At 37.6% G+C, this 57,671-nt stretch carries 46 protein-coding genes and 2 tRNA genes; 22 read left to right on the top strand and 26 right to left on the bottom strand.

The genetic code is table 11. From position 1 onward, the window contains the following. The first annotated feature begins 136 nt into the window (after window positions 1-136). The 3 genes from EAX61_RS07600 to EAX61_RS07590 all read left to right on the top strand — a co-directional run bounded on the left by EAX61_RS07600 (window position 137) and on the right by EAX61_RS07590 (window position 2,801). Window positions 137-1,291, top strand: coding sequence for a PAS domain-containing sensor histidine kinase (locus tag EAX61_RS07600; RefSeq protein ID WP_121917081.1), 1,155 nt, complete (start codon window positions 137-139; stop codon window positions 1,289-1,291). A gap of 139 nt (window positions 1,292-1,430) precedes the next feature. After that, on the top strand, window positions 1,431-2,000 hold the full coding sequence (locus EAX61_RS07595; protein ID WP_121917080.1) for a Crp/Fnr family transcriptional regulator: 570 nt from the start codon (window positions 1,431-1,433) through the stop codon (window positions 1,998-2,000). 66 nt (window positions 2,001-2,066) lie between these two features. Next, window positions 2,067-2,801 (top strand): acyl-CoA desaturase, encoded by a 735-nt coding sequence (locus tag EAX61_RS07590; protein ID WP_121917079.1) that lies wholly within the window; start codon window positions 2,067-2,069, stop codon window positions 2,799-2,801. Window positions 2,802-2,943: 142 nt separating this feature from the next. Here EAX61_RS07590 and EAX61_RS07585 read toward each other — a convergent pair whose 3' ends face one another. Both EAX61_RS07585 and EAX61_RS07580 read right to left on the bottom strand, forming a co-directional pair. Further along, entirely contained in the window at window positions 2,944-3,135 is a 192-nt protein-coding gene (locus EAX61_RS07585; protein WP_121917218.1) for a cold-shock protein, read from the bottom strand. Between the two features lie 214 nt (window positions 3,136-3,349). Beyond that, on the bottom strand, window positions 3,350-5,668 hold the full coding sequence (locus tag EAX61_RS07580) for a T9SS type B sorting domain-containing protein (protein ID WP_121917078.1): 2,319 nt from the start codon (window positions 5,666-5,668) through the stop codon (window positions 3,350-3,352). 221 nt (window positions 5,669-5,889) lie between these two features. Here EAX61_RS07580 and EAX61_RS07575 point away from each other — a divergent pair, with 221 nt between their 5' ends. Then, complete coding sequence (locus EAX61_RS07575; RefSeq protein WP_121917077.1) at window positions 5,890-6,246, top strand: DoxX family protein; 357 nt, start codon at window positions 5,890-5,892, stop codon at window positions 6,244-6,246. Here the strand turns inward: EAX61_RS07575 and EAX61_RS07570 are convergent. Beyond that, window positions 6,235-6,600 (bottom strand): DoxX family protein, encoded by a 366-nt coding sequence (locus EAX61_RS07570; protein ID WP_121917076.1) that lies wholly within the window; start codon window positions 6,598-6,600, stop codon window positions 6,235-6,237. The two genes, EAX61_RS07575 and EAX61_RS07570, sit on opposite strands and share 12 nt — an antisense overlap. A 241-nt stretch (window positions 6,601-6,841) precedes the next feature. Here EAX61_RS07570 and EAX61_RS07565 point away from each other — a divergent pair, with 241 nt between their 5' ends. Next, on the top strand, window positions 6,842-7,168 hold the full coding sequence (locus EAX61_RS07565) for a hypothetical protein (RefSeq protein ID WP_121917075.1): 327 nt from the start codon (window positions 6,842-6,844) through the stop codon (window positions 7,166-7,168). 130 nt (window positions 7,169-7,298) lie between these two features. Next, complete coding sequence (locus EAX61_RS07560; protein ID WP_201739432.1) at window positions 7,299-7,601, top strand: YtxH domain-containing protein; 303 nt, start codon at window positions 7,299-7,301, stop codon at window positions 7,599-7,601. A gap of 47 nt (window positions 7,602-7,648) precedes the next feature. On the opposite strand, the gene EAX61_RS07555 is transcribed toward EAX61_RS07560, so the two are convergent. The 3 genes from EAX61_RS07555 to EAX61_RS07545 all read right to left on the bottom strand — a co-directional run bounded on the left by EAX61_RS07555 (window position 7,649) and on the right by EAX61_RS07545 (window position 9,406). After that, entirely contained in the window at window positions 7,649-8,569 is a 921-nt protein-coding gene (locus EAX61_RS07555) for an EamA family transporter (protein ID WP_121917074.1), read from the bottom strand. A 15-nt stretch (window positions 8,570-8,584) separates the two neighbouring features. Next, window positions 8,585-9,088, bottom strand: coding sequence for a peptide-methionine (S)-S-oxide reductase (locus tag EAX61_RS07550; RefSeq protein ID WP_121917073.1), 504 nt, complete (start codon window positions 9,086-9,088; stop codon window positions 8,585-8,587). Window positions 9,089-9,154: 66 nt separating this feature from the next. Continuing rightward, window positions 9,155-9,406: a DUF4834 domain-containing protein gene (locus EAX61_RS07545; RefSeq protein ID WP_121917072.1), complete on the bottom strand. Its 252-nt coding sequence runs from the start codon at window positions 9,404-9,406 to the stop codon at window positions 9,155-9,157. Between the two features lie 121 nt (window positions 9,407-9,527). Between EAX61_RS07545 and EAX61_RS07540 the strand changes: the two genes are divergently transcribed. Genes EAX61_RS07540 through EAX61_RS07520 form a run of 5 tightly spaced genes read left to right on the top strand, consistent with a single transcriptional unit; the run spans window position 9,528 to window position 14,436 of the window. After that, a complete protein-coding gene (locus EAX61_RS07540; protein ID WP_121917071.1) occupies window positions 9,528-10,523 on the top strand; it encodes a transporter in 996 nt (331 codons plus the stop codon). Between the two features lie 8 nt (window positions 10,524-10,531). Next, window positions 10,532-11,656: a GTP cyclohydrolase gene (locus tag EAX61_RS07535; protein WP_121917070.1), complete on the top strand. Its 1,125-nt coding sequence runs from the start codon at window positions 10,532-10,534 to the stop codon at window positions 11,654-11,656. Window positions 11,657-11,686: 30 nt separating this feature from the next. Then, complete coding sequence (locus tag EAX61_RS07530; protein ID WP_121917069.1) at window positions 11,687-12,421, top strand: TlpA family protein disulfide reductase; 735 nt, start codon at window positions 11,687-11,689, stop codon at window positions 12,419-12,421. Between the two features lie 4 nt (window positions 12,422-12,425). Next, on the top strand, window positions 12,426-13,070 hold the full coding sequence (gene trhA, locus EAX61_RS07525; RefSeq protein ID WP_121917068.1) for a PAQR family membrane homeostasis protein TrhA: 645 nt from the start codon (window positions 12,426-12,428) through the stop codon (window positions 13,068-13,070). Between the two features lie 55 nt (window positions 13,071-13,125). Next, a complete protein-coding gene (locus EAX61_RS07520; RefSeq protein WP_121917067.1) occupies window positions 13,126-14,436 on the top strand; it encodes a DEAD/DEAH box helicase in 1,311 nt (436 codons plus the stop codon). Window positions 14,437-14,504: 68 nt separating this feature from the next. On the opposite strand, the gene EAX61_RS07515 is transcribed toward EAX61_RS07520, so the two are convergent. Next, entirely contained in the window at window positions 14,505-15,389 is an 885-nt protein-coding gene (locus EAX61_RS07515; protein WP_121917066.1) for a hypothetical protein, read from the bottom strand. A 187-nt stretch (window positions 15,390-15,576) separates the two neighbouring features. Then, on the bottom strand, window positions 15,577-17,049 hold the full coding sequence (gene guaB, locus EAX61_RS07510; RefSeq protein WP_121917065.1) for an IMP dehydrogenase: 1,473 nt from the start codon (window positions 17,047-17,049) through the stop codon (window positions 15,577-15,579). Window positions 17,050-17,311: 262 nt separating this feature from the next. On the opposite strand from guaB, the gene EAX61_RS07505 reads away from it, so the two are divergent. Beyond that, window positions 17,312-18,166, top strand: coding sequence for an OmpA/MotB family protein (locus EAX61_RS07505; protein ID WP_121917064.1), 855 nt, complete (start codon window positions 17,312-17,314; stop codon window positions 18,164-18,166). Window positions 18,167-18,208: 42 nt separating this feature from the next. Here EAX61_RS07505 and EAX61_RS07500 read toward each other — a convergent pair whose 3' ends face one another. After that, window positions 18,209-18,979: a lipopolysaccharide kinase InaA family protein gene (locus EAX61_RS07500; RefSeq protein WP_121917063.1), complete on the bottom strand. Its 771-nt coding sequence runs from the start codon at window positions 18,977-18,979 to the stop codon at window positions 18,209-18,211. Window positions 18,980-19,189: 210 nt separating this feature from the next. Beyond that, window positions 19,190-19,975, bottom strand: a complete 786-nt coding sequence (locus EAX61_RS07495; protein ID WP_121917062.1) for a glycosyltransferase family 2 protein — start codon at window positions 19,973-19,975, stop codon at window positions 19,190-19,192. A 60-nt stretch (window positions 19,976-20,035) separates the two neighbouring features. On the opposite strand from EAX61_RS07495, the gene EAX61_RS07490 reads away from it, so the two are divergent. Genes EAX61_RS07490 through EAX61_RS07480 form a run of 3 tightly spaced genes read left to right on the top strand, consistent with a single transcriptional unit; the run spans window position 20,036 to window position 22,967 of the window. Then, window positions 20,036-20,947, top strand: coding sequence for a polysaccharide pyruvyl transferase family protein (locus EAX61_RS07490; protein WP_121917061.1), 912 nt, complete (start codon window positions 20,036-20,038; stop codon window positions 20,945-20,947). A 22-nt stretch (window positions 20,948-20,969) separates the two neighbouring features. Then, window positions 20,970-21,530, top strand: coding sequence for an L-threonylcarbamoyladenylate synthase (locus tag EAX61_RS07485; protein ID WP_121917060.1), 561 nt, complete (start codon window positions 20,970-20,972; stop codon window positions 21,528-21,530). Window positions 21,531-21,551: 21 nt separating this feature from the next. Further along, window positions 21,552-22,967, top strand: coding sequence for a CCA tRNA nucleotidyltransferase (locus EAX61_RS07480; protein ID WP_121917059.1), 1,416 nt, complete (start codon window positions 21,552-21,554; stop codon window positions 22,965-22,967). A gap of 2 nt (window positions 22,968-22,969) precedes the next feature. On the opposite strand, the gene EAX61_RS07475 is transcribed toward EAX61_RS07480, so the two are convergent. The 8 genes from EAX61_RS07475 to EAX61_RS07440 all read right to left on the bottom strand — a co-directional run bounded on the left by EAX61_RS07475 (window position 22,970) and on the right by EAX61_RS07440 (window position 33,990). Beyond that, complete coding sequence (locus EAX61_RS07475) at window positions 22,970-23,536, bottom strand: autotransporter outer membrane beta-barrel domain-containing protein (protein WP_121917058.1); 567 nt, start codon at window positions 23,534-23,536, stop codon at window positions 22,970-22,972. 12 nt (window positions 23,537-23,548) lie between these two features. Continuing rightward, window positions 23,549-23,788: a CDGSH iron-sulfur domain-containing protein gene (locus EAX61_RS07470; protein ID WP_121917057.1), complete on the bottom strand. Its 240-nt coding sequence runs from the start codon at window positions 23,786-23,788 to the stop codon at window positions 23,549-23,551. A 113-nt stretch (window positions 23,789-23,901) separates the two neighbouring features. Continuing rightward, complete coding sequence (bla, locus tag EAX61_RS07465; protein WP_236642002.1) at window positions 23,902-24,570, bottom strand: subclass B1 metallo-beta-lactamase; 669 nt, start codon at window positions 24,568-24,570, stop codon at window positions 23,902-23,904. A 107-nt stretch (window positions 24,571-24,677) separates the two neighbouring features. Continuing rightward, a complete protein-coding gene (locus EAX61_RS07460; protein WP_121917055.1) occupies window positions 24,678-26,033 on the bottom strand; it encodes a DEAD/DEAH box helicase in 1,356 nt (451 codons plus the stop codon). A 56-nt stretch (window positions 26,034-26,089) separates the two neighbouring features. Further along, window positions 26,090-29,053 carry a T9SS type B sorting domain-containing protein gene (locus tag EAX61_RS07455; RefSeq protein WP_121917054.1) on the bottom strand — a complete coding sequence of 988 codons (2,964 nt, stop codon included), beginning with the start codon at window positions 29,051-29,053 and terminating at the stop codon, window positions 26,090-26,092. A gap of 232 nt (window positions 29,054-29,285) precedes the next feature. After that, a complete protein-coding gene (capB, locus tag EAX61_RS07450) occupies window positions 29,286-30,542 on the bottom strand; it encodes a cysteate-C-fatty acyltransferase (protein WP_121917053.1) in 1,257 nt (418 codons plus the stop codon). A gap of 136 nt (window positions 30,543-30,678) precedes the next feature. After that, window positions 30,679-31,719 (bottom strand): cysteate synthase, encoded by a 1,041-nt coding sequence (gene capA / locus EAX61_RS07445; RefSeq protein WP_121917052.1) that lies wholly within the window; start codon window positions 31,717-31,719, stop codon window positions 30,679-30,681. 138 nt (window positions 31,720-31,857) lie between these two features. Beyond that, the gene (locus EAX61_RS07440; protein WP_121917051.1) at window positions 31,858-33,990 is read right to left on the bottom strand and encodes a S9 family peptidase; all 2,133 of its coding nucleotides are present in this window, start codon (window positions 33,988-33,990) and stop codon (window positions 31,858-31,860) included. 63 nt (window positions 33,991-34,053) lie between these two features. Here EAX61_RS07440 and EAX61_RS07435 point away from each other — a divergent pair, with 63 nt between their 5' ends. From EAX61_RS07435 to EAX61_RS07415, 4 genes are all read left to right on the top strand, one after another. After that, window positions 34,054-34,377: a YbaB/EbfC family nucleoid-associated protein gene (locus tag EAX61_RS07435; RefSeq protein WP_121917050.1), complete on the top strand. Its 324-nt coding sequence runs from the start codon at window positions 34,054-34,056 to the stop codon at window positions 34,375-34,377. An 81-nt stretch (window positions 34,378-34,458) separates the two neighbouring features. Continuing rightward, complete coding sequence (locus EAX61_RS07430) at window positions 34,459-35,472, top strand: pirin family protein (RefSeq protein WP_121917049.1); 1,014 nt, start codon at window positions 34,459-34,461, stop codon at window positions 35,470-35,472. A 129-nt stretch (window positions 35,473-35,601) separates the two neighbouring features. Then, window positions 35,602-35,677: transfer RNA gene (locus EAX61_RS07425), tRNA-His, on the top strand. Window positions 35,678-36,800: 1,123 nt separating this feature from the next. Continuing rightward, window positions 36,801-38,117 (top strand): dipeptidase, encoded by a 1,317-nt coding sequence (locus tag EAX61_RS07415; protein ID WP_121917217.1) that lies wholly within the window; start codon window positions 36,801-36,803, stop codon window positions 38,115-38,117. A gap of 71 nt (window positions 38,118-38,188) precedes the next feature. On the opposite strand, the gene EAX61_RS07410 is transcribed toward EAX61_RS07415, so the two are convergent. Next, the gene (locus tag EAX61_RS07410; RefSeq protein ID WP_121917047.1) at window positions 38,189-38,728 is read right to left on the bottom strand and encodes a hypothetical protein; all 540 of its coding nucleotides are present in this window, start codon (window positions 38,726-38,728) and stop codon (window positions 38,189-38,191) included. A 271-nt stretch (window positions 38,729-38,999) separates the two neighbouring features. On the opposite strand from EAX61_RS07410, the gene ychF reads away from it, so the two are divergent. After that, window positions 39,000-40,094 carry a redox-regulated ATPase YchF gene (gene ychF / locus EAX61_RS07405; RefSeq protein ID WP_121917046.1) on the top strand — a complete coding sequence of 365 codons (1,095 nt, stop codon included), beginning with the start codon at window positions 39,000-39,002 and terminating at the stop codon, window positions 40,092-40,094. Between the two features lie 118 nt (window positions 40,095-40,212). Beyond that, a tRNA-Ser gene (locus EAX61_RS07400) sits at window positions 40,213-40,297 on the top strand. A gap of 948 nt (window positions 40,298-41,245) precedes the next feature. Here the strand turns inward: EAX61_RS07400 and EAX61_RS07395 are convergent. The 7 genes from EAX61_RS07395 to EAX61_RS07365 all read right to left on the bottom strand — a co-directional run bounded on the left by EAX61_RS07395 (window position 41,246) and on the right by EAX61_RS07365 (window position 57,097). Continuing rightward, window positions 41,246-43,252, bottom strand: coding sequence for a hypothetical protein (locus EAX61_RS07395; protein WP_121917045.1), 2,007 nt, complete (start codon window positions 43,250-43,252; stop codon window positions 41,246-41,248). A 27-nt stretch (window positions 43,253-43,279) separates the two neighbouring features. Next, complete coding sequence (locus tag EAX61_RS07390; RefSeq protein WP_121917044.1) at window positions 43,280-45,952, bottom strand: T9SS type A sorting domain-containing protein; 2,673 nt, start codon at window positions 45,950-45,952, stop codon at window positions 43,280-43,282. 21 nt (window positions 45,953-45,973) lie between these two features. Beyond that, window positions 45,974-48,244: a glycoside hydrolase family 3 N-terminal domain-containing protein gene (locus EAX61_RS07385; protein ID WP_121917043.1), complete on the bottom strand. Its 2,271-nt coding sequence runs from the start codon at window positions 48,242-48,244 to the stop codon at window positions 45,974-45,976. A gap of 8 nt (window positions 48,245-48,252) precedes the next feature. Next, window positions 48,253-49,596, bottom strand: a complete 1,344-nt coding sequence (locus tag EAX61_RS07380; protein ID WP_121917216.1) for a glucoamylase family protein — start codon at window positions 49,594-49,596, stop codon at window positions 48,253-48,255. 55 nt (window positions 49,597-49,651) lie between these two features. Further along, window positions 49,652-51,094 carry a RagB/SusD family nutrient uptake outer membrane protein gene (locus EAX61_RS07375; protein ID WP_121917215.1) on the bottom strand — a complete coding sequence of 481 codons (1,443 nt, stop codon included), beginning with the start codon at window positions 51,092-51,094 and terminating at the stop codon, window positions 49,652-49,654. 13 nt (window positions 51,095-51,107) lie between these two features. Further along, the gene (locus tag EAX61_RS07370; protein WP_121917042.1) at window positions 51,108-54,110 is read right to left on the bottom strand and encodes a SusC/RagA family TonB-linked outer membrane protein; all 3,003 of its coding nucleotides are present in this window, start codon (window positions 54,108-54,110) and stop codon (window positions 51,108-51,110) included. Window positions 54,111-54,352: 242 nt separating this feature from the next. Beyond that, window positions 54,353-57,097 carry a helix-turn-helix and ligand-binding sensor domain-containing protein gene (locus tag EAX61_RS07365; RefSeq protein WP_121917041.1) on the bottom strand — a complete coding sequence of 915 codons (2,745 nt, stop codon included), beginning with the start codon at window positions 57,095-57,097 and terminating at the stop codon, window positions 54,353-54,355. 212 nt (window positions 57,098-57,309) lie between these two features. On the opposite strand from EAX61_RS07365, the gene EAX61_RS16450 reads away from it, so the two are divergent. Then, window positions 57,310-57,450, top strand: a complete 141-nt coding sequence (locus tag EAX61_RS16450; RefSeq protein ID WP_161555207.1) for a Pycsar system effector family protein — start codon at window positions 57,310-57,312, stop codon at window positions 57,448-57,450. Window positions 57,451-57,671 lie beyond the last annotated feature (221 nt).

Genomic DNA, 57,671 nt, shown 5'->3' with positions numbered 1-57,671 from the left:
ACGATAAACGGTCTTGAACCGTTCTAAATTTAATTTACTGCCTCTATTATCATTTTTAAGTGTACAAACTAGACGGTTAAGCATTACAATTCAAAATTAATTTTGAATATCTTTATTTAAAATTGAGTGTCCAGATATGCGAGATGATTTTCAAAAGCGAACGGAGAGGGAATTAGCTTCTATAAAAAGCACCTTTGAAGATAACAATAAATTATCCTACGAGATTTTCCAGCAAATGCCCATAGGTATTTGTATCACAAATCCTAAAGGCTATTTTACAGATGTAAATGCAACGTATTGTGATATTTATGGATATACCCGTGAGGAGCTTATCGGGAAGCCATTTACCGTTGTAGTGCCTGAAGATAATAGACAAACTCTTGAGAAGCTGCACGAAGATTTCCTTGAGAAAGAATACGAACTTCAAGGACGCTGGACTGTTCAAAATAGTAGAAGTGAAACTTTTGAGATTATCACAAATGCAGCTTTCCTGATAGATGAGCATACTCAGGAAAAAAGAAAAATGACGCTAGTGGTAAAAGCTGCCGAACTTGAACTTACCGTTAAGAGGCTTAGAACTACTATTGAAATTTTAGAAAATAAAATTAAAACTCAAGATATTGCAAATAGACTCGCCGAACACGATATGCGTAATCGCATAGGCTCTATGGTATCAATTGCAGATATTTTATCAAAATCAAATCTAGACCCTGTACAGTCTAAATGGGTCCGTATGCTCAAAGATATAGGCAATGACACCCTTAACCTGCTCACTTCATCCAAAGACTTTGCCCAAATGGAACGTGGTGAGTATATACCTACGCTTTCTAAATTTGACCTTTTAGAACTTATTGCAAGTACAACAGGAGAAATGCGCGAACTCATTGAAGAAAAAAAAGCAACAATAGAGCTTTACCACAACAATATCATTGCAGAGCCAGAGGAGGATGAGCTCATGATGGAAGGTGATAAATTTTATATGAAGCACCTTTTCCAAAACTTACTTCGCAATGCAATAGAAGCTTCTCCAGAAGGTAAAAAAGTAACTATCGCTTTAGAAACTAATAATCTATTTGTTATTAACATCAAAAATTCGGGTGTTATTCCTGAAAAGATGAGAGCAAAATTCTTTGATAAATACACAACAGAAGGAAAGGATAGAGGAACAGGTCTAGGAACGTATATCGCAAAGATGATTGCAGAAATACACGACGGCAATCTTACATTTCTTACGGGAAAAGACGATAGTACGACGCTCATATTAAAATTACCCAAGACAATTTTAATTTAAGGTTCTTTAGTATCTAAGTCGCATAATAGCTAATCTTTAAAAATGGCAATATTCCGATGCTTCTAGTTAAATCACCTTCTGTGATTTGAGATACACTCCTGTTAATAGGTATCTTTATGCTCTAACTTAAATAAAGCGTTTGGATCAGATCAAGGCATACTTAGACTCAATAGCAGAAATCTCTGATTCTGATTGGACTTTTTTTACTTCGAGATTGAAGCGCCGCCACATTCCGAAGAAATGTATTTTTTTAAAATTGGGAGAAATAGAGCACCATATCTCTTTTATAGAATATGGTGTAGTACGCCTCTTTATACCTAAAGACGATTCGGAGAAAGAAATTACTTTTGGCTTTAGCTTCAAAGATCAATTTATAAGTGCCTATGACTCTTTTCTAACACAAAATCCCTCTGCTTATCAATTACAAGCACTTACAGATACTAGTATCTTAAGTATTACATACGAAGATTTACAAGATGTCTATAAAACAACTCAAATAGGAAATCTTATTGGAAGACTTACAGCAGAAAGACTATTCCTATTAAAATCAAAACGAGAGCAAGATCTACTCAATCTAACAGCTGAGCAATTGTATATTAAAATTTTTAAGGAGCGGCCAGAGCTTTTAGAGGTTATTCCATTAAAATACATAAGTTCTTACATAGGTGTTACAGCACAAGCTTTGAGCAGAATAAGAAAAAGGGTATAATATCAATTTATTGATTTAGGTTCATTGTTTTGATGTTATTGTAAAATTACCTTTACATAAAAAGGTATGACTATAGTTATTTTTGTTATAGTGCTCTGGTATGGAGGGCTTTTCTTTCAATCTTTCTTTCTGCATCGTTATGCAGCACATCAAGTATTTACAATGTCAAAAACAATGGAGCGCATCACCTTTGTGCTTACTTGGATTTTTCAAGGTTCCAGTTATTTAAGCGCTTACGGTTATGGTATTATGCACCGTCTACATCACGCATTTACAGATACAGAAAATGACCCACACTCCCCTTCTTATGACGACAATTTGTTTGCAATGATGTGGAAAACAAAGACGATCTATCAAGACATTAATACGCAACGCATAGCGGTAGACCAACGTTTCACTAAAAATGTACCGCAATGGAAAAGTTTTGATGCCTTTGCGAGTTCAAGATTCTCAAGAATACTTTGGATTAGTTTTTATATTATATTCTTTGTGTTCTTTGCTACAGCTTGGTGGCAATGGTTGCTACTGCCTGTTACCTTTTTAATGGCTCCTATACACGGTGTCATCATAAATTGGTTTGGACATGTATATGGCTACGTCAATTTTAAAATGAAGAATACAAGCAAGAACCTTTTTCGCTTTGATTTTTTGATGATGGGAGAAGGATATCACAATAATCACCATAAGCACGCTAGCAGAGCAAACTTTGGTGTAAAGTGGTATGAGATTGATATCACTTACTTAATTATAAGGATCTTAGACGCTTTGAAGGTGATACAATTAAAACCTATAAAAAAATAAGTACAGCTCTTTATGTAGTCATCCATTCCCGATTGCAGTTAATGCTTGAGCTATAATTTGCACAGCAATTTAAACATATAAATTGAATACAAAAAAAGCCCATCTTGCGATGAGCTTTTTGTAAAAACTTGAAATATATCTACTAGAGAACGCGTACGTTCACTGCATTTAATCCTTTGTTTCCTTCTTTAAGTTCAAATTCTACCTCGTCACCCTCACGGATTTCATCTACTAATCCAGAGATGTGTACGAAATGATCTTTTTCAACACCTTCTTCTGTGATAAATCCAAATCCTTTAGTTTCGTTGAAAAATTTTACTGTTCCTTTGTTCATTGTAATGTAATTAAATTTATAATATTTACTTAAGTGCAAATGTAATGCCATTAATTCTAATTGCACTTGAATTAATTCCTTTATTTTCAATAATTTGTGTAATAATAATGACCAAGCTCCTGTAGTCAAGGTACTCAGCACTTTAAGTCTTTTGTAAAAAGGTGAATTATCTGGTATACGCTTTCGCGAAAGCGTATTAATAACATCTAAATGATCATCTAATTAAAGTAAATCCGCCTGTAAAAGTCCTTCCATCAGAGAGTTTTACCTTGTACCAGTACCCATTTGTTGGTAATGTAGCACCTTGATATTTACCATTCCAGCCAGAACGCATATCCTTTGCTGTGTAAAGTAGTTTGCCAAAACGGTCAAAAATCATAAATGATTCTGTTGGATTATCCCTAGTAACCCCCTCAACACGCCAAAAATCGTGATACCCATCTCCATTAGGTGTGAAATATTTGGGAAATCCTATCACAGACACTTCCTCTACAATTGTTCCACAGCCATTAATATCTCTTATGTAGACCCGATGGGTGCCAGGAGTGACGTTTGTAAAAAGTCCATTTTCTTGATAAGATCCATTGTCGAGTAAAAATTCATATGCTCCTCCTCCACTCACGGTAACATTAATGCTATTATTGTTAATACCATCGTTAACCACAACGGCTGTTACTTCAGGAAGTTCTGAAGCGGTTATTGTTATTGTCCTTGAACGAGAACAGCCACTAGATGAGGTTACGGTTACTTCATAGCTTCCAGTTTCATTTACAGCAATGGCGTTAGTCTCATTTGGGATTGAAGACCCGTTATAGGTCCAAGCATAATTGTATAGTTCAGGATTTTGCACACCGCTCTCTATCATTATTGGAATTGGTGCTTCATTTATGCAATACGCCACAGATGTATCTTCAGGAAGCAATGGCGCAGAAGCAATGAATAGGTCCAAAGGAGCTATTGCATAACAATCTCCGCTATTTTCTACCCTTACGTATAAGGTTTGTCTATTTCTGACCTCGTTAGTAAATGGATCTGATAACCCATTTACTTCAAATAACGCATCTCCAGATGAACGATAATAATTTACAGTCGCTCCAGAAGGTAATAAAGATTGGAAGGTGCTTGTAAAATTGATTAACGGCGTTTCGGTAAATCCATCATCTATCTCGTCAGTATCACAAATTGTAATATCATCTATTATAAGTGTATTAAAAGCTGTTGTGAGCTCTACAGCGGCAATACTAAAACACCCAGAACGATTTTCTACTCGGGCATAAACAATTTGATTTTCTGCGCTGTTCTGAAACGATCTAGGATCCGGTATTTCATTAGTATTTGCGATCGCAAATGCTTGAGTGGTGTAATATGCGACTACAAGAAGTTCGTTATCATTATTAGTAATAATATCATTTGCTTGAAGTAAATTAAATGATGTACGACCATTATCATCTGGATCACATTGCTGTAAAACCGTATCAAATGTTTCGGGCAGCTCTCCATATTCTATAGTAACCTCCCCGAAAGATGTACAGCCGTTTCCTAAAGTAACCACCACTCGAAAGGTTCCAGGATCCTCCACAAGAAGGGTGGGATCTGTTTCTGATAATAGCAACTCATCATTCTTAAACCAGGCGTAGCTTGTCGCCTGAGAGTTTGTAGCATCTAGAAGCTGGGTTTCATTTGGGCAAAGAGCACTTGCAGTACTAAGCAACCTATTTTCTCCTAGATCTGTAGCAAGTTTAAAACTCCCTCCTTCAAGAAATACCGCAGAGTCAAAACGAAAATTTTGCTCATCTGCGATGACAAGCTTGACGTGATAGGAAATATTAGGAATAACTTCTGTTGTTGCTGTGAGTATTTTAGTCTGTCCGTTAAAATTTATAGGCACGTCTGCACCATTAAAACTTTCAAAATAGAATTCATTTTCGGCAGCACATCCGCCTGGTATTTCTGGATGTACGGTAGTAACTTTTACAGGGGTTTGGGTATCTGGAACGAGCGCTATATTTTTATATTGCTGCTCATCTCCCCGCCTTATCAAAAAACCAAACAAATCTGAAAAACGGCAGGTATTTGCATCATTTTCCTGATATTCTTCTGAAGCAAATAGATAGCGGAAACTAATTTCTGAAGCTACACTTGTGAAGTCAAATTCTATTATCGTAGCGTTTGTAGTGTTACTCTCATCCAGAATGTCTTCGAGATCTCTATCTCCTGCCCATCCCTGAGCATCATCGTCACTTAATGTGGTATTGGGACCATCTACATTCTGTAATCTACCCGTACTTAATACAAGTCCGTTCTCAAATGGAAAGTCGGTTCCTGACGCGTCAAAATAACCGTAGCTCTGATCTACTCCTTGAAAATCTCCTCCCACAACATTTGTAACAACAACGTCGCTTATGCAATCACTTTCTATCAGTATGTCCTCTATCAACTCTTGTGCAGTAAATGACTGACTGTCTACTTGTATAAACTGTCCATACATACCGCTGCCAATAAGGAAAATCAAAAGGGGAAATAGATTCTTCATTCTTTTTCTAGCGCTCCAAAAATAAGAATATAGGAAGCAAGTTTTTGTCTGTAAGAGGATGTAATTTGCTTTTTCAATGTATTTGTAGAGGCCAGGCAGCTTCTATAAAAAAAGCAAAGAAATTTTACTACGCACTTTTTTTCGCTTTCGCGAAAGCTATATTCTAATTAAATCCAATCCTCAGGCCTAACAATAAAAAATAGCATTACTTTTAAGTTGCTATGAAAACACTTTTAGTTCTTATCCTATTCTCGTCAGTATCGTTTCTTTTTTTTGGTATAGGTTGTTTTATTGACCCTCGTATGAAGGCAGAATTTATACGCTATAATCTGGACAAACATAGACCACTCGTAGGAGCACTTCAGGTTGCTGGTGCCGTGGCATTATTAATAGGATATTTTTATATACCACTACTTGCCTTTATTGGAGCTGTGGGATTATCTGTTTTAATGCTTTTTGGGTTTGGTGTGCGCCTTAAGATTAAGGACACGCCATTACAGTCATCACCCTCTCTGATTTATTGTATACTTAATGCTGTAATTGCTTACTCTATCTACGTAAATATGCTATATACTTAAAGCGAGATAAACGCACATACTCAAAAATAAAAGCGCCGGAAAAGATTTTTTTAAAGGATCATTAATTTTAAAATGCATTACTACAGATCCAGCTAATAATATAGCTAACCCAATTGCACACGGTCGCAAGAGTTCAGGAAACCAGATAGCAGCAATGAGACCTAGCGCCCCAATTACTTTTAAAGTTCCGACAGCATAACACATCCATACGGGTAGCCCATATACTTGAAATTCTTCTTTGATGTTTTGAGCGTTTCCGCCACGCCATTGTGTTGGTTTATTGTATTGCAATAACCAGACGTTTAAAAGACTTAACCCAACAATGAGCTGTAATGCGTAGCTAAAATATTCCATATATTTTTGTTTAAAAGTTACGGTTATTCTCAATTATGGGAAACTATTTTAACTACTATTAAACAGTTTTTCAAAAATTTTTCTGCTGGAAAGTGTTTTCGTTTTGTTCGCTTTCGCGAAAGCATAACCCAAATGAGTTCAATTTGTTTAATCGTTTTAATTATTAGTTAAACATTTTATAAAACAAAAGGTAGTGTCAAAATCAATCTTAATTTTACTCTAAACCAAAAAACTGAAAGTTATGAGCCAAGAAAATACACTTATCATTAATGGTCTTCACAACCTAATAGACTATTCGACAAGAGAAAATCAGAAAGCGCACAAAGGGTTTCAAGAGCTGCATAATGCCATCATTAAACACTTCTTTAATGCCTCAAGTGTCACGATAGATAAAATAGAAAAAACTATTTGTCTCGGTGTTGCCGTATTATCAAAAGGCTGTAATGTGACAATAAATTATGATGATCTAAATGCCTTCCTAAAGTCTTGCGTAAGAGCAGATGCTGGAAACATAACATTCTATAAAAACTTACTCCATTACTACACCCTGACAGAGGCTGTAGCATAAGAAGATTGCTAATTCTTAAAATTGATTTAGTAAGTCATAAATGTTTACTATGGACATCATAAAGTACTAGCTCGTGCTCTATGGCAGTAGTATATTTGGTATACACAAAATTTAAATATATAAACGAGCTATGGAAAAAAGAACCAAAGGATTAATAGGAGCAGGAATCGCAACGCTAGCAGCTGGATTATTCGGATACTGGAAATATAAAAATATGAGTCCTGAAGAAAAAGCAAAATTAAAGGCTAAAGCACGTAAGGCTGGAGATACTATAAAAGAGACATACGAAGATGTTGAGGGACAAGTTTCTGACAGATTAACACAACTTAAAGGTGCTCTAGAGCGCGAAACAAATAAAGCTAAAAACTCTGCTCAAAGAACGGCAGCATATACCGAAGATATTATCGAAGCAGAAGTCGAGAAAGTATCATAACTAGTAAAAAGTAGATTAAATTGAAAATCCCGCAATTGCGGGATTTTTTATGCCTTTTTACCAGTGGGCTTCCTTCCCTCCTTCTGACGAACAGTATTTATAAAATAAACACCAGTAAGAAGAATCCCTGCGGCAATAATAGATTGTGTGGTAACAATTTCTTCCAGAAAATACCAGCCTAAAAATAAGGCGATTACAGGATTTACATATGCAGATGTGGCGACTTTTTCTGTAGACACTTTTTTAAGTAAATAATTAAAGGAGGTAAATGCCGCAATCCCACCAAATAATATCAGGCATCCCATAGATATCTGAGCGCTAGAACTCCAGTCTAACGGAGTGTTCCAGGTTTCTTGTAAAATAAATCTACTTCCCAAAGCGAGTAAAACTCCTGCAGTAACCATCTGGTAACCTGTGGCTATAAAAAAATTCTTGGGTAAATCTGCTTTGGCAACAAAAAGGCTGCCTATACCCCAACTAATGATACAGGTAAATATCATTACAATTCCTAAAACGGCACCTTCTTGCAAAGCAATATCACGTTGACTCACAAGCAAATACATTCCAAAGAGTCCCAAGCAGACGCCTATCATAGATTTTGGTTTGAGCGCTTTACGTTGTGAAATACGCATCATTACGAGTATGGATAACGGTTGTAATGCCGCCAGCAATGCGGCAAAACCGCTATTTACATAATTAAGTGCCCATACAAATACCCCATTACCATACGCAAGAAATAAAAATCCTGCAAGAACAGAATTGAGAAATTGCTTTTGAGTGATTTTAAGAGATCGCCCTGTCGCCGCTGCAATTATAAAAATAAGAGCTCCGGCAATGGTAAATCGCAATGAGGCGAGCATAAATGCTGGTGCTTCAGAGACCACAATCTTATTCCACAAATATGTTGAACCCCAGAATACGTATATCGAGAAGAAAGCGAGAACAACGAGATAGGTCTCTTTTTTCATAAAACAGACGAGCAATTAACTCGCAAATGAGGGATTATAATGATTTTGAAACTTTTCTAAAATTAGTTTCAATTTTGGCGCAATGTAGCGTTTACAGAATGGTTTTTCTGGGTTTTTCTTATAATAATCTCTGATAGACTCCCGAGATGCTTTAAATATTTTAAAAGGTAATACTTGAGTAATTAAGGGCCTATTAAAATCTTGTTGGAATTTTGATATATATGCTTTCGCAAAAGCAAAATCCTCCTCGTTAAAATAATAAACTGCTGAGCGATAATTATCTCGCATACTGTGATTAGAGGTGCTTTCGTGTGTATAAAGATGAATTTCTATAAGTACTTTTAAAGAAATTTGCTCCCGATCATAATATATAATGACAGCTTCAGATAAAGAATCATAGGGAAGCTCTGAAGCCATATACCCTTGTTCAACTTTAAAAACCCCTTTTATGGATTGAAACACGGCCTCGGTACACCAATGGCAACCACCGCCAAAAGCGATTTTACTATTAGAACTCATAAAATATCACAGCTATAGCGTTGCCATACTTTGAGCAAATTGCTCTTTAAAGCGTGTGAGGGTTAATTAATCTATTTCTTCGTAGTCTATGTATTCACCTACCACTTTGGTAGATTTTTTAGCAACAGGTTCTTTTTTGGGAGGTTGCGTCTTACCTGGCTGTTGAGATCCTTCAAAACCTTTAAAGACACTTTCCATTTTTTGACCTGCTTTTTTGGCTATGTAACGCATTAAATAAGGCATAAGTAACTTCCCTAAAAACTTTAGAGAAAAATATACCAACAGAATGATTAATATCGTTTTAAGAAAGCTTTCCATACGGGCTTGTCTATTTTCACATCATTGTGGTAAAATTAATGATATTGAGCCGCAACTAGCCCCCGTCGAAGCTTAAAAAAATGATAAATTCTGCTATATTTGAACTCCTAACCCTACTATTATGTCTAGATTACTTTTAGCTTGTGCTGTGACAATTTTTGCTTTAAGCGGAAAAACCTATGCGCAGTACACAGAAACATTAAACTCAAATAGACCTGGACAGTCACAGGGAGCCTATGCTGTAGGGAAAAATGTATTACAATTTGAAGCTGGATACGATACGGGGAGTGATAAACATCAACTTCTTAATACTGATACAGATATTTGGGGAATTGATTTTAGTGCACGCTATGGAGTCTGGAAAGAACAGCTGGAAATTAGTGTTTTAGGTCGTTTTCAGAATAGCACGCTAAACTTTACAACGGGCAACGTTGCGCAAAGACAGTTTAGTGATTTTGAAACACTGACCCTCGGTGCAAAATATCTTTTTTATGATCCAGGAAAAAACGAAGAGGAAGAGGTAAACCTATATAGCTACTGGGCAAACCGTAAGTTCAAATGGAAGAATCTCATCCCGTCTGTTGCGGTATATGCTGGAGCAAATTTTGGAACAAAAGACAACCCATTTTTTACGGTGCAAGAAGGAATAAGCCCTACGGTAGCAATTATTACACAAAATAATTGGGGTCGCTGGGTATGGGTAAACAATGTCATAGGAGAATACATAGGTACAGATTTCCCATCCTACACCTGGATTACTACAATGACCCATTCTTTTACACCAAAAATTGCTGGTTTTCTAGAGTTTCAACTCATAAATGGGGATTTATATTCTGATCAGATTATTAGAGGTGGTGCCGCATATCTTTTTACACCAGACTTTCAAGTAGACATTTCAGGTTTGTTTAACCTTAAAGATACTCCTGCCCGTCAGAACATAGCATTAGGAGCCTCTTATCGTTTTGATATGCACAATGGTGATGAAAAAATATTTCTAGATGATGGAAACACTGGCGAAAGCAAACTAGACAAGAAAATGAAAAAGAAAGCCGCAAAAAAGGCTAAGAAAAAGAATAAACGTAAAGATGTGCCAGACTTTGACGGTGACGGCATATAATAACCCCTATGATTGAAATTAAAGAACTAACTAGTCCTAAAGAGCTCAAGAGATTTGTAAAATATCCATTTGAGCTTTATAAGAATGAACCTAACTGGGTACCACCACTTATATCTGATGAGTTGGAAAGTATGGATCCCGCAAAGAATCCTGTATTTAAAAATGCAACGGCTCGGTATTTTATGGCTTTCAAACAAGAGAAGCCTGTAGGTCGTATTTGTGCGATAACAAATAATATTGAGATCGAAGAGCAAGGCAAGCGTAAAATGCGTTTTGGATGGTTTGACGCGATAGATGATATCGAAGTAACTAAAGCGCTACTAGATAAGGTTGCAGAAATAGGAAAAAAGAAAAATCTAGAATGGATGGAAGGTCCAGTAGGTTTTTCAAATATGGAAAAAGCAGGAATGTTAATTGAAGGATTTGAGTATCTCAATACTATGATTACCTGGTACAACTATCCATATTACAAAGACCACTTTGAACAGCTAGGATTTGAAAAAGCAGCCGAGTGGGTAGAATTTAAAATAAAAATACAACCTGCAGAAAAGCAGAACCCCAAGGTTGCAAAATTCTCAAATATCATCTCAGAGCGTTATAAACTCAAACCTTTAGATTTTAAAACTACTGCCGAAATCAAACCTTACGTAGATGAAATGTTCGGCTTATTGAATAAGACCTATAATACGCTGAGTACTTTTGTACCAATAAAACAGTACCAAATCGACCATTATAAAGATAAGTTCATAAAATATATAAATCCTGACTACATCAAATGTATTCAGGATCAAGAGGGAAGACTCGTTGCCTTTGCTATTGTAATGCCTTCATTTAATAAAGCCCTTAAAAAAGCAAATGGAAGATTGTTTCCTACTGGCTTTTTTCATTTACTGAAAGCTAGAAAGAAAAATGATACTGCTGCTTTTTACTTAATAGGCATTGAGCCAGAATATCAAGGAAAAGGAGTTACTGCCGTCATCTTCCAAAAGATGCAAGAACTATTTAATAAAGAAGGAATCACAGACGTGGAGACCAATCCAGAATTAGAAGAAAACAAAGCGATACAGCAGCTCTGGAAGGGATATGAACACGAACTGCATAAACGTAGACGCACGTATCGTAAGAATCTCTAAGAAATCGCTTCCTTAGATTGAAATAAGAAAATGATGAAAATTTGGACTATTGTTCTACTAAGCGCTCTTTCCTTAACCGCAGCGGCCCAAGAAACCTATTTCAATTTTCAAGGTAAAATCTACTCCACAGATGATTTTCAAGTAGAACTGCAATCTATAGAAAACAATTATTCTGAAAACAGCACTTTTAAATTTACAACTGCTTCATACAAAGTACGCTCTATGGCTGTACGACAAGATTCCATCATCCAGAATGTAGAAGTTATTCTGTCGCAGTCTAATTCGTCTGAATTAGGGATAAACACAGGAGTAGCCGCTATGATTGAGCAACCCCTACCCGACTTTGAACTGCTCAACCTCAATAGTAATTTAAAACGAAATGAAGATTACAAAGGGAAGGTGACCCTCGTAAATTTATGGTTTACGAACTGCCCGCCTTGCATTACAGAAATTCCTTACTTAAATTACCTAAAGGATAGTTATGGAAGCAAGGTAAATTTTGTCGCTATCACCTTTGACGATAAAGATAAGGTGAATACATTTTTAGAACGCAAACCGTTTTATTTTGAACATCTGGTTGATGCAGCGCAATACCTTTCCCGAGACCTTGAAAATAATGCGTTCCCTAAGCTCATTCTTGTGGATGCTTCGGGAACGATTCGGTTTGTAGAAAACGGTGTAATGCTCTCTGGCAATGATCCTTCATACCCCGAACCCGCACTCACAGGACTTAAAGACCAGATTGACTTTCTTCTGAAGCAATAACGGTATGCCGCAAAACCTTTATGTGCCAGCAGATTACAGCCCATTAGAAGAAAAATGGAATGTATATACGCACGGTTTTGGCCTTGTAATGAGCGTGGTGGGATTGTTATTTTTATGCTTTCGCGAAAGCGCAACTATAAAAATTACCATCAGCCTGATAATATTCGGTACTAGTATGTGCGTACTTTATTTTGCGTCCACCACGTACCACAATTCCAAAAACCCTGTACGCCGAAATCGACTTAAAATATTTGACCACGCGGCTATTTATGTTCTCATTGCGGGAACGTACACCCCATTCACGCTGGTAACTCTCGATGGTGAGATAGGCTGGATCATCTTTAGTATTTCCTGGGGAATCGCGTTGTTTGGGATCCTGCTTAAATTATTTTTTACTGGACGATTCGACATACTCTCTACTATATTATACGTGATTATGGGGTGGATTATCGTTTTTGCTTATAAACCGCTTATGACAAATCTAAACCCCGCGGGAATTACTTGGCTTTTTGCTGGAGGCATTGCCTACACTATTGGAGCCGTGTTATACAGTATCCGTCGGATTCCTTTTAATCACGCAATTTTTCACTTATTTGTTCTTGTGGGGAGTTTCTGTCATTATGTGTCCATTTACTTTTATGTTCGGTAATTTATGATATGAACCTTCGTGGTGCTTCCTCATCCAAAATGCTACCTTTGCAGCTATGATAAGCGAACACAAAAATCAGAAGCAGATTTTAGATAAGTTGGGTATTTCTCAACTTAATGACATGCAAGAAGCAGCGCAGCTAGCCATACACGCGTCTAAAGAAGTTATCCTACTTTCTCCCACAGGGACAGGAAAAACACTAGCTTTCCTCCTTCCCACCATTGCCGAACTTGATCCTGAGCTCGAAGAAGTGCAACTACTAATAATAGTACCAAGTCGTGAACTTGCAATTCAGATAGAGCAAGTAGCTCGCGAGATGGGAACCGGATATAAAATACACGCAGCTTACGGTGGGCAGTCCTTCAACACAGATAGACAAGCCATAAAACATAGACCCGCAATTTTGATAGGAACTCCAGGCCGTATTGCAGACCACCTGCGCAGATCTACATTTCCTGTTGAGGATATAAAAACATTAATTCTGGACGAATTTGATAAATCCTTAGAAGTAGGTTTTGAAGGAGAAATGAGCGAGATTTTAAATTTACTTCCTTCTCTAGAAAAAAAGATTCTAACGTCTGCTACTCAGGGTGTAAAAATACCAGATTTTGTAAAGCTTGTAAACCCTGTAGATGTAGATTATCTGCATATTGCAAATACAAAACTAGAAATCAAAGCTTTAATTTCTCCCGAGAAAGACAAAATACATACACTCGTAAAAGCACTCTGTCATTTAGGCAACAAACCAGGAATTATCTTTTGTAATTTTAAGGATACTATAGCTCGTATAAGTGACCATCTTAAGGAGCAGGGTATTGCTCACGGAACTTTTTATGGAGGAATGGACCAGCGAGATCGCGAGCTATCTTTACTAAAATTTAGAAATGGTACGCACCAGTTACTGCTTGCAACAGATCTTGCAGCCCGTGGTATTGATGTGCCAGATATTCAATTTATCATTCACTATCACTTACCCATACACGAGCAAGAATTTACACATCGTAATGGACGTACAGCTCGTATGCATAGCGAGGGAACGGCCTATGTCCTGCATTGGCGCAATGAACGATTACCTGAATTTATGCCTGAAATGGATGAAGAGTTTATACCCGAAGCAAGTATTCCAGAAGCTAGCCCTTGGCAAACGCTTTCTATATCTGGAGGAAGAAAGGATAAAATTTCTAAGGGAGATCTTGCTGGATTTTTTTTGAAGCAAGCGGGAGTGCAACGAGAACATTTAGGAACAATAGAGGTGAAAAATGATCAATCCTACGTCGCTATCCATAAGTCTGAAGTAGTTCATACGCTCCTAAAACTAGATAACAAAAGACTAAAGAAGGCCAAGGTACGTGTCCGTATAGCATAAAAATTCCGAGAAAGGCGTGACGTCTAACTCGGAATTTTAACCTACTTTATTTAATAAAAAAATTAATCTTACTTCATTGTAAATGATGTTTGGGCGATAAGCGCTTCCCCATCAAATACGTTTACTTTATAAACGCCTTCTTCAAAGCCGTCCCCTCTGGGACTTACATTCTCACAAATATCCAAGGCTTGGTTCTCATAAAAGAATTTTGAAATGGCGCTGTAAGTAAGTGAGCCACTTTCAAAATCAATTGTTTTATTATCACCTAAGACGTTGTTATTTGGGTCTATAACCTGTACATATAAAATTCTATCTCCTGCTTCTGCGAGTCTATTCTGAGGAACGGTGTAGCAAGCTCTAACCTTATCTACTCTTCTGTTATTAGAATTTTCTACTAGCTTACCTGAACTACGAATGATTACACCTGTAGCACGCAATTTATTTGCCGCAAGTGCAGAACCTAAACTAACGCGCTCTGCAAGTTTATCATTTTCTATAGTAAGACTGTCTCCTACCCCACGCTGCACCTCCAGCTCATAGCTTGTGCTATCTACACGCATTGCGAGTAATTTATTACTCCCACGAAGACTATCATTTTGTGTAAATAAGAAGTCTCGCTCTTTACGAAGTTTAAAAACTTCTGTGCGGTACTTTCCTAAACTTGCAATAGTTGCATCTTTAGATTCTACATCAAGAATAAGCGCATTTATACGATCTCTTGCTTCGTTAAGTTCTGTATCCTTTAAGTTATTTTCTTCAATTACTACATCATACTTATCTACCATTTGCTTAAGGTCTGCAAGTACGACGTTCTTTTCTTGCTTAAGTTCTGCTTCTTGCTGCCCCTTTTGTTGATATAACTTTACTGCAAAGGCACCTGCAACTACTAATAAAACTGCGAGTATACCAGTTATTATTTTTATTCCGTTATTACTGCTTTTTTCGTTTTCCATAATATTTAGAAATTATTGTTTAATGGTTATACGTTCAACGTAAGATATTGGATTATGGTGTTAACACTTTTGCGAAAGCGTAACATTTAAAATGAATTTAACATTCTACGTTAAAACCTTAATAAATGTAACTATCCATAAAACTAAACCCGTCTCTAGGACGGGTTTCTATAATATAGAATCGCAATTATCTAGAATAATTAGGAGACTCTTTAGTTATTGTAACGTCGTGTGGGTGACTTTCATTTATTCCGCTTGCAGTAATTTTTACAAACTGACCTGTCTCCTTAAGCGTATCAATATCCTTTGCCCCACAATATCCCATTCCTGCTCTAAGACCACCTACAAACTGATGAATACTCTCATTAAGTTCACCCTTATACGGTACGCGACCTACAATTCCTTCGGGAACTAATTTTTTAATATCATCTTCTACATCCTGAAAATAGCGATCTTTTGAGCCTTGTTTCATCGCTTCTACAGAACCCATTCCCCTGTATGATTTAAACTTTCGTCCTTCATATATGATGGTTTCCCCTGGAGATTCCTTTGTTCCTGCAAGTAGTGATCCTAGCATCACACAGTCTGCTCCAGCTGCGATGGCTTTAGGAATATCTCCTGTGTAACGTATCCCACCATCTGCAATTACAGGAACTCCACTACCCTTTATAGCTGCTGCACATTCTAGTACGGCAGAGAACTGAGGGAACCCGACACCAGCTACAACACGAGTTGTACAAATAGAACCAGGACCGATTCCTACTTTTACAGCATCTGCTCCTGCTTCTACTAGATATTTGGCTGCTGCTCCTGTTGCTATGTTTCCTACAACACAATCCAGATTAGGATAGGCAGCTTTTACTTCTTTAAGCACGCTTACTACACCTTTAGTATGCCCGTGTGCAGTATCTATTACAATAGCATCCACTCCTGCTTTTACAAGAGCTCCAGCACGCTCAACGGCGTCTCCTGTTACTCCAATAGCCGCGGCAACACGAAGACGACCATATTGGTCTTTATTTGCATTAGGCTTTTGGGTGAGCTTTGTGATATCTCTAAAGGTAATGAGACCTACAAGTGTATTGTCGTCTTTTACAACGGGTAGCTTTTCTATCTTTTTGTCTTGAAGAATTTCTTCTGCTTCAGGAAGGGAAGTTCCTTCTGAAGTTGTTACAAGATTTTTTGAAGTCATAACCTCGCTTATCGGACGCTCATTATTTCTTTCAAAACGTAAATCACGATTAGTAACAATACCAAGGAGTTTTCCTGCATCGTCTATAATAGGGATCCCTCCAATGCTGTGCTCACGCATTGCTTGTTTGGCATCTGCCACTATAGAGGTTAATGGCAAGGTTACTGGGTCTATGATCATACCGCTCTCCGCACGTTTTACTCTGCGTACTTTCATCGCCTGCGCCTCAATGCTCATATTCTTATGCAAGACACCTATACCGCCTTCGCGGGCAATGGCAATGGCCATACGACTCTCTGTCACCGTGTCCATTGCAGCAGAGACAATAGGTGTATTGAGAATGATGTTGCGTGTAAATTTTGCTTTAATACTTACTTCTCTTGGTAGTACTTCTGAGAAGGCTGGAACAAGTAGTACGTCATCATAAGTGAGACCTTCTCCCAGAATCTTGTTTTCGTGTGCAGTCATAGCAATTAATGTTTATTGTTACGCTTTCGCGAAAGCGGAATCATATCCATCCTCTCGCTATGTAGGCAACAATTAATTGCGTGCAAATATACAGCATATAATCGTACTTCCGATGGTCTGCAATGAAATCCTAAATTGCTTAAGAGAAATGCTAAAATATTGTTAACGGTAATCCAAAGCGCACTACTGACCGTAATTCAAATAGTAAGCGCTAGGAATAGCGTTTTTTTATTTAAAAGAACTTTAATTTAATCCAAAGAAAATGAAATACCGTTTTATAACAGCAAGTATCGCTATTACCTTACTTACGACTTCTTGCGTGAGTAAAAAGAAATTTACAGAACTGCAAGGTAACTATGATGACACACGTGTCCAACTCACAAAAACACAAGTTGAAAAAGAAGCCATAGAAGCAAAATATGCCGCTATAGAAAACCGCGTAGACGAATATAACTCAAAGATTAACGCGCTTAAGGACATAAATGGTACACTAGTTGCCGAAAATGATACTAAATACGACCTCACTCAAGGCGGTGTTATAATGTCTAAGGCTACTAAAGAAAAAATGAATGCAGCGCTTGCAAATGCAAATCCCGCAGAACTTGCAAATGCACGAACCCTAGAAGATAGTATGAATATTGTCGTTTCTCAAAATTTAAAAAGAAACCTAGATGAAAGTATGGCAAATGATGACATTGATATTAATATCGAGGAGAGTGTCGTAATGATAACCATATCTGATAAATTGCTTTTTAATTCCGGAAGCTACCGCGTAAGCTCAAAGGCAAAAGACCTATTGCAACGTCTTGCCGATGTGGTAAATTCAGAACCTTCTATTGAAGTATTAGTTGAAGGCCACACAGATAATCGTACTGTAAAACAAGGAGCTTACATAAAAGATAACTGGGAGCTTAGCGTCGAGCGTAGTACGGCCATTGTACGTGAGTTACAGGATAAATATAACGTAGACCCTGCAAAACTGATTGCAGCAGGAAGAAGTAGTTACCACCCTATTGTAGAAAATGTAGATAGTGACAGTCGTGCCATTAACCGTAGAACTCGAATCGTGATCTTACCTAATTTAGATAAGTTTTTGTCTATGCTTTCGGTTAATTAGAATAACGTTTAAACATTAAGATAAAGCCGTCTGGATTTAAGTCTAGGCGGTTTTTTCTTTTTTCCAGAATTTTAATTTTTTCTTGAAGTTTTGTTTTTTATGAAATCGTTCTTGAAAACCTTGTATTCCCTCCCACATAGCTCCAAATACTAAGTCACTATCCTCACCACTTGCAGTTGCATATGCGGTTGCCATTATCTTGACTTGTGATTCTATTTTAGATAAACGCTCAAAGTTCTTCATACGCGTTTTAAAATCCATAGATCCAAATTTCATCCGATTTAGGTCTACTAGATAAAACTCATAACCATCTTCCTTGATTTTAATAAGCGTGTTTCCTGGAGAGTGGTCTAAAAAATAGATTTCTTTTTTATGAAGCTCATAGGTAAATCTGGCAAATGCCGCAAGTATGTCCTCATTTCCTGCATACGGCGAGTTATCAATTAAATCACGATACGTAAGATCACAATCCAAATGTTCACTCACATAATAACTCCTACCAAAGGTAAATCCTGATTTTTCCTCAAAATATGCAATAGGTAATGGTGTGTGTATTTGTTTTTCTAATAGTTTATGGGCATACTCAAACGAACGTTGGGCTTTAGAGGAACGAATAAATTTGTATGCGACACGATTAATTATATTGGGGATTTTAAAGGACTTTATATTCACCACATTCCCATCAATGTTAAATAACTTTATAGCATTGCGGTTACGATCATCAAATTTTTTGCCTTGCGTTTCAAAATTTTTAATGCTACGCTGTATAGCGTCTTTATTGCCTTTATATGTAATTGAAAAAACTATATTCACAGAGGCAAAGCTACAAGAAATAACAGTATAATATAGAAGAGATATTAGAGCCGTACTAATTTACTAAGTACAGTTGGAAATTATGAATGAGAGGGAAAAATATGACTCTAATCCATTTGTCTTCAGTAAAGTATCCTAATAATTGTTCTAATAAACTTTTGAGCTTGGTGGGTTATTCTTAAAAACCCTGTAATGAATGGTCAGAACCACCTACAGATATTTATTTACTCCGTTCTCACAACTCGTTTTATTCATGGCTATGGTTTCTTGCTGGATGTCCTCATTAATAGACAATCGCTGTTTTGAAGATATCTTGTGCCAAATATGAAATACAATTCCACGATAGCGCAAACGCCTTCCTTTTATTCCTGCATTAACGAGTCTTAGTATAAATTCCGAATCCTCTTTTCCCCAACCTGTCATATCCTCGTTATAACCATTTGCAGCGATAAAATCACTACGCCAGTAGGAAACGTTACATCCTCTTAGTTTTTTAGATATTTTTTGCTGAGGTTTAAAAAAATTACTTAGGACTGGGGAGTGAATGGTCCGCATTTTATTTTTTATCTGCTTAGAACGTAAATTGAAATTGATTTTTCCTTCAGATACAATGCTTTGGGCAAATTCTTCTTTAATATTTACGCGGCTGCCATATAGGTATTGGTTCGCTTTCGCGAAAGCGATATGATCTGCAACAAACTTATTGTGTAAAATACAGTCCCCATCTACCTGTATAATATAATCCGCATTTATAGCTGCGACTGCTTTATTGAGAATAATAGATTTTTGAAATCCATTATCTTCGTGCCAAATATGGTTTACAGGATATGACACTTGTGTTCTAAATGTATCAATAAGATCTTTAGTTTCGGTTGTTGATCCATCATCTGCTATCACGAGTTCATCTGGCGCCTGCGTTTGAATCTGAATACTTTTAAGTATAAGCTCCAGAGCTTCGGGCCAGTTGTAAGTAGAAAGTAAGAGTGCAGTTTTCATTAAATAAAATAATTTAGAACGTCAAAATACCATTGGCTTCTCAGGGTAAAAATAGGGATTATGGCTATCAAAAAAATTATCGGTTCTGTTTTTCCTATGCTGGATAGCGCGAGAAGAAAAGAGTATGTAGTACAAAAAGTTCTAGATAAAAAACAGCAGCATAACGATATACGCAATGTACACGTCGTAAATCCAACTAACGTAGGTGATTACTACAGCGGCCCACACCACTACTTCGACACCCTAAAAGGTAAGTCATTACACCTATCAGACTTTAGAGTTGTAAGCAAAAGCAAACGCGATGCTTGGGCAGATGCAATCTCTGAAAACGCTCTGATTGTTGGAGGCGGCGGACTTTTAAACATCAGACATTTTAAAATGCAAATGGAACTTTTTCAAACACTTGCAGAGCGCGGAAAGAAGATCGTCATTTGGGGAGCTGGACACAATGAAACAAATCGAGCATTATGGGGTAAGGTAAATTCTTATTATATAGATATGAGTGCCTTTGGCCTTGCGGGAACTAGGGATTATTCTATGAAAAATCTTTATGTACCTTGTGTAAGTTGTCTTCATACTATCTTTGACAGAGATTTTAATATAACGCACGATGTAGGCGTAATTTTTAATCATAATTCCATAAAAGACCAAAACTTAGTGAGCAGTCTTTCTAAATATCCATCTACTTCTAACACCAGTAGTATCGAGGCCATGGTCGAGATGATAGGAAAATGTGAGACCATAGTGTCAAATAGCTATCACGCAATTTATTGGGCTACATTACTTGGTAGAAAAACAGTAGCCATTCCGACAACTTCTAAGTTTTTTGACCTTAAGCATCAACCTATAATAAGTACCTTTGACAACTTTGAAGCAGATCTGAAAAAGGCTGTTTCATATTCGGGAGTTTTAGAGGAATCTAGAGAAATTAACAGGGACTTCTATCAGAAAACGATGGACTATCTATCTTAAACCTGAAACTAAAATAATTTTAATGAAAAAACTACACGACGAAGCGCTTGCTGTATTAAAAAGAGGAGGGCTCATACTCTACCCCACAGATACAGTATGGGGAATAGGCTGTGACGCGACCAATGCAGATGCTGTAGACCGCGTTTATAAATTAAAGCAGCGCACACAAGATATGCCACTTATATGTCTTGTGAGCGATTACAAAATGCTCAATATGTTTGTAGAAGAAATTCCAGAAGTAGCTTATGACATCCTAAAGTTTGCTGGAAAACCAACAACACTTGTTCTAGAAGATCCTATCCGAATTGCTCAGAATGTTGTAGCGGCAGATAATACGTTAGGCTTTCGCGTATGTAGAGAGAAATTTTGCAATTTTCTGGTAAAAAAATTCCGTAAACCTATCGTGAGTACAAGTGCAAACGTGGTTGGAGAAACTACACCTATGTCCTTTAAAGAAATAAGTCCCGTCATTTTAGAAGGGGTAGATTATATTGTAGACCTTCATAAGAACAAAAAATCTTCAAAACCATCTGCTGTTATTAAATTAACAAAAGATGGCAAAGTGACCGTAATACGTAAATAAGTACCTCCCAATATCCTACGAATGCCCGATTACAAAAACGCCATCACAAAACCTATTTTTAAAATCATTGCACAGGCGGCAGATGAACTAAACCTAGAAACCTATGTTATAGGTGGTTATGTTAGAGATTATATCTTAAAGCGCGGTGATGCAAAGGATATTGACGTAGTAGCTGTAGGAAATGGTATTACGCTTGCGCGAAAGGTTTCACAACTCTTACCCAACAAGCCAAAAGTACAAGTCTTTAAAACCTACGGCACCGCAATGCTACACTCAGAAGATATCGAAGTAGAGTTTGTAGGCGCCAGAAAAGAATCCTATTCCGAAGACAGCCGAAATCCAGAAGTAGAAAGCGGCACGTTACAAGACGATCAAAATCGAAGAGACTTTACGATAAACGCGCTAGCAATATCATTAAACGCTAAAACATTCGGGCAGCTCCTGGATCCCTTTAACGGTATTTCAGATTTAGAGAGAGGTATCATAAGAACGCCAACAAACCCAGATATTACCTATAGCGATGATCCGTTGCGTATGCTCCGAGCGATACGATTTGCCACTCAACTTGATTTTATAATAGAGCGACAATCTTTAGAAGCAATTACTCGCAATGCTGAGAGAATTAAAATCATCACAAATGAGCGCATCGTCACAGAGCTTCATAAAATACTCTTAAGCAATACACCTTCTAAAGGTTTTCTTCTGCTGGAAAATACAGGCTTGCTAAAACATATCCTCCCAGAACTTGTTGCACTCAAAGGGATAGACGAGGTAGAAGGTCAGAAACATAAAGACAATTTTTATCATACACTAGAAGTTGTAGACAATATCTCAAAGAATACGGATGATGTCTGGTTGCGCTGGGCGGCATTGTTACATGATATAGGGAAAGCGCCTACAAAGCGCTTTAGTAAGAAAGTAGGCTGGACCTTTCACGGACACGAGTTTGTAGGTGCAAAGATGGTTTATAAACTATTTAAACGCCTTAAGATGCCACTAAACGACAAAATGAAATTTGTCCAGAAAATGGTGTTGATGAGCTCCCGCCCTATCGTTATTTCAGAAGAGTTTGTTACAGACAGTGCAGTGCGCAGACTCATTTTTGACGCAGGTGATTACATAGAAGACTTAATGACCTTGTGTGAAGCAGACATTACTACAAAAAATCCCAAGCGCTTCAAACGCTACCATAACAACTTTAAAGTTGTAAGAGAAAAGATGAAAGAAGTTGAGGAGCGTGACCACATACGCAATTTTCAGCCGCCCGTTTCTGGAGAAGAAATCATGGAGACGTTTAATCTTAAACCTTCCCGTGAGATTGGGATTTTAAAAGAGGCTATTAAAGAAGCTATTTTAGAAGGGATAATTCCTAATGAATATGAGGCCGCCCGTAAGTTTATGATGGAGAAGGCTGGTGAGTTGGGCCTAACTACTTAGACTTATTTACTTACTCCTAACGGAAAAGATATACCAATAGCTGCGGCACCGGCTACCTGCTCAACGCTATCCTGAAGGTAGTATACAAAAGCCAAATCAACCTTCCTACTCTTTCCTAGCTCTAAGCCTAAGGTTATAGGGACGTGAGGAATTACCCCATTTTTTTCAAGAAATATCGTAGGTGTAAATGTCGTGAATGATCCAAAGGAAGCTCCAGCTCCTAATTCAAAATAAGGCGCCACGTAAGGTATAGGAATCGTAAGTCTAATTTTTCCTCCCAATAAAAATGCTCTTGACGTAACGTCAAATTCTAGCTCCCCATCTTCAACATCGTCGCTATCTTTACTTGTATAAATAAAGCCAGCATAAGGTCTTAAGTCAATCCATTTAGAAACTTCTAAAACATATTCACCTTGGGCATAGACACCGTTACCATTAATATCATAATCTTCATTGGGTATTGTAATGCCCAAACCCACAGATGCTTTTATAGAAGTACTTTTAATAAACTGTCCTTTTACATTGTGGCAAACAGTCAATAAAAGAATAAAGATTACTATGTTTCTCATAGGATAATTATATCACTGATGCGACCCATCGCAAAATGGTGGATTCTTGGTAAGCTTACACGTACAGATGTAGTAGGTTTTTGTTTCTTCTGCTTCAAAGCGTAGGTTTGGGGTGCTTTCGGCAGCTCTGTGGCCACCGTCACAAAAAGGTTGATTCTCACTATGCCCGCAGGTACACCACGAGTATTTCTTTCCTGCTTCTAAGTCACAAGCTATGGGAGCATCTCCTCCCCTTTTTTTATTGTTTTCCATATCAAAAGCACCTCGGTGCAGTTTAAAATTAGTTTTTCGAGTTCAAGTTCGAGTTCGAGTTCGAGTTCGAGTTCGAGTTCATAAGGGAAAGATACTTCGAAAGACTTTTGGAATTATTCTAAATTACCAACGACTTTGTCCTGAGTGGGTTGGAACAGATTAATAGTATAGTCCAGTAACTCCTGACCTCCGTACATTCCGTGACCAGGAATCACTAAGCTTGCATCAGGATAAGCAATTTTAATTTTGGTTACAGTTTCTGACCACATTGTAACATCGGCATCTGCTAAATTTCCTTTTCCAGCATTCAGACTTTTTATCATACATCCACCAACTATCGTTTGCTGTGATGGAATATAGGACACAATATTATCACGAGTATGTGCAGCACCATAATAGCTGTTATATATAGTATCACCTTTGATGACCACCGTTTGACGTTCAGTAAAGGGGTTGGTGATTTCTAGCGAATCTCTAACGAGTAAGTTTGCTGTTTGTTCAGAAGCATAAGATGGGATATTTGCTTTTGCAAAAGCGTTCAAACCACCCGCAGCATCTTTATGAAAGTGATTAATAACAACACCTTCAATTTTTGCACCTAAATCTTCTTGAACAAAATCAATTAATTGCCTAGAAATAGAATCGTTGAGCGGTGTATCAAAAATAATTGCAGATCCGTCATTCACATAGATAAAGCCATTACAAGGAACAAAAGCCCCGCTTTCTAGCTTCATAAACGAAGTGTGAATGTAATTATGATCAGAAAGTTTGACAATTTCCATAGGCTTATAATAAGGGCCTACTTCTCCTCTATTTCTGTTTATACAACTTCCTAAAAATAATGTGGTTATACTAAAAAAGCAAAACACGTAAATCCATCTGCGCATTACTACTTCTTGTTTCTTCTGTTATAATTTTTATCACCTCTAGTTTTGGGCTTCTTGTATTTTTGTGCAATCTCACGACGATACGATCCTCCTTGGTTTATCTTACTATTTTTCTCACTTTTTGCGTGAAATGCTGGTCCTGGAGCATCCTCATCATTACTATTCCACTTGTGGGGATTAAATATTTCCTTTGCTTCTGGACGCTCTTCTGGTGTAAGCTCTTTAGAAAATGACACGTGCGCTGGCCATTTTTGTAACGGAATTTTAAAATCCATCAATTCCTCAATACCTTCGAGATTATCCTGCTCTGCAGGTGTAGAAAATACAATTGTGGTTCCCTGACGTTCTGCACGACCTGTACGGCCTATGCGGTGCAAGTAATTTTCAGCATATTTAGGAACATCAACATTAATCACGTGCGTAATATCATCTATATCTAGTCCCCGCGCCATCAAATCTGTTGCAATAAGTAATCGTACTTTACCTTCGGCAAAACGACCGATACTGTTTAGGCGGTAATTCTGTGTTTTATTAGAGTGTATGACATCCGTTTGTCCTGGGAATGCTTCTTCGAGGATTTTATATAGCCTGTCTGCCATACGCTTATCCCTTGTAAAGAGTAATACTTTTGGGTACGCTTTCGCGAAAGCTAACTCCTCCAGAAGTAAATTTACTTTAGAATAAAAGTTAGGTGCCTCGTATCGTTTTTGAGTAATATTTTCTAACGGTGTTCCACTAGCGGCAACAGCTATCTGTTCTGGATTACTAAAAAAATCAGATATAAGAGCATCTACATCCTCCGTCATCGTTGCCGAAAACATAATATGTTGTCTACGTTTGGGAAGAATGTCAAAAATATTCATCAGCTGCGGGCGGAAACCTAAATCCAGCATCACGTCTACCTCATCTATAACAATTTTCTGGATAGATTTAAGCTGAAGCACACGGCTCACAGCCAGATCATATAATCTACCAGGTGTTGCTACAATAATATCTTGACCTAGAGAAACAAGCTCTTTATGACGATTTATATTTACTCCTCCATAAACCCCAGCTACGCGCACGTCTATATAAGTTGCGAGTTTTTCAATTTCCTCTACGACCTGAACGACAAGTTCACGAGTAGGAACCAAGATCAGAACTCTGGGGTGGTCCTGGCGGCTGTAAGGCAAGCTGCGTAATATAGGCAGCATATAAGCAAAAGTTTTACCCGTACCTGTTTGGGCAATTCCCACAACATCACGACCTGACATCACTGGTGAAAACGCTTGTTCCTGAATGGGAGTAGGTGTTTCAAAACCTAAGTCGTCCAGGGCATTCCATAAAAATTTGTCGAGGTTTAGATCTTTAAATGTCATAATTTATCTTGGGCGACAAATCTAGCGAAATTAACGTTATTTTAAGATGTATTTTCCTATCTATTTAGATAAACCCATCCTGTTATATCGTCATAATCATCTGTATACAATTTCAATACATAAAAATATGTTCCCGTGGGCAACTCACTCCCACCAAAGCCCTTGTTGGGAGTGCCATCCCAAAATCCATCATCCATAGAACCTTCAAAAATGAGATTTCCTAATCGCGAATAGATAAATAGTCTATAATCAAAAACATTTTGAATACCTGTGATTTCAAATGTATCATTTACGCCATCGTTGTTTGGCGAAAAGCCATCTGGAACAAAAGGTGGGCAGTTCTCAATGGAAATATCGAATTTTGCAAGACGATAACAAGTGTCTGGATTATCATCATCTATCCTTATAAAAACAGTCTCTGGAGAGGTGGTGTTTGTATAATTAAAGGGGTTTTCAATGGGATTTTCCTGATTCAAAGCGTCAAGCGCATTGAAATAATATCCCTCTACAAATTCCTGTGCGTCCAGATTTAAATCGTCTATATTTTCTGATAGATCAAAAATCGACCTTTCAAAACCTTCATTACATTGCACAATATCTGGAAGTGTGATTGTAGGTGCCGTTGCATCTACAAAAAGCATAAAACTTTTTACGTCAAAACAATCTCGATCTAACGGGTTCTCAAGACGCACAAATATCTCTTGGGGATTTGTAATGTTTGTATAAATTTCGTCCGTATTTATAGGATTATCTCCCGTGAGCGCTTCATTTGTAAGTAGGTGATATGAAATAACAAACTCTTCTTGATTGTTCAAAACTTCACTCTCTTGAAGGGTCAAGTCAAACTGAGAAACGCCATCATTAGAAATATCATCACAAACACGCTGGTTATTAAGTACTGGGATTATAGGCTGCTCAAAAATTTTAAGTAAAAATGAATCTGTCGAGAAACAGACATTGTCTTCATCTTGAACAATTCTTAAAAAAATGGTCTGCGGATTGCTCGTGTTTGTAAAATCAGAAGGGTTCAGTACGGCATCTATGCCTGCGTTTGCATCCTCCTGTGAAATATGAAAGGTTACTACAACATCTGTTTGATTTCCAGTCGCAAGTGCTTCATTTATACTGAGGTCAAAGGTGTCTACACCATCATTTTCTAGTCCATCACAACGAATTAAATCCTCTAGCGAATTTTGCACCACCGCAATGTCATCTACCTCAATGGTAAAGCTACTTACAGCAATACACCCTTCTAAACGTCTACTTGTAAGACGTACATAAATTATTTGCGGGCTTGCAATATTCTCATAGGTCTCAGGATCTGCGATTGGATTTTCACCAGAAAGCGCATCCTCTTCGGATAAGTGAAATGTAATTATAACTTCCGATTGCCCATTTAAAATAGTTTCGTTCTGAAATGTCAAATCAAATATGGCAACACCATCGTTGCTCTCATCATCACATACTTCGGTATTATCTAGTGCTTCAATTATAGGTAATGGAATTACCTCAAGCATAAAAGGTACAGACGCAAAACAACTCGTGTCTGCATATAATTCCAATCGTATAAAAATATCTTGAGGATTCTCACTATTTTCAAATGCTTCTGGATTATTTATGGGATTTACACCGTTATCTGCATCTTCTTGAGTAAAATGATAAGTAAGCGTTACATTCGTCTGATCACCTATGGCTAAGGTGGCATTTGATGTAAAGTCAAAAATTTCGACACCATCATTGCTCGCATCATCACAAACTATAAAATCCTGTGGGGGCGCAGCAATAAAAACACTGTTAAAATTGACCTCGAGCGGCTCTGATTCATTGTTATCTTCATTCGTTTCATTTACGATTCCAGTACCGTTACCTGTATCATCTACCACGGCAATGAGGTCAAACTCATCTGGAATAGATGTAGGAATAACTATCGTAGCGGTTCCTGTAAGGTTTTCACCTATTCCAATGACAGCGGTGGTGGTTGCATTTCCCACTAGAATTTCATTTGCATAAAAGGCAATAGGTGTATTTGCTGGTAGTGCTTCAGTTCCTTCATTAGAAACGGTATAAGTGACAAACACGTCTCTTGCCTGACACTCAACCGTTGCATTATCTAATGCAATGAGCGCATCTGGCAACGTAGAGTTCAGGACTGTAATAATGTTATTTATCATTACAAAGTCTTGTCCTGAAGTAAGCTGGATCGTCGCACTCATATCCCCAATATTTATATTATCTTCTATATCGTAAAAGTCAATATCCATATTATAGAGATCATTTGCACCCGTAAAACTATTAGTACCGTTAAACTGATTATTCTCTGGATTAAGAGGCGCATTGCTTAAAAGATTTCCATTTATAGATAACGTTTCGTTCACTGCAAGACCTGCGTCACCCTCCCAAGCTATAAAACCTATTTTGGCATCTTCATTATCTATAACATTCAGATTTTCGAGCTCTATTTCTAAAGTGTTTACCGTAGAAGAGACACTTTGCAATCCATCAAAAACATTTACCTGATTGAGTGGTAAATCAAAATCCCTAAAGATGACTGTAATAGCCCACCCAGCAAAGTTTGTCCCAGATGGGCAATAGGCAGGAATCTGATCGCTTACGTCAAGCTCGCTCAGGGTGTAATCTCCTGGTCCTTGATTTTGAAGTATTTCGGTCACATCATAAAATGCTGCAAAAAACACTCTATTTTCATCTATACTATCTTCAAAAGTTCGGCTCGCTGTAATAGGAATACCATTTAAAGCTACATCAAAATCTCCTGTTCCGGTTCCAGCCCAATATAAATAGGCCGCTTGCACAAATTGATCATCCTCAAGTTCAAAAGTGGCGGCACTTTCGGCTAGAATATCGCAGGCGCCTCCTCCTCCATTCTCTTGAAGGTTCATCGTATTTCCAAAAGCCTTGTAATCAAAATTGCCATTAAACGTAACCAATGGAGAGATTTCCTGTGCATTTACATACAGGCTTAAAGTGGCTATAACTAAGAGAAGAAAATAATTTTTGTTCAAAGGAATATAATTTCCCTATAAATGTAAGATTTCTTTTGGGAAGATGTATGCTTTCGCGAAAGCGGAAAAACATTAGAAAGATATTATAGCGTTTCGAACTCTCAAACCAATATCCTTAACATCAAAATATCCCTGTAAACATAAAGTATTTGTACAAAACGATAGAGATACAAAAAGAAAGACCGTTTAGTGTTTACTAAACGGTCTTAAATATTATGAGATATTTCAATTACTACTCAAAAGCAGCGGCTACACTCGCCGAAAGTCTCTTGTAAGTTCCATTCTCTAAACGCTCACGAATTGAATCAAAAGCATCTAATGTTTCTTCTACGTCTTGCAAAGTATGCGAAGCGGTAGGAATCATACGAAGTAGGATTAACCCTTTTGGAATTACCGGATACACTACAATAGAGCAAAAAACACCGTGGTTTTCACGTAAATCCTTAACAAGAGCCATTGCTTCAGGAATACTTCCTTTAAGATACACTGGTGTCACACAAGATTGTGTTGTGCCTATGTCAAAACCTCTTTTCTTAAGTCCGCCTTGCAGAGCGTCTACATTCTCCCATAACTTCTCGCGAAGCTCTGGCATTGTGCGCAGCATATCAAGACGCTTTAAAGCACCTACAACGAGTTGCATCTGTAAGGACTTGGCAAACATCTGTGAGCGCAAGTTATACTTTAAGAAATCTATAATTTCTTGGTCTGCTGCAATAAATGCTCCTGTACTTGCCATAGACTTTGCAAAAGTGGCAAAGTATACGTCAATTTCATCCTGAACTCCTTGCTCTTCTCCAGCTCCTGCACCAGTTGCTCCTAACGTTCCAAAACCATGTGCATCATCTACAAGGAGTCTGAAATTATATTTTTTCTTTAAAGCGACTATTTCTTTTAATTTCCCCTGCTCTCCTCGCATTCCAAAAACGCCCTCAGAGATCAGTAAAATTCCTCCACCTGTCTGTTCGGCAAGTTTAGTTGCTCGTTCCAGATTTTTTTCGATGCTTTCCATATCGTTGTGCACGTATGTAAAACGTTTTCCCATATGGAGTCGTACGCCGTCTATAATACAAGCGTGAGAATCTACATCGTAAACAATTATATCGTCTTTACTCACTAAAGCATCGATAGTAGATAGTATTCCTTGATATCCAAAATTGAGCAGATACGCGGCATCCTTTTTTACAAATTCTGCAAGTTCATTTTGAAGTTGTTCGTGCAATTCTGTATGACCACTCATCATACGTGCTCCCATAGGATACGCACTTCCATAATCTGCAGCTGCCTGAGCATCTACAGCTCTCACTTCTGGACGGTTAGCCAGTCCTAAATAATCGTTGACACTCCAAGTGATAACTTCTTTCCCTTGGAATCCCATTCTATTTGAAATAGGTCCTTCTAGTTTAGGGAAAACAAAATACCCTTCTGCTACTGATGCCCACTTCCCTAAAGGCCCTTTGTCCTTATAAATTTTGTCAAATAAATCCGCCATAGTCAAATTTTCAATCGAAGCGCAAAACTACATAATTTTGCAATCTCTACCTAATCACATTTGTACGTTCAAAAGTTCTGAAACCAAAAACTCCCACTTAAAAAGCGGGAGTTTCTGTATGATGAAAACCATAATTCTATTTAACGTATTCTATCGCTTGAGCTTCTTCTTTTGTCTGACTGTCAAAGAAACCTTGTTCAGACATCCACTTATCACTAAAGACTTTACTCATATACCGACTCCCGTGGTCTGGGAAGATTACGACAACTTTGCTGTCTTTATTAAAAACACCTTCGGCAGCAAGTTGCTTTACTCCCTGAACGGCAGCGCCGCTTGTGTACCCTACAAAAAGCCCCTCTGTTGTTGCAATCTCTCTTGCGGAGTGTGCACTCTCCTCATCAGTAACTTTTACAAAACGATCTATATAATCAAAATCTGTAGCCGACGGGATTAAATTTTTCCCTAATCCTTCAATGCGATACGGGTAAATCTCTGACGCGTCAAACTCTCTAGTCTCGTGGTATTTCTGTATCACAGATCCATAAGCATCGATACCGATGATCTGGATATCCTTATTTTGAGACTTAAGATAGCGCGCTGTACCAGAAATTGTTCCGCCGGTACCGCTACAAGCTATGAGGTGTGTGATCTCTCCCTTAGTCTGGTTCCAGATTTCTGGACCCGTCGTAGCAAAGTGAGCATCTATATTAGAACTATTAAAGTACTGATTGATATACACAGAACCTTTCATCTCCTCGTGTAACCTTTTTGCTACACTATAATAAGACCTAGGATCATCTGCGCTTACGTGTGCTGGACATACATATACCTTAGCTCCCATCGCTTTAAGGGCGTCTATCTTATCCGGAGAAGATTTTGAACTTACCGCGAGGATACATTCATAGCCTTTGATAATACTTACCATAGCAATACTAAAACCAGTATTACCCGAAGTAGTCTCAATGATGGTATCTCCAGGTTTCAATACACCCGCACGCTCTGCTTCCTCTATAATATGAAGGGCGATACGGTCTTTAGAAGAGTGTCCTGGATTGAATGCTTCTACTTTTGCGTAGAAATCTCCATCAAAATCTTTAGTTATCTTGTTGAGTTTAATAAGAGGTGTGTTACCTACAAGTTGTAACACATTATCAAACACTTGAAGTTTTTCGTCCATACGTTTAGGTTAGATACTGTGCTTGCATAATAGGTTGGTTACAAAGCACAAATCGCGACAAAAATAACACAAATTTTTAAAACGAAACGGTTGTTGGGTTTGCGTTAACACCCATTTATGAACAGCTTTTGTTCATTATTATTCTGTAATATTCTCTAAATCAAGTAGAAAAGCAAAGTCTTCGGCGATTTCTTTTAGTGCTTCAAAGCGTCCCGATGCTCCCCCGTGCCCTGCTTCCATATTTACGTGAAATAAAATCTGGGTGTCCGCGGTGTTTGTATCACGCAATTTTGCAACCCATTTGGCAGGCTCCCAGTATTGCACTTGGCTATCGTGATATCCCGTGGTAACAAATATGTTTGGGTACGCTTTCGCGAAAGCGTTATCATAAGGACTATAACTCTTCATATAATCATAGAACTCTTTATCATTAGGATTTCCCCACTCATCATACTCCCCTGTCGTAAGCGGAATACTATCGTCCAGCATTGTCGTGACCACATCGACAAAAGGAACTGCCGCAAGAACGCCATTATATAACTCTGGCGCCATATTTACAATAGCTCCCATCAAAAGACCTCCAGCGCTACCACCATAAGCATACAAATGATCTGCCGAAGTATAGTCACGCGCAATGAGGTGTTTTGAAACATCAATAAAATCTGTGAACGTATTTTTCTTCTTAAGCAGTTTTCCATCTTCATACCAAGGTCTCCCGAGATACTCTCCGCCACGCACGTGAGCAATGGCATATATAAATCCTCTGTCTAAAAGTGAAAGCCTAGTGGTAGAAAATGAAGGGTCTGTCGTGCTACCGTAACTTCCATAAGCATATTGCAATAGCGGAGCGCTTCCATCCTTCTTAGTGTCTTTATGATAAATAATAGAAACTGGAATCTTACCACCATCGCTGGCCGTTGCCCAGATGCGCTCCATTACATAATTGTCCTTATCAAAATTTCCGCCTAGTACTTCTTGCTCCTTGAGTACGGTCTTCTCCTGTGTGTTCATATCAAACTCAATGACAGAACTTGGCGTGTTAAGCGCATTGTATGCGTAGCGTAGTGTCGCCGTGTCAAAATCAATGTTTGTCGTAGGGTATGCGGTATAGGTTTCATTATCAAAGGGCAAGTAATAATCTGCCATTTCATCCCAGCGCATAATTCTGATTTTATTCAGACCGTTTGCCCGCTCGCTTACTACAAGAAAGTCCTTGAAAATATCGATATCCTCCAGCAGTATGTCCTTGCGATGCGGTATCACTTCTGTCCAGTTGCCACTTTCGGTTGCAGTAATGGGAGTTTTCATTAGTTTAAAGTTAGTGGCATCATCCATATTTGTCATTACGTAAAAGAAATCTTCGTAATGAGCGATGCTATACTCCAAACCGCGTGTGCGGGATTGGAAAACTTTAAAATCTGATGTACCGCTTTCTGCAGACGCAAAACGGTATTCACTCGTAAGCGTACTACTTGACCCTATAATGATGTATTTCTTTGACTTTGACTTATAAACGTAGCTATAAAAAGTCTCGTCATCTTCTTGAAAAACTAACTCATCCTTAGATGGGTCTGTTCCTAGAATATGCTTAAAAATTTGATTAGAACGCAATGTCTCCGGGTCTTTACGAGAATAATAGACGGTTTTATTATCGTTTGCCCAAACAGCACTTCCCGTAGTATTTTCAATTTTCTCTGAAAATAATGTACCAGTTTCAAGATCCTTAAAGCGGATGGTGTATTGCCGTCTACTCACGGTATCTACGCCAAAAGCTGCAATTTTATTATCATCAGAAATACTATATCCTGCCTGGCTAAAATAGGACTCACCTTCTGCCATTACATTATTATCAAAAACAATGATCTCCTCGTTTTCTAAGGAGTCCTTCTTACGACAAAGTATAGGATAACCCTTTCCAGTCTCAAAACGGGTATAATACCAATAGCCGTTATTTTTATAAGGAACCGAGGCATCATCTTCCTTAATACGCCCTTTCATTTCCTCAAAAAGGTCTTTTTGAAAATCCTTAGTATGAGCCGTCATCTTATCGTAATAGTCGTTCTCGCGCTCAAGATAATCTATGACCTCGGGACTATCACGTTCATTCATCCAGAAATAGTCGTCTACTCGTATGTCTCCGTGCTTTTCTAGGTTTGTAGGTTTCTTTTCGGCGACAGGCGGCTTTATATTTTTTGTCAAGGGACGGTTTTGTTTTTGATTACAGCTCGCAAAAATAAGGCTTACGGAAGCAAGTAAAGCGTAATATTTCATTCTTCAGAATAGTTTGGCTGCTGAAATTAATAAATTTGTAGCAAACACATTAAAAACACAATTATGTTTGGAGATATGATGGGCCTTATGGGCAAGTTACAAGAAGCTAAAGCAAAAGCTGAAACCACAAAGCAACGATTAAAAACAGTCCTTGTAGATGAACAATCCTCAGACGGCTTATTTAAGGTTACCGCAAGCGCAGATGGTAGGATAAAGACATTAGATATTGATGATAAATTATTGCAGGACAAGGAAATGCTCGAGGACTATTTAATTATCAATTTAAATAAGGTTTTAGAGAAAGCGCATCACATACACGACACAGAAATGGCCGCGGTTGCTAAGGAGGGAATGCCAGATATTCCAGGGATGGATATGTTTAAATAAAAAGTATGCTTTCGCGAAAGCGAATTTATAAACTAAGCACTTGTCTACAATTGAGCTGCCAATAATGCTATAAAACCTTATATGACTGCAATAAAAAAAATAAAGCAACTAGGACCACAATGGGAAACACAAGATCCATTTCTTTTTTGCGCTTACCATCTGGATAATTACCCTAAAGGTAATGCAAACTTGGGCCCAGAGGCCTCTCTTGCAGATCGCAATATCGGGATGGACTTTGCTCCAAATCCAGATGGATGGCGGATGTATCACGGCAAGACAGTTCCTGGTTTTCCCGCACACCCTCATCGTGGTTTTGAAACAGTAACAATAGTGGAGCAAGGCTTTGCAGACCATAGTGACTCTCTGGGTGCTGCTGGACGCTTCGGGAATGGCGATGTACAATGGATGACTGCTGGGAAAGGTGTGCAGCATAGCGAAATGTTTCCGCTATTGAATGAAGATAGAGAAAACCCATTGTTGTTATTTCAACTTTGGCTCAATTTACCCAAGAAAAATAAAATGGTAGAGCCACATTTTAAAATGTTATGGAATGAAGATATCCCTGTACATTCTTTTAAAGATAAAAATGGTAAAGAAATCACTATAAAAATAATTGCTGGCGATTACGACAAAACAAAAGCTCCTTTAACAGCTCCGGATTCTTGGGCGGCAGACCCTTCAAACAAAGTTGCTATTTGGCTTATAACAATGGAAGCTGGTGCATCTTGGGAAATCCCAAAAGAAGTTGAGGCTGTTAATAGGTCGTTATATTTTTACAATGGTGACGAAATAGAAATTGAAGATTTCCATATCCCAATTAATCACGCAATTGACCTAATAAGTGGTAAAGAAGCGAGAATAAATAATGGAACTAATAAATCTTCATTTCTTTTCTTACAGGGAAAGCCCATTGCCGAGCCAGTGGCTAAGCAAGGACCTTTTGTTATGAATACGCAACAGGAGATAAATGAGGCAATAATGGAGTTTCGTAGGACAGAATTTGGTGGCTGGCCTTGGCCCACTTATGACCACACCCACCCTAAAGAAAGAGGGCGATTTGCGTTGCACGCAGATGGACATGAGGAGATTAAGTAGTTATAGCAGGAGTCTGTAAACTGCTACTCAATGATTTTTTAAATTCTTTTTGTAAAATTTTAGTGCTTTTTGACAAAATGTATTGCAAGAATTGAAGTAATGATTATCTTTGCAGTCGCTAATTAAAATGGTGGTTGTAGCTCAGTTGGTTAGAGCGCTGGTTTGTGGTACCAGAGGTCGCCGGTTCGAGACCGGTCTTCCACCCTTTCTAAAGTCCTCAGAGCAATCTGGGGACTTTTTTTATTCGATAAAAAATAAGTTTGATTTAAAAAAATGTCGTCACGCCAACAGCGTGATCTTCCACCCTTTCTAAAGTCCTCAGAGCAATCTGGGGACTTTTTTTTGTTCAAAAAATATAAGTTCGATTTTACAAAAAAAATGTCGTCACGCCAACAGTGTGATCTTCCACCCTTTCTAAAGTCCTCAGAGCAATCTGGGGACTTTTTTTTGTTCAAAAAATATAAGTTCGATTTTACAAAAAAAATGTCGTCACGCCAACAGCGTGATCTTCCACCCTTTCTAAAGTCCTCAGAGCAATCTGGGGACTTTTTTTTGTTCAAAAAATATAAGTTCGATTTTACAAAAAAATGTCGTCACGCCAACAGCGTGATCTTCCACCCTTTCTAAAGTCCTCAGAGCAATCTGGGGACTTTTTTTTGTTCAAAAAATATAAGTTCGATTTTACAAAAAGATGTCGTCACGCCAACAGCGTGATCTTCCAACCTTTCTAAAGTCCTCAGAGCAATCTGGGGACTTTTTTTTGTTCAAAAAATATAAATTCGATTTTATAAAAAGATGTCGTCACGCCAACAGCGTGATCTTCCAACCTTTCTAAAGTCCTCAGAGCAATCTGGGGACTTTTTTTATTCGATAAAAAATAAGTTTGATTTAAAAAAATGTCGTCACGCCAACAGCGTGATCTTCCACCCTTTCTAAAGTCCTCAGATCAATCTGGGGACTTTTTTTATTCGAAAAAACATAAGTTTGATTTAAAAAAATGTCGTCACGCCAATAGCGGGATCTTACAACCTTTCTAAGGTCACCCTAGACATTTTGGAACTTTCTCGACCATTAAGCTTCTAAAAATTTCTCTTTTGTGCTACAAATAGAACTTTCCTTTCTTGTTCAAATTATTTCTTCAATCCCGGTCTCAAAATTATCACCTACAATCAACAAAACTAAATATTTAGTTTTGAGCCTTATCCACTAGTCCAATAGTTGATTATGCTTTCGTAAAGATTTGTTTATAATCTCTTTTAGGAGCAAAATCAATAATCAAACAAGTGTATTTATTACGTACCTTAGAAACTCAAATTAATGATAAGACAATGAAAAACAATCTTAAGATAATTGCTTTATGCCTGCTGTTAATCGCATGCAAGGATCAAGTAAGCGAACAACCAAAAGAAATGACAGAAGCCGAAATTATTGCAGAAGCTAAAGCCATACACGAACGCGTAATGACGCTAGACACGCATTGCGATATTAATGTCAAAAATTTTACAGACAGTATCAATTATACCCAGCGACTTACCTCTCAAGTAAACCTTCCTAAAATGATCGAAGGCGGTCTGGACGTGCCGTGGTTCATAGTTTACACAGGTCAAGACTCGCTCAATGCAGAAGGCTATAAAAAGGCGTATGAGAATGCCATTTCTAAATTTGACGCTATCCATAAACTTTGTAAGGACATAGCACCAGACCAGATACAACTTGCGACAACTTCTGCTCAAGCACGCGAAATTTGGAAATCTGGAAAAAAAGTAGCGATGATAGGCATCGAGAATGGATACCCTGTGGGAGAAGACATAAGTAATGTTGCCCGTTTTTATGAAATGGGCGGACGCTATATGTCTCTCGCTCACAACGGTCATAGCCAGTTAAGCGATAGCAATACTGGTGAGGAAGACAACGTCTGGCTACATAACGGATTAAGTGATTTAGGAAAAGAAGTAGTAGCCGAAATGAACAGATTGGGAATGATGATAGACGTCTCGCACCCCAGTAAGGAAGCAATGCGTCAGATGATCGAACTCAGTAAAGCACCACTTATCGCCTCCCACTCTAGCGCAAGAGCACTTTGCGATCACAGCCGTAATCTAGATGATGAACAGTTAAAGTGGCTTCAAGAAAATGGAGGCGTTGTACAAACAGTAGCCTTTAAAAGTTACCTAAACACAGAGAAAAATGATAAGCGCGCCGAAGCAGAAAATCAAGTTCTTAAAAAAATAGCCGACTCTATGGGCGTGACTTATATGGAACGCAAAGATGTAATGGTATTACCAGTCGCAGAGCGTATGGCTTACTATGAAAAATATCAGGAAATGTTACCCATCCAAAAAGCAAAACTCGCCAAAATGGACAACCTCCCTCCTGCAGTAAACGTTGCCGACTTCGTAGACCATATAGATTACCTAGTTGAAAAAATGGGACTCAAGCATGTAGGTATAAGTTCGGATTTTGACGGTGGTGGTGGCATAGAAGGATGGAGCGACGCTTCTGAAACTATTAACGTGACAGTAGAGCTAGTAAGGCGTGGCTACTCCGAAGATGAAATAAGCGCTTTATGGAGCGGTAATTTATTACGTGTTCTGGATGAAGTACAGGCTATAGGTCAAGAGCTCCAAGGCCAAGGCCAAGGATAACTATATTGATTTTACTCAAAAAAAAACACTCAACAATTTGTTGAGCGTTTCTATTGGGTCCCTATCAGGATTTACTTACGTATCTTTTCAGATTTGGCAGTCATAGGTCTCTTTACTTCGTATTTAATAATAGTCATAGTATCTTTTTCATCATCATACTTTTCTGAAACTAAATTTCCATCTTTATCGAAGTAGCTTACAGACGTTTCATCCCCAGCACGCATTAAGTATACATCTCCTCTAGCTAATTTTGTTAGGGTAGCGACTTGAGCACTATTATTGTCATTAGATTGTGTTACTGTAAATCCACTAGGAGTTTCCGTTAATTTAAAATCTGCATCATCAAAGGTATACGTCGTTTCTGTACGCACTTTTGTGTTTGCGGCGATTAACCTTTGATTCGTTTTACCAGCATCTGCTGGATCGAGCATTTTGTCGGTTACCTTAGTTGTAGTTGTTTTCTTGGTTACGGTTTCATTACCTAAAGCAGTTTTTACTGTTGTCCGCACTGTAGATGTTTCTTCTACCTTATCTTCCATTGATTTTTCCTGAGCCTGCGTTGCACCTACTGTACATAATGCAAAGGCTGCTACATAAAATATCGTTTTCATAATTATTAGTGTTTTAGTTTATGATGTAAAAATAAAGTGACAGCCTGTTAAGAATGATTAAAGCAGTCACAAGGATTTACTAAAGTTGAAAAAGTCAGCCACTAATTAACCAAATTTAACAGAAATCAGCATCGTTGTAGTTTAAAGCTGGTGTTTGGAATTTTATTTTTCAATTACCATTATCTTTGCACGCTCGTAAGGCGGTAAATGAGAAGACCGCTTTCGCGAAATTTACTCTGAATCCATTTCAGAACGTACTAAAAAACAATATATGAAAGCCGGAATTGTAGGATTGCCTAACGTAGGAAAATCAACGTTATTTAACTGTTTATCTAATGCCAAAGCACAGAGCGCAAACTACCCCTTCTGTACTATTGAGCCCAATATAGGTGTGGTAAATGTACCAGACCCACGGCTTGCCAAACTTGAAGAACTTGTTAGCCCAGAGCGCGTAATCCCTGCTACGGTGGAGATTGTGGACATTGCAGGTTTAGTAAAAGGAGCGAGTAAAGGTGAAGGTCTAGGGAATCAATTTTTAGGGAACATCAGGGAGACAGATGCGATTTTACACGTGTTGCGTTGTTTTGACAACGACAACATCGTTCACGTAGACGGAAGCGTAGACCCGATAAGAGACAAAGAAACTATCGACATCGAACTTCAATTAAAAGACCTAGAAACTGCCGAAAAGAAACTTGAAAAAGTGAAGCGTGCGGCTCGAACGGGAAATAAAGAAGCTCAAGCCGAAGAAGCGGTACTACTTAAAATAAAGGAAGGGCTCGAGAAGGGGATTTCTGTAAGAGCCCTAGATATTGATAAAGATACGCGCGATGAGTACGTAAAACCGTTACAGTTTATTACGGATAAGCCTGTTATGTACGTGTGCAATGTAGATGAAAATAGTGCCGTGAGCGGTAATGCCTATGTTGATAAAGTACGTGAAACCGTAAAAGATGAAAATGCAGAAGTCATTGTTCTAGCCGTAGGCACAGAAGCAGACATTACAGAGCTAGACGATTATGAGGAGCGCCAGATGTTCCTTGCAGACATTGGTCTGGAAGAACCTGGTAGTGCAAAACTTATACGTGGAGCTTACAAACTTTTGAATCAGCAAACCTATTTTACGGCTGGTGTAAAGGAAGTACGCGCTTGGACGGTAAATATAGGTGCTACGGGTCCTCAGGCAGCTGGGGTTATTCATACAGATTTCGAAAAAGGATTTATACGTGCCGAGGTGATTAAGTATGAAGACTTTGTAAAGTATGGGTCAGAGTCTAAAGTGCGCGAGGCAGGAAAATTAGGAGTTCAGGGTAAGGATTACATTGTTCAAGATGGTGATGTGATGCACTTCCTTTTTAATGTATAATATTGATTTATAAGTAATTCTAATTTCTTATTAAAAAACCTCAAGAAAGGGTTGTTGTAAAAGAAAAAGGGGTGTATATTTGCACCCGCATTCAGGGAATACCTGATGAGGCACTCAAGGAGAAATGGCAGAGTGGTCGAATGCGGCAGTCTTGAAAACTGTTGAGGGTCACACCTCCGGGGGTTCGAATCCCTCTTTCTCCGCTTAGAGCAAAGCTCGATTTTCTGATGAAAATCGGGCTTTTGTTTTTTTAGGAAGCGTTTAAAGCCCAGCTTTGGTAAGCGGAGTAAAATACAAAAGCCTGATATCGCGATAGCGATATAGAGCTTTATTGTCACTAGGGGAGATTGTAGGGATCAATGGAATTAATCCCACTTTCTCCGCAAAATGCCCCGTTATCGCAATGATATCGGGGCTTTATTTTTTTAGTTGATAGTAACGTTGACAATTCTCGAAGGTTTATTGCAAGTTTCAGAAAAAGCTTTTGAGATAGTCAAGATCAACATATATTTAGTTTTCAACACCGTCTAAAATCAAATCACCTAAATTATCATTTCGGCTTTGCGAATACTCACTCTTCCAAAGGTTACAAAAGTGATTCTTATGATATTTCCCGTAGAGTTTCCCGTCTGCAGTTATAATATTCCGTTGACAGGAGTAGGTTTTCCAATACGCTTTTTCTAATTCTGGCGCTCCATTTTCTTTAACTATTTTGAATCAAAAACTCCGTAAATCAGAGATTTACGGAGTTTTATACTTGATATCGTAAGATATCTGTCAATAGCAAAAAAATAAAACTAAGCAATTAGAATCCTCGTTGCTATAAAAGTAAAATTATAAGTTCACGAAAAGCCATTACAACACAGCTCGGTCTAATCTTTCGCTACAATAATGGTTTATAATAGTTTTACCTCTCATCCCTATACTTCAAATTTCTTTTATCATATGAATAGCCTTATCCTATTTCCTTATTAATGAATTGATTGAAATATCTATCATATAGTTAATAATGATTGCGATATTCTAATCTTTTAATGTTTGAGTAAGACACAAACCATAAACATAACAAATTGGGTACGTTTTAAGTATTTAATTTAAATGTGAGTACGCTTTCGCGAAAGCGTACTGCGCTATAAAAATATTCATATTATTTATTGTGCCTCAAACCTTAGATCATCTATATAGTAAAGATCTTGGGGAGTTCCATCTGTCTCTGTTGCATTGAAAAATAACACTAGGGCTGTATTGCCGTTACCCTCTGCCCCACTGAAGTCGAAGGTATACTCTACCCATTCGTTGAGGACAGTGATGTCTGCAAAGATTTCTACCGGTGTTCCTCCCTCAAGTTTTGCCAAAATAGGGCCAGCCTCTGTGGAAAGAACTTTAATTTTAAATTGATTGTTTACAGAAAGGTCTATAGGTGCTCCAAAATTAATAAGTGTATTGTCAAATGGATCTGTACCATTATCTGTATACTGGCCTACATTTGAACTTCTATTATCGCAGGTTACCATGGGATTTTGAACTGTAGGGATGTCTCCAGCATTTGCAAATGGAAAATTCTGTTGACAGTCAAAATCATTTATGATGCTCAAGTCTTCATCTACTCCATCACAATTTTCTACAATCTGATTACAGCCAGCATTCTGAAATTGAAGGTCATCTATAAAATAGATATCTTCCGTCGTGCCATCACTCTGCCCAGCATTAAAAAATAAAACAAGTACTGTGTTTCCATCATCGATTGCTGAAGAAAAGTCAAAAGTGTAGTTGCTCCATTCATCTACGACATTAATGGTTGTGGCGATCTCAGTGGGTGCACCTGTACCACCTTCAAGTTTTGCCAGAAGTGGTGCTTGCATACTAGATAGTACTTTTATGTTTAACTGAGCATTTTCAGATAAGTCAATAGGTCCTCCAAAATTGATAATAATGCTATCAAATGGCTCTGTTCCATTATCCACATACCTCCCCACCATTGCGCTCATATTCAAGGCCGTCATATTGGGGTTGTCTACCGCGGGTACAGCATCTAGTTGATAATTTTGCTGACATTCAAAATCACTTATTATAGAAAGATCAGGTGTAACACCTTCGCACTCTTCTGCAAAAGGGATGAACCTAAGATCATCGATGAAATATGAGTCTGTTTCAGTCCCATTAGTTGCGCCAGCATTAAAAAATAAAACGAGTCTAGTGTTCTCGGCGCCCTGAGCATCTCTAAAATCAAAAGTTAGTTCTGACCATTGATTCGTCTGCTGGATTGTTGCCGTTCTTTCGAGAGGCATTAATCCGCCTTCTAACTTTGCAATTACCTGACCAGCTATACCAGAACGTACTTTTATACTGAATTGGCTATTCTCCATAAGATCAACCACTTCTTGAAAATCAATTAACAAATTATCAAACGGCTCCGTTCCATTATCAATATATTCACCTACAAATGGACTTACATTAATTCCACTGGCGCTAGGGTTAGGAACTACTACGACAGCAGATTCTCCTTGACTTGGATCTCCAAGAAGATAATTCTGTTGACATTCGAAATCATTTATAATACTTAAGTCTGGTTGTACATCTTCACAGGGATCTATTGCCTTATCAAATAAAATATCGTCAATGAAGTAAATATCATCTCCATTAGTCTCTACTCCTTCATTAAATATTATCATAATTTGATCAAAGTCACCATCCTCAAAATCACTGAAATCAAGTTCTTGTTGCGTCCAGGCATCACCACCAAAAACGGTGCTCGATATTACTGCAGTTGCGCCGTTACCTCCTAACAATCTAACCACAAGGGCTCCTGTGACATCAGATTTTACCTTAAACTTAAAGAGTGCATTTTCTGAAAGATTTATAGTGCCATAGTTTATTGTAATACCGTCTGTCGCACTCTGACCGTCTATAAATTGACCTACAAATAAGGATGTGTTGATTCCAGTCTCTGTGGGGTTTCTTACAGTTGTAACATTGGCAATTTCAATATTAGCTTGACATTCAAAATCAGAAATGATTAGAGGGTCTACTACTACATCTGTATCCTCACAAGGAACTGTAGTCAAAAGTGGAAACTCTTGAAGATTGTCTTCACAAGAAACTATGGCTAAGAGCACATATAATAGAGAAATCCGTTTGTAAGTTCTAATTATTTTCATTTCGTATTTTTTTTTTAGGTGTCTTGATTATCTTTTAAGAACCTTTAGCGTTTGATTTCCAGTGCTGCTCTTAAGAGTTAGGAAATATAACCCAGGCACTAATGATGAGATATCAATTCTAGAAATACTGCTACTTCCCAAAACATGCTTTTTTACATTCTTCCCAGAAATATCAAACATCTCGAAGCCAATGATTTCAGACTTTGAAGATATATGGATGATATCCCTAGATGGATTAGGGTAGATACTGATAATGGATTGTTCATCAGATGAGTTTATACTTAAAGATTCGGATTCCCATCTTAAATCATCTATAAAGAAAGTTTCGTTTTCATCTTGCTCATTCCCGGCATTAAAGAAAAGTACTAAACGCTCGTGATTTTCTCCTGCCTGATCACTAAAATCAAATTCGTATTCAGTCCAAGAATTAAGTTCATCAATATTATCACCCTGGTCACCAATATTTCCAAGTTCAACTGCTGGAGAAGTTCCTCCTTCAAGTTTTACTAATAAGTTCGTAGTTTGAGAGGTGTAAATTTTGAGTCGGAATTTGTTATTTGTTGAAAGATCTATGGGCATTGTGTAATTAACAGCAATATTGTCAAAAGCATCACCCCCTTCATCCGTGTACTCTCCTACGAATTCACTTGGATTTGCGGTGCCCTCAAATGGATTAGGAATATTTTGCAATGCGCCCGATATGGGTTGCGATGGTAGGTCACATTCAAAGTCTGTAATTATTGGATCCTCACACATACTATCTGCCGGAGCAAAGAAAAGGTCATCAATATAGTAGGTGTCATTAACCGAACCATCGCTCTCATTAAAGTTGAAGAATATGACTAATGTTGTATTGCCACTATCTGCCACTGAAGAAAAGTTAAAAGTGTATTCCACCCACTGATCAGATACATCCATCACCGTCATAATCTCTAAAGGAGTCGTTCCACCTTCTACCTTGGCCACAAGAGGTATTGGCCCTGTAATTGTCTTGTAAACTTTAATGTGAAATATTGGATTGGTTAAAAGGTCAATAGGTGCTCCGTAATCCACTATTATCGCATCAAGTGGCTCCGTTCCATCATCTATTGCTTCGCCCACGTTTGCACTTGTATTAAATCCACCAACGAAAGGGTTAGCAATATTGTTTACGACTACTCCACCAGAAAACGGGTGTGATGGAAGATCACACTCGAAATCAGATAGTACAGGATCGGCACACATTGTACCTTCTTCTTCTTCAGCGGGAGCAAAGAAAAGATCGTCTATGTAGTAGGTGTCTGTGACAGAACCATCGCTCTCATTAAAATTGAAGAATATGACTAAGGTAGTATTGCCACTATCTGCTACAGAAGAAAAATCAAAAGTGTATTCCACCCATTGGTCCGAGACATCAAGATTTGTCATTATTTCTAGGGGGGCTGTGCCACCTTCTACCTTAGCAACAAATGGTATGGGCGTTGTAAGCTCGGTGTATACCTTTATGTGAAAAATAGGGTTGGTCATCAAATCAATAGGTGCTCCATAATCCACTATAATAGCATCAAAGGGCTCTGTACCATTATCTGTTGCCTCTCCCACATTTGCACTTACATTTATGCCGCCACTGAAAGGGTTTGGAACATTGTTTACAACCACTCCACCAGAAAAGGGGTGTGATGGAAGATCGCATTCGAAATCAGATAGTATCGGGTCTACACACATAGTATCTGCTGGAGCAAAGAAGAGATCGTCTATATAATAGGTGTCTGTGACAGAACCATCGCTCTCATTAAAATTGAAGAATATAACTAAAGTGGTATTGCCACTATCTGCTACTGAAGAAAAGTCAAAAGTGTATTCCACCCACTGGTCAGAGACATCGATATTGGTCATTATTTCTAGGGGCGTTGTGCCTCCTTCTACCTTAGCAACAAATGGTATGGGTGTTGTAAGCTCTGTGTATACCTTTATGTGAAAAATAGGGTTGGTCATCAAATCAATAGGTGCTCCATAATCCACTATAATAGCATCAAAGGGCTCCGTACCATTATCTGTTGCCTCTCCCACATTTGCACTTACGTTTATGCCACCGCTGAAAGGGTTTGGAACATTGTTTACAACCACTCCACCAGAAAAGGGATGTGATGGAAGATCACATTCGAAATCAGATAGTATAGGATCCACACACATAGTATCTTCTTCAGCAGGAGCAAAAAAGATATCGTCTATGTAATAGGTGTCTGTGATCGAACCATCGCTCTCATTAAAATTGAAGAATATAACTAAAGTGGTATTGCCACTATCTGCTACTGAAGAAAAGTCAAAAGTGTATTCCAGCCATTGGTCCGAGACATCGATATTAGTCATAATTTCTAAGGGGGTTGTACCACCTTCTACCTTAGCAACAAATGGTATGGGTGTTGTTAGCTCGGTGTATACCTTTATGTGAAAAATAGGGTTGGTCATCAAATCTATAGGTGCTCCATAATCCACTATAATGGCATCAAAGGGCTCCGTACCATTATCTGTTGCCTCTCCTACATTGGCACTTGTGTTTATGCCTCCGCTGAAGGGGTTGGGCACATTATTTACAACCACTCCACCAGAAAACGGGTGTGATGGTGTTCCACATTCGAAATCTGTCAATAGAGGATCTACACATTGTGAATAACCAATTAATGCTGGAAACAAAATTAATAGTAGTAGTATTTTTTTCATAATAATTTGATTATGTTGATATTATATTTGACTCGATTTAAAGCTGAAAGAATTTGTGAATTCGTGATCAGAGCTACCCGCTATAAAAAGTCTGTAGTCCCCTTCTTCATTGATATAGCCGGCTCCATTTTTGTAAAATTTTAAGTCTTCGGCAGATATCTCAAATGTTAGTGTTTTACTTTCGCCCTTTTTTAAAAATATTTTTTGGAATCCCTTTAATTCTTTTACCGGTCTAGTTATACTTCCAACCATATCTTTTATATATAGCTGTACTATCTCTTCACCATCAAATTTTCCCGTGTTAGTAATTTCTATTGATGCCATTATGATAGTATTTTCTGTAAGGGTATTGTTATCAAGATTTACTTCTCCATAATCGAATGTTGTATAACTTAAACCATATCCAAATGGATACATCGGTTTATTAGGAGCATCAATATATTTTGATGTATACCGCTCATTTGCTCCTTCAATATCTGCGGGCCTCCCTGTATTCTTCATATTATAGAAAATAGGAATTTGCCCAATTGTCATAGGAAAAGTAACAGTGAGTTTACCTGACGGATTATAATCTCCAAAAAGCACATCAGTAATTGCATGTCCGCCACTTGTCCCTGGAAACCAAGCTTCAACAATAGCATCGGCCTGTTCTGATTCAAACCTAAGATCTAGAGGCCGCCCATTCATGAGAACAATTACTAATGGTTTCCCCGTTTTTCTTATTTCTCGAATCAAATCCTGCTGTACAGTGGGTAATTTTATATTTGTTCGGCTCGCTGCTTCCCCACTCATTCTTTCACTTTCTCCCATTACCATAACGACTACATCTGAGGCATTAGCTATTTTAATGGCATTGTTTAAACCAGTCAAATTATCACCGCTGATCTCACATCCTTTCTCATAATCAAATTTGCTATTTCTAGCAACTAGAGCCTCCCTTACACTTACCGCACTACCATTCCTGTCTCCTCTTGCAATCCAATTTCCTACTATATGGTACTGATCATCTGCTAGAGGGCCTATGAGGGCTATTTTTGAATCGCTTTTTAGCGGTAGAGTACCTTTTTTGTTTTGCAAGAGCACAATTGACCTTTGAGCAACTTCTCTGGCGATATCAAGGTTTTTTTGACTTAGAACAATTTCTTTTTCAGTATCCTCATGGCAATACTTGTAAGGATCATCAAATAGACCTAACTTAAATTTAAGTTTGAGAATAGATCGTACAGATTCGTCAAGTTGCTCTTCTGAAATTTTGCCTTCATTAATGGATTTTGCCATTTCATTCAGGTAAACTCCACCTTGCATATCCATATCCACACCTGAGTTGAAAGCCAACTCTCCTGCGTGTTTTAAATCTTCAGCATATCCGTGATTAACCATTTCGTTTATTGAAGTGTAGTCCGTCACAACAAAACCATCAAAATTCCATTCCTCTCTTAAAATATCTTTTAATAAATACTTGTTTCCAGTAGCAGGAACACCATTTACTTCATTGAAAGAAGTCATAAATGTCGCTACTCCCTGTTTAGTAAGTGCCTCGAATGGTGGGAGGTATACATTTCTTAATGTGTTTTCGGAGATATCTACAGTATGATAATCGCGTCCTGCCTGGGCGGCGCCATAGGCCGCGTAATGTTTTGCGCAAGCTAAAATAGTATTATCACTACTTAGATCCTCCCCTTGAAAACCCCGTACCCGCGCTTCGGAAATTTTTGTACAGAGATATGTATCTTCTCCTGCACCCTCGGCGATACGACCCCAACGCGGGTCACGGGCGACATCTACCATAGGGGCAAATGTCCAATGTAAACCTTCGGCAGAGGCCTCGATGGCAGAAACCCTAGCACTTTTTTCTACAAGTTCTAGATCCCAGCTTGATGCCTCTCCCATAGGGATTGGGAAAATAGTTTTATATCCGTGAATAACGTCATACCCAAACAACAATGGAATACCTAATCGTGTTTCCTCAACTGCAATTTTTTGAAGTTTTCTCGTAAAGGCTGATCCCGTTGCATTGAACATTGCACCTAAACGACCATCACGTAAATAATTTAGATAGTTTTTATCCACAACTGGACCAGTAACATCATATTCTGTGGTATAAAGGACCGTTTGACCTATCTTTTCTTCTAAAGTCATCAATACCAATAATGAGTCAACCTTTCGGTTTACCTCCCCATCAATATTGTTCGAATAGCTCTTCTTGTTTGAACTATATTGACTATAGGTAAAGCCTGAAAAAATTGCTAAAATGCCTAGAATTAATAGATATGTGATTTTCTTAGGTAGCATAAATTCTATTAAAAGTTAAATTCAAGTTGCGTAAGTCCATTTTGGATATCTGAATCCTGCATAAACAAATTCCATAAAAGTTGACTTCTAAAATTTTCAATCATTGCTACGATGGGGCCCTGATCAATTGCTAAATAGCCATCTGCGACCCAATTGAATTCCTCAGAAAATGCATCATAAAATCCGTAGGGACCCCACAATTCATCATTCTTATCATAATAAAAATGCTCAAGTGCTCTTGTAGATTCTTCTGGTGTAAATGGGAATGACGATAAGGCTGCGGTAGGCGTAATTACTCCTAAGTCATTTGTTGGACTATGTGCTGAGTACCCTTCATAATTGTCACTAGCGGTTAACCCCCAAGATTCAGCACTATAACCTTTATAACCATTAGGATTATTCCTGCAGTATTCAAAATTGATCAATGAATGAGCCCGATTCTGCTCAAAATAATTTGCATATTGGTCACTTAAATTTGTAGGATTTAAACCAATAAAAGAATAGTGTGCAAAAAATAAGGGACCACCAAATGGCTCTCCTAACGGAAGTTCAGTACCTACATAAGTTGTCCCATTGGTCATTTCCCCATTAGACGCCCATCCATTATCATAGGTTTCTTTCTGAATGGGATAGGTTGGAGATGAAGCAGCTAAGACATAAACTATAAGACCTTCATTCCAACCTTGAATTTTTAAATCAATCGCAAACTCGTTTTCTGGGGACCAGTGCCAAGTTAAAACGTTTTGTCCACGTTCGTGAAAATTCCATTGCACGGCCTCCCATATCGCTGTTATTCGATCCCGAATTGACTGTTCTTGGTCGTTATTCTCTGAAAAATATTGACGGTTAATTAAAAGGCCTTGAATCAAAAGAGCTGTTTCAACTAAATCTCCACCATCATCAAGGTCACTAAAAGGTCTTGTTACACCTGTATCTCCCATATACCAATGAGAGAACACCCCATTATACGTTTCGGCATTTTCTAAGAACGTTAGAATTTTATTCATACGTTCAATTGCCTCTTGCCTTGTGATCCAAGACCTCTCGACTGCTGCTGGAAAACAAGCAATTCCAAATCCAGAGCCACCGATAGTCACAATATTTCTCGCATCTCCGCCTAAAGCATTCTCTTGAGAACGCTCTCGAGCAAGACCACTTACAGGCTCAGCAAAATCCCAAAAGTAGTTAAAGGTGCGTTCTTGCACAGTATTGAGAAGCTCTTCAAAAGGTAAGGTCTCAACATTTGATTCTTCAACAAAACCAACATCTGGAGGTGGCGGTGCTATCTCATCGCTATTGCAACTGCCAAACAATAAAATTGATAAGAATAATTTGGTACAAAACGTATCCATATTTTTTAAAATATTAAATGATTGCATAAATAATTTGCGTTTCTTATGATTTAATCTAGTAACCTGGATTTTGTGTAAGGACTCCCCCACTCAGATCTATTTGTTCTTGAGGTATTGGAAAAACTTCATGCTTTCCTGATTGAAACGGTATACCCTTAGAGTTTAGGACTTCAGGAGCGCGACCTTGACGAACTAAATCAAAATAACGATCGTGTTCGAAAGCCATTTCTAACCGTCTTTCGTCCCACACAGCCACTTGGCTGGTGGCAGAGGTCTGTTCTAAACCAGCTCTTTCTCGAATTTGATTAAGTGGACTAGAAACATCACCTCCTATTACAGAAGCGGCCTCTGCATTCATTAACAGAACCTCAGCGTATCGCAGAATTCTAACATTTTTACCTGTAACTTCAGCCTCTGTTAAAGCGCTTGAATATGCTTTTTGATTATATCTTGGATTAGGCGCATTAATGCTTATAACTCTTCCATCAAATAAAGTTTCTCCAGCAAACATAATGGTCGCATCACGTCTAGTGTCACCATCCTCATAAGCGTTGTCTAAGTCCTGTGATGGTGTGTTGAAACCCCATCCCCAGCCTCCTTCACCGCGAGCCCCTTGGATTGTACTGTATTTATCAACGCCGGCAGCCGGATCATCTCCTCTTGACTGAATTTCAAAAATGGACTCAATATTGTTTTCACTACCTTCTTTCCAGATATCTTCATAGTTAGGAGTTAATCCATACTCACCCGAAGCAATAACTTCGTCTGTAAGACGTCGTACTTCTTCCCATTTTTCTTGATACATACTTACCTTGGCAAGTAAGGTTTTGGCTGCTCCTTTAGTAGCACGGCCTAATTCTAAAATAGGATACTCACTTTTTTCAGGTAGAGATTCAATTGCGTCAGTCAAGTCTTGCTCTATAAAAGCGTAAGTCTCCTCTCTTGTAGCCCGAGATAATACATCTCCTGTGATGTCATCCAGACTATTTATGTTAGTAATAATAGGAACCCCTCCGTAAGTTTGTACGAGACGAAAATAGAATAGGGCTCTTAGAAATTTTGCCTCACCTAGAAGACGATCTTGTAGATCAGGATCCATATCATCAAATTGCTCTATTCTATTTATGGCCTGATTTGCTCTTTGAATAGCATCATAGTGACCTCTCCATACATCACCTACTGAGATAAGAGTTGGTGTAATATCCAGAGCATCTAAAAGATGTTTGTCTACCCCTGTATCACTCGGAATACTGCCCTTATCTGCATCATCTGAAGCAATACTTGTTATACCTGTCCAGGCAAAAGAACTCACTTCCCAAACTAAAAGGCTATTATAAACTGCATTTACAAGTTCTGGAGCACGATCAGAAGTAAGAGCAGATTCCGTCTCCTGATTAGATTCAACATCTATAAAATCTTCGCTACAAGACTGTAGGGTAGCTATACCAATAATAGTTGAAACTAGTACCCAAATTTTTGTGTGTTGTAATTTTTTCATTTCCAGCATTTTTTTAAAAAGAAGTGTTCAATCCAATATAAAAAGATCGTAAAGTAGGATAAGCATCTAGTTCAATTCCTGCACCACCTAATGGGTCTCCTGGGAGTTCTGGCGTAAATCCTGAGAATCGCTTCCAAATAATAGGATTTCTTGCAGAAGCATAGACACGTATATTATCAAAATATTTTAAAGCGCCCTCTGGTAATGTATATCCCAAGGTCATATTGTTTATTCTAACAAAATCACCGGATTCTAAATAGTAATCTGATGAAATAGGAACATCGTTGAAAGCCCTTGGTGTCGTATTACTGGGTCTTCCAGAAGTAAAACGGTTGTTAAAAGTGCTCAGCTCAATATTTTCATTTCCAAATCTTTGCGCCTTCTTACCGTTGTATATTTTATTCCCGAAATTTCCAAATATGTCTGTACTAAAATCAAAATTCTTGAAGTTTACACTTAAATTGAGACTCGCATAATACTTAGGAAGATAAGAATCAAAGAATTTACGATCTCCTTCGTCTATAGTGCCATTGTTGTTATTATCACGATAAACAAAATCACCTGATTCATCTATACCTTCAACCTCGTAAAGGAAAAAGCTACCCAATGGCTGGCCAACGGCAATTTTCTTAGTGTATTCACCATTATTAATAAAACCGCCTATTTGCTCACTAAAAAAAGGATTAGTTACTTTACTAATTTCGTTTTCATTGAAGGAAAAGTTTCCTCCGATAGAATATGAGAAATCCTCACTCAATTTATCAGACCAGTTTAGAGAAAACTCAATACCCTTATTTTCTACTTCTCCCACAGCAGAATTAAAAGGATCAAAACCTATAACGTCTGGTAATTCAATTTCTAAAATAGCATTTGTATTGACTCTCCTATACACATCAACCTCTCCAGAGAGTCGGAAATCAAACAATTTATATTCCAGACCAATGTTTGTTTCCTCTGTAACTTCCCAGGACAAATCCTCCTGTACCGTACCCGTAATTGTAATACCCTGCTGTAGATCCTGATTTGGCCCAAAAGCATAAAACCCACCACTTCCAGTTGTAGCCGTTACTATATTGAAAGGCACATTTTGATTTCCTAATTGTCCAAAGCTTCCGCGAAATTTCAAAACGTCAAATACAGTATCGTCAAAAAAATCTTCTTTAGTTACCACCCATCCCGCGCTCACTGCATAGAAATTTCCGAATTGGCTACCGGGCTGAAATCTACTAGAACCATCTCGACGAAATGATCCGCCTAGAAGATATTTACCCTTATAATCGTAATTAATTCGCGCTAGATAAGAATATAAGCGATCTGTCACACTAATGGCTCCTGAGTTAGATTGTGTATCATCCTGATCACCATTATTTAAATTAAAATTTAAATTATCACTCAGCGGGACATTATTTCGAGTTGCTGATAAAAATTCACTTCGATTTTCTTCAGCAGTAATACCTATTGTAACATTCACATTATGATTTTCAAAAAATGATTTGTTATAAGTAAAGTAATTATCAACAAACCAGCGATAAGTATTAGTATGGGTTACTGTTAAACGGGTTCTAGCGGGATTATCGACTCCTCCCTCAAAACTACTCTCTGTATTAGATGGATTATCTGCCAAAAAACGACCTAGCCTATTTCTAAAATTGTAAAAACGCCCGTACTCTGTCTCAATTGAAAAGCGCGATGTAAATGATAGATCTTTGTAAATTTCATAATCAAATTGAAATGCCCCTTGAACCTTAAAAAATTTATTCTTTTCACGTTTAAAAGCATTTGTCGCATCGATTAGTGGGTTAGCGACATTATTTATTGCTATAGAAGATCCAAAGGTCCCATCATCCATTCTTGCTGGAATGATTGGAGCCTGTTTGTAAGCTGAGGTAAAAAGACCAAAGCTCTGAGGTGTTCCTGTCGCAAGTTGAATACCAACTTTATGAGAAAAATCTAACTTGTTGTTTATTTTATAATCTACATTGCTTCTAACCGTGAGCCTATTAAAATCATTGTTTAATAATATGCCCCGCTCTTCATTAAATCCTGCGCTAAAAAACGCCTTAATATTTTCTGAACCGGTAGATAATGAGAGGTAGTAATCTTGAATAAGTCCGAGTTGTGTAATTTCATCTAGCCAGTTTGTATTGAAGGCTTGATTTGTAGGAATGAAATTACTAAAATCATTATCATTTGAGGGATCGTTATCATTTTGCAAATCTCGACGAGCTGCTTCATTACTATATATGACAAACTGCTCAGAATTTGCCATTTCAACAGTACTTAAAATATCCCTTACCCCTGTGTAAGTATTAAACTTGATCTGTACTTTTTCTGTCCTTCCTTTCTTTGTTGTGACAATTACGACACCATTCGCCCCCCTGTTTCCATATATAGCTAACGAAGCAGCGTCCTTTAAAACATTTATTGATTCAATATCTGAAGTATTAATGTTGTTGATGTTGTCAGTAAGCACACCATCTACAACAAAAAGGGGATCACGACCACCCTGAACAGTACCTAGCCCACGAATGACTACCCGTGAAGCTTGACCGGGTGCGTCTGAGGCAATTACTTGTACACCTGCAGCTTTTCCTTGTAATGCTTGAGTAGCATTTAAAACTGATTCTTCCGCTAATTCTTCTCCGTCTATTTGTGCTACTGAACTTGTCAGAACTTCTTTCTTTTGAGTTCCATAACCTACAACGACTACTTCACCTAATTGATTAATGTCCTCTTTCAAGATCACGTTGTAAGAGGATTTGTCAGAAGCAACATAAACACGTTCTTCAATAAAACCAAGATATCTCACTATAAGAGTATCGTTAGCAGATGCGTTTATAGTGAAATTCCCATCGAAATCAGTTTGAACACCAATATTGGAATCTTCTATTATTATAGTAGCTCCTGGAATAGGATCCCCGTTTTGAGAAGTTACTGTTCCCGTTATAGTATTTTGAGAAAAAACACTCTGTACGGTCAATACTACAAATAGGAAGAAAGTATGTCTAAAATTCATTGAGTTTCCGCTTAAGATTTGTCCAGTTTAAATTATTGCAAGTTAATGCGATGTAAACTTAAGACTTGATTCTAACGAAAACGTTATCGAGATAGTGATGAAATGAACCCTAAAATATAAATATCTAAAATACAATAACTTAGATGTATTTTAGAATACTAATTTTAACAATTTGATGTAGTGTTGATGAGGTAAACTCACCTTAATATTCTAAATTTTAGACCCAAAAATTCATCTTATTCTTAAAATGCTTGCAAAAAAGCTAAGAAATTATCATCGCTATGCATTTCTAATTTTTTTCTTAAACGATATCGATGAAGTTCAACACCTCTTTTTGAAATATTCATAAGAGGGGCAATTTCTTTGGAAGTTAGCCCTGTTTTAATATAAGCGCATAATTTTAAATCTCTAGTGGTCAATTTGGGAAACTTTTTTACAAGATTGTCAAAGAAGTCGGCATTAAATTGCTTAAAGTTCTCTTCAAACTGCCTCCAATCATTCTTATTATTGATATATTTTTCTGAGTTTGCTATTATTTTCTTTGTACGGTAACTATTTGGGGATACATCTTTTAAACGTGTTAGTTCGTTTCTTAATATTATGATTGCTTCATTCTTTTTGATAATGGATGCCGTAGAGTTTGTAAGTTCTCTCTTTTTATCTTTAATCTGCTTTTCCAAATTCGTCTTTTCTAGCTCATAGATACGTTCTTGGGTTTCTTTAGCATATTGTCGCTTAAGCTCTAATTGTTCCCTGCGTATTTTAAGAAGATTACGATGATATAAGAAATATCCAGAACATATAAAAAGAAGAATATATAGGATAAAGGCTAATTTTGAAAGATACCAAGGTGGTAATACGGTGAATTTGATTTCACGATATAAATTATCTTCGATATTTTTATCTACCTCCGTCTCATAGTTATTAGAAATTCTAAGTGAATAATCACCATAACCTAAATTTTGTAAAATAAATTTTCCGTTTTTAATGATTTGCCTTTGTTTCATTTCACCAGAAAGAACATAACTCATTTCATTTTGAAAGGCGTTTGGGGTATAGGTTTCAAAAGTGAGATAGGAAGCATCTTTAAATGATATTTCCACATCTGAATTATTAGGGATAGGAATTGTTTGGTTTGGACTATAAACTTTGTCGATAATAGGTCTTGAGAGACTTTCTTCTGCTATTGTATTAACGTTAAATATGGCAAAACCATCATTTAAATTTAACATACGTATAGAGTCGTTTTTTACAACTACGGCACCATAATTTGCCACCAGACGGTTATATAACTCAAAGTCTGTTAACCTTAATTTCTCCTCAAAATTATTATTATAGAAAATGAGAGAACGGGAAAACTTGTCATCTAAAAACCAAACTCCATTTTCTTCTACACCAATCGATTTTAAGTCTTTTAACTTTTCAACTTCGACAAATTTGGAAGTTCTCTTTGTTTCTGTATAGGTATACCACTTATTTGAATTTGAGAAATACGTCTTATCACCTATTTTAACTATTTCGGTTTTATATTGATTTAAGGTTGGATAATTACTAAAGTCTTCTTTCTCTATAATTTTAGAATAATTGTTATTTAAAGTATACCGAAATAGTCCTTTATAAGGATGCGTAGCCCAAACTTTATTCTCAGTATTAAACGTAATAGCATTAATCGGTGTATCCACACCGTCGACTTTAGTTACTGTTGCATTTGTACCATTAAAATCTAAATGGCTGATTCCGGAGTAAGTAGATTGCAAATAACCAAACCTCTCAGAAGGTATTTCCGTGTATCCATATACCCCCCCTAGTGAAAGATCAATAGTCTCAACTTTATCACCATTTATAAGATACGTCCCATTATTGTGGCCACAGAATAACTGATCATTGATAATAGTGAGATTCCACACATGACCTTCTGATTTTTCAATTAAGATTAGATCATCATTATGGAATGTATAAATGCCAGTATTACTTGCTAGATAATAACGTCCTTTATAATAGGCCATATCATATACAGTACCAAGAGCTCCACTTAGATCAAAATAATAACGGTAAGAACTTTTTAAATTTATTTTACTAATCCCATTATCTAAAGCTACCCATAAATTGCCCTTGTGATAGTCAAGACCTAAAACCGTATTGTTATTAAGACCAGATTCCTTATTTATAAAGGATAAAGCTTCATCCTTTAAATCATAAATTAATACCCCATTCTTTATTGTCCCGAAGGATAGCGTATTGTCGTCAATAAATTTAGCTTTATTAAGGATATACATCTTGAGCACATTATTTAGAGATGCTGATATCGGCGTAAAGTTTGATCCGTCAAATATGAACCCCCCTTTAATTTCGTCATATAGGAATAACTTATCACCTAATGATGTTAAACTCTTAATATTCGTAAGGTATTGGGCTTGATTATTTTTAAGAGGCTCGAGGCGTCCATCTATAAGTTCTTGGAGACCGTCAGTAGACGTTGCTACAAAAAATTTATCTCTGTAATTTGACATTGAAAAAACTCCTTGAGTTTTTTCAATTTTGGAAATAGATGTTCCATCAAAAATATACAGACCGCCGAATGACCTAAATAGGATATTATTTTTAAATTTTAAGATTTGCCAGAACTCCTCACTACCAATTGAGTCAGGATTATTAAACAGATAGGTCAATGAATGATAATCATATAAATTACTTGAATTTTTCTTCCAGAATCCAAATTCTTCATAAGAACCCGTATAGACAATTTCTCCATCATTAAAGACTGATCTAACAATTGTTTCTTTGGGTAGTTTTAGTAATTCCCATTGCTGTCCAGTATATCGTACTAGTCCCCTATTGTTTGCAATGAATATCAAATCCCCATCGCTCACATTAATTCCCCAGTTTTGATTATCACCATAAGTATAATTATCGATTTGTGGACTGAACAGTTGCCCAAATGCGGGAATTGTCAATAAACTAAAAAGAAAAAAAACTATTTTACTCATTACACTCTGATAATATATAAGAACTCTCAAAGATTTCTATAAAATGGAAACTTTTTAAATATACTTACTTATAATAGCATTTGCTTGAAAAAAAATTTTCAAAAGATGACCACTTCAGGTCGTTCATAATATTCGTTCTTAGAAAGTTTACACGATTTAAAACTTAATCGGTAATGATTCATTTGTCAAAACATTTTAAAAAGTAAGCTGACATGAGGATAAACTTTTTTGAACGATTGGGAAAACAGATTTTTATCATCTCAATGATTGCCGCCTGGAAATTTAGAAATTTAAGAAGAGCCATACGCTTTCTGACTCTAGGGCTGTTGCTGTTGTTTGTAACTGGTGGCTAAAATAAATTTAGAACGATTTTATAAGAATGTCTAGTCCTAAATAACCGATACAGATTATTAAAGGATTAAAATTAATATTTAAAGCTTAACGATTCTAGCATCGTTAAGCTTTTTTGATTTGTACTGTTTTCTACTTAGTTTGTTTTGTTGATGCATTTGCTGTGGTGTTAGCAGGTGATTGGATAAGTGCGGTCTCTGATTGTTATAAATTTGGATTGCAT

The organism is Dokdonia sinensis (assembly GCF_003688895.1).
In the GTDB taxonomy this organism is placed as follows: domain Bacteria; phylum Bacteroidota; class Bacteroidia; order Flavobacteriales; family Flavobacteriaceae; genus Dokdonia; species Dokdonia sinensis.
Note: the sequence above shows the minus strand (reverse complement) of the source record. Positions and strands in the feature narration are given on the sequence as shown.

Bases quoted from the DNA above. Each gene is read 5' to 3' on its own strand.
- EAX61_RS07600 (WP_121917081.1), top strand. From the start codon at position 137: ATGCGAGATGATTTTCAAAAGCGAACGGAGAGGGAATTAGCTTCTATA.
- EAX61_RS07590 (WP_121917079.1), top strand. From the start codon at position 2,067: ATGACTATAGTTATTTTTGTTATAGTGCTCTGGTATGGAGGGCTTTTC.
- EAX61_RS07585 (WP_121917218.1), bottom strand. From the start codon at position 3,135: ATGAACAAAGGAACAGTAAAATTTTTCAACGAAACTAAAGGATTTGGA.
- EAX61_RS07580 (WP_121917078.1), bottom strand. From the start codon at position 5,668: ATGAAGAATCTATTTCCCCTTTTGATTTTCCTTATTGGCAGCGGTATG.
- EAX61_RS07575 (WP_121917077.1), top strand. From the start codon at position 5,890: ATGAAAACACTTTTAGTTCTTATCCTATTCTCGTCAGTATCGTTTCTT.
- EAX61_RS07570 (WP_121917076.1), bottom strand. From the start codon at position 6,600: ATGGAATATTTTAGCTACGCATTACAGCTCATTGTTGGGTTAAGTCTT.
- EAX61_RS07565 (WP_121917075.1), top strand. From the start codon at position 6,842: ATGAGCCAAGAAAATACACTTATCATTAATGGTCTTCACAACCTAATA.
- EAX61_RS07560 (WP_201739432.1), top strand. From the start codon at position 7,299: ATGGAAAAAAGAACCAAAGGATTAATAGGAGCAGGAATCGCAACGCTA.
- EAX61_RS07555 (WP_121917074.1), bottom strand. From the start codon at position 8,569: ATGAAAAAAGAGACCTATCTCGTTGTTCTCGCTTTCTTCTCGATATAC.
- EAX61_RS07550 (WP_121917073.1), bottom strand. From the start codon at position 9,088: ATGAGTTCTAATAGTAAAATCGCTTTTGGCGGTGGTTGCCATTGGTGT.
- EAX61_RS07545 (WP_121917072.1), bottom strand. From the start codon at position 9,406: ATGGAAAGCTTTCTTAAAACGATATTAATCATTCTGTTGGTATATTTT.
- EAX61_RS07540 (WP_121917071.1), top strand. From the start codon at position 9,528: ATGTCTAGATTACTTTTAGCTTGTGCTGTGACAATTTTTGCTTTAAGC.
- EAX61_RS07535 (WP_121917070.1), top strand. From the start codon at position 10,532: ATGATTGAAATTAAAGAACTAACTAGTCCTAAAGAGCTCAAGAGATTT.
- EAX61_RS07530 (WP_121917069.1), top strand. From the start codon at position 11,687: ATGATGAAAATTTGGACTATTGTTCTACTAAGCGCTCTTTCCTTAACC.
- trhA (WP_121917068.1), top strand. From the start codon at position 12,426: ATGCCGCAAAACCTTTATGTGCCAGCAGATTACAGCCCATTAGAAGAA.
- EAX61_RS07520 (WP_121917067.1), top strand. From the start codon at position 13,126: ATGATAAGCGAACACAAAAATCAGAAGCAGATTTTAGATAAGTTGGGT.
- EAX61_RS07515 (WP_121917066.1), bottom strand. From the start codon at position 15,389: ATGGAAAACGAAAAAAGCAGTAATAACGGAATAAAAATAATAACTGGT.
- guaB (WP_121917065.1), bottom strand. From the start codon at position 17,049: ATGACTGCACACGAAAACAAGATTCTGGGAGAAGGTCTCACTTATGAT.
- EAX61_RS07505 (WP_121917064.1), top strand. From the start codon at position 17,312: ATGAAATACCGTTTTATAACAGCAAGTATCGCTATTACCTTACTTACG.
- EAX61_RS07495 (WP_121917062.1), bottom strand. From the start codon at position 19,975: ATGAAAACTGCACTCTTACTTTCTACTTACAACTGGCCCGAAGCTCTG.
- EAX61_RS07490 (WP_121917061.1), top strand. From the start codon at position 20,036: ATGGCTATCAAAAAAATTATCGGTTCTGTTTTTCCTATGCTGGATAGC.
- EAX61_RS07485 (WP_121917060.1), top strand. From the start codon at position 20,970: ATGAAAAAACTACACGACGAAGCGCTTGCTGTATTAAAAAGAGGAGGG.
- EAX61_RS07480 (WP_121917059.1), top strand. From the start codon at position 21,552: ATGCCCGATTACAAAAACGCCATCACAAAACCTATTTTTAAAATCATT.
- EAX61_RS07475 (WP_121917058.1), bottom strand. From the start codon at position 23,536: ATGAGAAACATAGTAATCTTTATTCTTTTATTGACTGTTTGCCACAAT.
- EAX61_RS07470 (WP_121917057.1), bottom strand. From the start codon at position 23,788: ATGGAAAACAATAAAAAAAGGGGAGGAGATGCTCCCATAGCTTGTGAC.
- bla (WP_236642002.1), bottom strand. From the start codon at position 24,570: ATGGAAATTGTCAAACTTTCTGATCATAATTACATTCACACTTCGTTT.
- EAX61_RS07460 (WP_121917055.1), bottom strand. From the start codon at position 26,033: ATGACATTTAAAGATCTAAACCTCGACAAATTTTTATGGAATGCCCTG.
- capB (WP_121917053.1), bottom strand. From the start codon at position 30,542: ATGGCGGATTTATTTGACAAAATTTATAAGGACAAAGGGCCTTTAGGG.
- capA (WP_121917052.1), bottom strand. From the start codon at position 31,719: ATGGACGAAAAACTTCAAGTGTTTGATAATGTGTTACAACTTGTAGGT.
- EAX61_RS07440 (WP_121917051.1), bottom strand. From the start codon at position 33,990: ATGAAATATTACGCTTTACTTGCTTCCGTAAGCCTTATTTTTGCGAGC.
- EAX61_RS07435 (WP_121917050.1), top strand. From the start codon at position 34,054: ATGTTTGGAGATATGATGGGCCTTATGGGCAAGTTACAAGAAGCTAAA.
- EAX61_RS07430 (WP_121917049.1), top strand. From the start codon at position 34,459: ATGACTGCAATAAAAAAAATAAAGCAACTAGGACCACAATGGGAAACA.
- EAX61_RS07415 (WP_121917217.1), top strand. From the start codon at position 36,801: ATGAAAAACAATCTTAAGATAATTGCTTTATGCCTGCTGTTAATCGCA.
- EAX61_RS07410 (WP_121917047.1), bottom strand. From the start codon at position 38,728: ATGAAAACGATATTTTATGTAGCAGCCTTTGCATTATGTACAGTAGGT.
- ychF (WP_121917046.1), top strand. From the start codon at position 39,000: ATGAAAGCCGGAATTGTAGGATTGCCTAACGTAGGAAAATCAACGTTA.
- EAX61_RS07395 (WP_121917045.1), bottom strand. From the start codon at position 43,252: ATGAAAATAATTAGAACTTACAAACGGATTTCTCTATTATATGTGCTC.
- EAX61_RS07390 (WP_121917044.1), bottom strand. From the start codon at position 45,952: ATGAAAAAAATACTACTACTATTAATTTTGTTTCCAGCATTAATTGGT.
- EAX61_RS07385 (WP_121917043.1), bottom strand. From the start codon at position 48,244: ATGCTACCTAAGAAAATCACATATCTATTAATTCTAGGCATTTTAGCA.
- EAX61_RS07380 (WP_121917216.1), bottom strand. From the start codon at position 49,596: ATGGATACGTTTTGTACCAAATTATTCTTATCAATTTTATTGTTTGGC.
- EAX61_RS07375 (WP_121917215.1), bottom strand. From the start codon at position 51,094: ATGAAAAAATTACAACACACAAAAATTTGGGTACTAGTTTCAACTATT.
- EAX61_RS07370 (WP_121917042.1), bottom strand. From the start codon at position 54,110: ATGAATTTTAGACATACTTTCTTCCTATTTGTAGTATTGACCGTACAG.
- EAX61_RS07365 (WP_121917041.1), bottom strand. From the start codon at position 57,097: ATGAGTAAAATAGTTTTTTTTCTTTTTAGTTTATTGACAATTCCCGCA.
- EAX61_RS16450 (WP_161555207.1), top strand. From the start codon at position 57,310: ATGAGGATAAACTTTTTTGAACGATTGGGAAAACAGATTTTTATCATC.